Origin of the sequence: Calidifontimicrobium sp. SYSU G02091, assembly GCF_022631395.1 — a bacterium.
GTDB classification, from domain to species: domain Bacteria; phylum Pseudomonadota; class Gammaproteobacteria; order Burkholderiales; family Burkholderiaceae_C; genus Calidifontimicrobium; species Calidifontimicrobium sediminis.
Genome location: NZ_JALBGB010000028.1, coordinates 1 through 43,216, shown reverse-complemented (window position 1 = coordinate 43,216; position 43,216 = coordinate 1). Strand labels below are relative to the sequence as shown.

Below are 43,216 nucleotides of genomic sequence, written 5' to 3'. Positions count from 1 at the left end.
GGATCGACCGCAAACCCTACGACCCCAGCGCACACGGCGGACTTCAAATGTTGCTCAAAACAGCGGGGGGTTGACACAGGGTGTCTCATGCCAGCACCTCGCCGCGCCGTTCGGCGCACGCGCGCACCGCAGCGACGAAGACGTCGGCACGGTGTGCATAGTTGCGGAACATGTCCAGGCTCGCGCACGCGGGGCTCAGCAGCACCGCGTCGCCCGGCTGCGCGACCTCGAAGCCCCACGCGGTGGCGGCCTCGAGCGTGTCGTGGCGCTGCACCGCGATGCCGGCGTCGCGCAGCGCGGCGCCGACCTGCGCGTCGATCGCCGGCGCGTCGCGGCCGATCAGCGTGACCGCGCGCGCGTGGCGCACGAGCGGCTCGGCCAGCGGCGCGAAGTCCTGCCCCTTGCCGTCGCCGCCGAGGATCACGACGAGCCGCCCGGGCGCCTGGTCGGCACCGAGCCCGCGCAGCGCCGCGACCGTCGCGCCGACGTTGGTGCCCTTGCTGTCGTCGACGGCGTCGACCTCGCCGACGCGGCCGACGTGCTGCACGCGGTGCGGCTCGCCGCGGTACTCGCGCAGCCCGTGCAGCATCGGCGCGAGCGGGCAGCCGATCGCGGTGGCCAGCGCGAGCGCCGCGAGCGCGTTGGCCGCGTTGTGGCGGCCGCGGATGCGCAGCGCGTCGGCCGGCATCAGGCGCTGCAGGTGCAGCTCGTCGTCGGCGGCCGCGCCGGCGCGGCGGCGCCGCGTGCCGTCGTCGCTGCCCAGCGCACGCACGAGCCAGGCCATGCCGTGCTCGACGACGAGGCCGTAGTCGCCGGGGTGGGCCGGTGCGTCGAGGCCGAAGCGCACGACCGGCGGCAGCTCGGGCGGCTTGCCCTTGCCCGGCTTGGCCGGCGGCGGCGCGACCATCGCCTCGACGAGCGGGTCGTCGCGGTTGACGACGCGCACCGCGTGCTGGCCGTAGACGCGCGCCTTCGCCGCCGCGTAGGCCTCGAAGCTGCCATGCCAGTCGAGGTGGTCCTGCGTGACGTTGAGCACGACGGCGGCACTCGGCTCGAAACCGAGCGCGGCGTCCTCGAGCTGGAAGCTCGACAGCTCGAGCACCCAGACTTCGGGCAGCGGGTGTTCGCCGCCCTCGACGTCCAGCGCCGCGGCCAGCGTGTCGAGCATCGTCGGGCCGATGTTGCCGGCGGCGACGACGCGCCGGCCCGCGCGCTCGACGAGCAGCGCCGCGAGCGACGTGACCGTCGTCTTGCCGTTCGTGCCGGTCACCGCGAGCAGCTGCGGCGCGTAGCCGCGCGACTCGCGCAGGTCGGCCAGCGCGCGGGTGAAGAGGTCGAGCTCGCCCCACACCGGCACGCCGCGCGCGCGCGCGGCCGCCAGCAGCGGCGCGATGCGCGCGTCGGTGGGCGCGAGCCCCGGGCTCTTGAGCACGAGCTGCACGCGGTCGAGCGCCGCGTCGTCGAGCGCGCCGGTGGCGAACGCGGCGCCGGGCACCGCGGCGCGCAGCGCGTCGAGCTGCGGCGGCGCCTCGCGCGAGTCCCACACCCGCACCGCGGCGCCGTGGCGCGCGCACCAGCGCGCCATCGCGAGCCCCGAGTGGCCGAGGCCGAGCACGAGCGCAGTGGTTCCGCCGAAGACGTTCATCGCAGTTTCAGGCTCGCCAGGCCGATCAGGCACAGCAGCATCGTGATGATCCAGAAGCGGATCACGACCTGCGTCTCCTTCCAGCCGCTCTTCTCGAAGTGGTGGTGCAGCGGCGCCATCTTCAGGATGCGCCGGCCCTCGCCGTAGCGCCGCTTCGTGTACTTGAAGTAGGCGACCTGCGCCATCACCGACAGCGCCTCGACGACGAAGATGCCGCCCATGATCGCGAGCACGATCTCCTGCCGCGTGATGACGGCGATCGTGCCGAGCGCGCCGCCGAGCGCGAGCGCGCCGACGTCGCCCATGAAGACCTGCGCCGGGTGCGCGTTGAACCACAGGAACGCCAGCCCCGCGCCGGCCATCGCGGCGCAGAAGATCAGCAGCTCGCCGGCGCCGGGGATGAACGGCAGCAGCAGGTAGCGCGAGAACACGGCGTTGCCCTGCACGTAGGCGAAGATGCCCAGCGCCGAGCCGACCATCACGACCGGCATGATCGCCAGGCCGTCGAGACCGTCGGTCAGGTTGACAGCGTTGCTGCTGCCGACGATCACGAGGTAGGTCAGGATGATGAAGCCCCACACCCCGAGCGGGTAGCTCACCGTCTTGAAGAACGGCACCAGCAGGTCGGCGTTGGGCGGCAGCGGCTCGGTGAAGCCGCTCTGGATCCAGCGCACGAACAGGTCGAGCACGCGCTGGTTCGAGCTCTCCGACACCGCGAACGCGAGGAAGAACGCCGCCAGCAGCCCGATCAGCGACTGCCAGAAGTACTTCTCGCGCGAGCGCATGCCCTCGGGGTTCTTGTCGACGACCTTGCGCCAGTCGTCGACCCAGCCGATCGCGCCGAAGCCGAACGTCACCAGCATCACGACCCACACGAAGCGGTTGCTCCAGTCGAACCACAGCAGCGTCGCCACCCCGATGCCGATCAGGATCAGCACGCCGCCCATCGTCGGCGTGCCGCTCTTGGCCAGGTGCTCGGCGACGCCGTACTCGCGGATCGGCTGGCCGATCTTCAGCTCGGCGAGCTTGCGGATGACCCACGGCCCGAGCGCGATGCCGATCACGAGCGCCGTCATCGCCGCCATCACGGCGCGGAACGTCAGGTACTGGAACACGCGCAGGAAGCTCAGCGCGTCGGGCTCGAGGGCGAGCAGCCATTGGCTCAGCGCGAGCAGCATCAGGCGCCTCCTTTACCGGCGTGCAGCAGCGCCTGCACGACACGCTCCATGCGCATGAAGCGCGAGCCCTTGACCAGCAGCGACGACGCCACCGGCAGCTCGCCGAGCGCGGCCAGCAGCGCCGGCACGTCGTCGAAGTGGCGCGCCGCGCCGCCGTACGCGCGTGCCGCGTGCACGGCCAGCGTGCCCGCGGTCCACAGCGTCTCGATGCCGCGCTGGCGCGCGTAGGCGCCGACCTCGGCGTGGAACTGCGGCCCCTGCGCGCCGACCTCGCCCATGTCGCCGAGCACCAGCGCGCGCGGCGCGGCCAGGCCGGCGAGCACGTCGATGGCTGCGCGCACCGAGTCCGGGTTGGCGTTGTAGGTGTCGTCGACCAGCGTCACGCGCCGCCCGCCGCGCTGCAGCACGTGCAGCTGCGAGCGCCCCGCCACCGGTGCGAACGACGCCAGCCCGCACGCGACCGCCTCCAGCGGCGCGCCGACGGCCAGCGCGCACGCGGTGGCGGCCAGCGCGTTCTTCGCGTGGTGGCGGCCGGCCAGGCGCAGCGTCGTCGTCGCGCTGCCGGCCGGCGTGTGCAGCGTCATCGCCCAGTGCGGCTCGTCGCCGTCGGCGACCCAGCGCACGTCGGCCGTCACGTCGGCCGCGCCGTCGAGCGAGAACGTGAGCTGCGGCCGGCCGCCGGCCATCGCGTGCCACAGCGGCGCGAACGCGTCGTCGCCGGGGTAGACGGCCACGCCGTCGGGCGCGAGCGCGTCGATCGCGCTGCCGTTCTCGCGCGCGACGGCCTCGACGCTGGCCATGAACTCCTGGTGCTCGCGCTGCGCGTTGTTGACGAGCACGACCTGCGGCTGCACCAGCCGGGCCAGCAGCGCGATCTCGCCGGGGTGGTTCATTCCGAGCTCGACGACGCCGGCGCGGTGCCACGTGCGGTCGTCCTGGCGCAGGCGCAGCAGCGTCAGCGGCACGCCGATGTGGTTGTTCAGGTTGCCCTCGGTCGCGAAGCCGCCGTCGCCGTGCCACGCGCGCAGGATCGCGCCGATCATTTGCGTGACCGTCGTCTTGCCGTTGCTGCCGGTCACCGCGATCAGCGGCAGGTGCAGGTGGCGCCGCCACGCGGCGGCGAGCTGCTGCAGCGCCGCGAGCGAGTCGGCCACGCACAGGCCGGGCATCGCCTGCGCGTCGAGGCCGCGCTCGGCGACCGCCGCGACCGCGCCGGCCGCGCGCGCGCTGGCGAGGAAGTCGTGCCCGTCGAAGCGCTCGCCCTTGAGCGCGACGAACAGGTCGCCCGCGCGCAGCGTGCGGCTGTCGCTGGCGACGCGGTCGAACGCGATGGCGCCGTCGCCGACCAGCGTCGATCCCGGCAGCAGCGCGTGCGCCTGCGCGAGCGTCATCATCGGCGTCGTGCTCATCGCGCGGCTCCTGTGGCGCGTGCACGCAGCGCGCGCTCGGCCTCGGCGAGGTCGCTGAACGGGCGCCGCGTGCCGTCGACCTCCTGATAGTCCTCGTGGCCCTTGCCGGCCAGCAGCACGACATCGCACGCGCGCGCCTCACCGACGGCGGCGGCGATCGCGGCGGCACGGTCCTCGATCACACGCGCGCGCTGCGGCTCGCGCAGCCCGGCAGCGATCTGCTCGAGGATCGCGCCGGGGCGCTCGCCGCGCGGGTTGTCGCTGGTCAGCACGACGACGTCGGCCAGCCGCTCGGCGACCGCCCCCATCGGCGCGCGCTTGGTCGCGTCGCGGTTGCCGCCGCAGCCGAACACGCACCACAGCCGCCCGCCGCGCGCCGCAGCCAGCGGGCGCAGCGCGACGAGCACCTTCTCGAGCGCGTCGGGCGTGTGCGCGTAGTCGACGACGACCTCAGGCATGGCCGCGGCGTCGACATCGGGCGGCAGCACACGCTCCATGCGCCCCGGCACCGGCGTCAGTTCCGGCACGACGGCTGCGGCATCGGCCAGCGGCACGCCCAGCGCGCGCAGCGCGCCGACCACGAGCAGCACGTTGGCGACGTTGAAGCTGCCGATCAGCGTGCTGGCCACCGGGTGCGCGACGCCGTCTTCGACGACGTCGAACGCCAGGCCGTCGCCGGCGTAGCGCAGGTCGCGCGCGGCCAGCCGCGCCGCGCCCTGCGTCGAGCAGGTCCACAGGTCGAGCCGGCCCTCGCGCCGCAGTTCGTCGGCCAGGCGCGCGCCGAACGGGTCGTCGACGTTGACCACCGCCGCGCGCAGCCCCGGCCACGCGAACAGGCGGCGCTTGGCCTCGCCGTAGGCCTGCATCGTGCCGTGGTGGTCGAGGTGGTCGCGCGTCAGGTTCGAGAACAGCGCCACCGCGATGCGCACGCCGGCCAGCCGGTGCTCGTCGAGGCCGATCGACGAGGCCTCCATCGCGCACGCCGCGAAGCCGGCGTCGACGAAGCGGCGCAGCGCGGCGTGCAGCTGCACCGCGTCGGGCGTCGTCAGGCCGGTGGTCTCGAGCGCCGCCGGTGCGCCGGTGTCCGGGTGCGGCGGCTCGCCACCCGCCGCGCCGATGCGCGGTGGTTCTCCATCCGCCGCGCCGATGCGCGGCGGCTCGCCGATCCCGAGCGTGCCCACCAGCGCGCAGCGCCGCCCGAGCGCGGTCAGCGCCTGCGCCGTCCACCACGCGGTCGACGTCTTGCCGTTGGTGCCCGTCGCCGCGACGACGTCGAGCACGGCACTCGGGTGGCCGTGGAATGCGTCGGCAACGACGCCGGCCGCGGCCTTGAGCCCGGGCAGCGTCGCGATGCGCTCGTCGTCGAACGCGAACGCGTCGGCGCCGTCGTGCTCGACGAGGCAGGCCGCGGCGCCGGCGGCCAGCGCACTGCGCGCGAACTGGCGCGCGTCGACGCGCCGCCCCGGCCACGCGACGAAGCCGTCGCCGGGGCGCACGCGACGGTGGTCGGTGACGAGCGCGCCGCGCACGCGCGCGCGCAGCCACTGCGCGGCGGCGTCGGGGCTGGACAGGCGCAGCGTCGCCATCAGAAGCTCTCGCGCACCGCGGGCAGGTCGCGCGCCAGGATCTGCGGCACGACGTCGCGGTCGGGCGGCACGCCCAGCGTGCGCAGCGTCTGCTGCACGATCTGGCTGAACACCGGCGCGGCGACCTGCCCGCCGTAGAACTTGCCGTTGCTCGGCTCGTCGACCATCACGGCGACGACGATGCGCGGATCGCCGATCGGCGCCAGCCCGACGAACCACGCGCGGTACTTGTTGGTCGCGTACGACTGGCCTTCCTGCTTGCGCGCGGTGCCGGTCTTGCCGCCGACCGACCAGCCCACCGTCTGCGCCAGCGGCGCGGTGCCGCCCGGGCCGGCGGCGAGCTCGAGCATCTGGCGCACCTGGCGCGCCGTCTCGGGCGAGATCACGCGCGTGCCCTGCGCCGGCGCGTCGCGCTTGAGGATCGTCACCGGCAGCAGCTCGCCGTCGTGCGCGAACACGGTATAGGCGCGCGCGAGCTGCAGCAGGCTGGCCGACAGCCCGTAGCCGTAGCTCATCGTCGCCTGCTCGATCGGACGCCACGTCTTGTACGGACGCAGCCGGCCGGTGACGGCGCCGGGGAAGTCGATCTGCGGCTTCTGGCCGAGGCCGATGTCGGCGTACAGCTGCCACATCTCGCGCGCGGGCATCTGCATCGCGAGCTTGACGGTGCCGACGTTGCTCGACTTCTGCACGACGCCGGCCAGCGTCAGCGTGCCCAGCGGGTCGTGGTCGCGGATCGTGCTGCCGGTGATCGTCATCCAGCCGGGGGCGGTGTCGATCAGCGTCGTCGGCTTCGCGCGTCCGGTCTCGATCGCCCACGCGGCGATGAACGGTTTCATCGTCGAGCCGGGCTCGAAGGTGTCGGTCAGCGCGCGGTTGCGCAGCTGCTCGCCCGACAGGCGGCGCCGGTCGGCGGGGTTGTAGCTCGGGTAGTTGGCCAGCGCGAGCACTTCGCCGGTCTTCGCGTCGAGCACGACGGCGCTGGCCGCGCGCGCCTTGTGCTCGGCGACCGCGTCGCGCAGCTTCTGGTACGCGAAGGCCTGCACCTTGGCATCGATCGCCAGCGTGACGTCCTCGCCGTGCACGGGGTCGATCTGGTCGCGCACGTCCTCGACGACGCGACCGAGCCGGTCCTTGACGACGTCGCGCGAGCCGTTGCGCCCGCGCAGCCGCGACTCGAGCGCGAGCTCGATGCCCTCCTGCCCGCGGTGCTCGACGTCGGTGAAGCCGACGACGTGCGCGGCGGCTTCGCCCTCGGGGTAGCGGCGCTTGTACTCGCGCGTCTGGTGCACGCCCCTGACGCCCAACGCCTTGACCTGCTCGGCCAGCGCGTCGTCGACCTGGCGGCGCAGCCAGACGAACTTCGGGTTTTCGGCCAGGCGCCGCTCGAGGTCGGCCGGCGTCATGCCCAGCGCCTTCGCGAGCTGGCGGCGCTGCGCAGGCGACGCGTCGACGTCGCGCGGGATGGCCCAGATCGACGGCGCCTCGACGCTGGTGGCCAGCAGCTGGCCGTTGCGGTCGAGCACCTTGCCGCGGCTGCCGTGCAGCGTCAGCGTGTGCGCGTAGCGCTTCTCGCCTTCCTGCTGGTAGAAGTCGGTGCCGATGATCTGGATGTAGACGGCACGCCCGACGAGCAGGCACGAGCCCAGCCCGATCAGCGCGACGACGAACTTCGAGCGCCACGGCGGCGTCTTCGACGCCAGCAGCGGGCTGCTGCCGTAGTTGACGCTGCGCACCGCGGCGGCGACGCCGCGGCGGTCGGTGCTGCGACCCGCGGGGCGGCTCATCGCGCACCTCCGGTCGCAGACGCGGCCGCGGCGATCGGGTCGGCCACGTAGTGCGTCACCGCCGGCGTCGCGGTGCGCATCGCCAGGCGCTCGCGCGCCATGCGCTCGACGCGCAGGTTCGTCGCCTGCGCCTGGCGTTCGGCCTCGAGGCGCTTGTGTTCGAGCTCGAGCTGGCGCTGCTGGTTGCGCGCGCGGTCGAGCTCGGCGAACAGCCGCCGCGACTCGTACGCCGTGCGCACCAGCACCAGGCTGCTGGCGACGATGGCCAGCACGAGCACGACGTTGAGCCGGCTCACGGCGCCCTCCCCGGCGCTGCATCGGCCGTGCGCTCGGCCACGCGCAGGATCGCCGAGCGCGCGCGCGGGTTGGCGGCGATCTCGTCGGCCGACGGGCGCACGCGCGCCAACGCCCGCAGCCGCGTCGGCCGCGGCGGCGCGAACGGCGCGCGGCGGTCGACCTCGGCGCGGCTCTCGCGCGCGATGAAGGTCTTGACGATGCGGTCCTCGAGCGAGTGGAAGCTGATCACGGCCAGGCGGGCGGCGGGAGCCAGCAGGTCGAGCGCGGCGCTCAGCCCCTGCTCGAGCTCCTCGAGCTCAGCGTTGACGCGAATCCGAAGAGCCTGAAACGTGCGCGTCGCAGGGTCCTGGCCCGGCTCGCGGGTCTTGACCGCGCGAGCCACGACGTCGGCCAGCTCGCCGGTGGTGCGAACGGGGCGCCCGCCTGCGCGGCGAGCCACAAGCGCCTTTGCAATCGGAACAGCAAACCGTTCTTCCCCATAGTCGCGGATCACCCTCGCGATGTCGCGCTCATCGGCGCGGGCCAGGTAGTCCGCGGCGGTCTCGCCGCGGGTCGTGTCCATGCGCATGTCCAGCGGCGCGTCGTGCCGGAAGCTGAAGCCGCGCTGCGGGTCGTCGAGCTGCGGCGAGCTCACGCCCAAGTCGAGCAGCACGCCTTGCACCTGCGCGATGCCGCGCGCGGCCAGCGCCTCGCGCATCGTCGCGAAGCTCGCGTGCACGATCGCGAAGCGCGCATCGGCGATCGCCTGCGGACCCTGCGTGGCGGCCGCCACCGCCTGCGGGTCCTTGTCGAACGCGATCAGCCGCCCGCGCGCGTCGAGCCGCTGCAGGATCGCCCGCGCATGGCCGCCGCGGCCGAAGGTGCCATCGACGTAAGTGCCGTGCGGCTGCGTCACCAGAAGCTCGACGGCTTCGGTGAGGAGCACCGGGACGTGGGGCCATGTCGACACGGACTCAGAAGACCAGCGCGGCGATCTCGGGCGGCATGCCCTGGGCGATCGTCTGCGCCTCGTGTTCGGCGTGGCGCTGCTTGTCCCACAGCTCGAGGCGATGACCGTTGCCGATCAGCAGCACGTCCTTGCCCAGCCCCGCGGCCTCGCGCAGCGCCGGCGCGACGAGCACGCGCGACGCACTGTCCATCTCGACGTCGTCGGCACTGCCGAGGAAGACGCGGCGCCAGCGCTCGGTCGACATCGGCATCGCGAGCAGCTTCTCGCGGAACGCGTGCCACGCAGGGCGCGGAAACACGATGAGGAATCCGTCGGGGTGCTTCGTGAGCGTCAGCTGGCCGCCGGACAGCGCGAGCAGCAGCTCACGGTGCCGCACCGGCACCGTGATGCGGTGCTTGGCGTCGAGCGCCAGCACCGACGTCCCCTGAAACACTGCGTCCGCCACGAATTCCCACCAACTCCCACGCTGTGACACTGTAGCGTCGGCGGCGTGGCGGGTCAATCGCCAGAGCCGAAAAAATTAATGGAATCAAGTACTTAAGACGGATTTCGTCGCGAGACGGTGAGCGGTTTCGCGTTCAAAAATAAGAACTTGCGCGATGAACTGAAACCGATCAGTGAGCATGACGGGCGGGCTCGCGGCCGCACGTCAACGGGCGCTTGCGGCGTCGTCGCCGCGCGCGGCGGGCACCGCCACGCGCCGGCGCACCCACGCCCAGGCGGCGATGCCGATGCCGAGAAAGGCCAGCGAGGTCAGCGCCAGCGCGAGCGTCGAGTGCATCACCAGCGGCGCGATCGCGCCGGCCACCAGCGCGTTGGCCAGGCTGCCGAGGCACGCCTGCAGCGACGACGCCATGCCCCGGCGCTGCGGCGCCTGGTCGAGCACGAGCAGCGTGACCACCGGCACCATCAGCGCCCAGCCAAACGCGAAGCCGGCGATCGGCAGCAACGCCCACGCCGCGTGCGGCTCGAACAGCGCGTTGAGCGCGACGTTGACGAGCGAGACGGCGAGCATGATCGCGAAGCCGCGCCGGATCTGCCGCGCCGGGCGGATGCGACCGGCCAGCCGCCCCGACAGCCACGCGCCGCCGACGATGCCGGCGATCGTCAGGCCGAAGAACCAGAAGAACTGCGTCGGCCCCAGCCGCAGGTGCTCGCCGAGGAACACCGGCGCCGACAGCACGTACAGGAACATGCCGTTGAACGGCACGCCGCTGGCGAAGGCCAGCGCGACGAAGCGCGCGCTGGAGACCAGCTGCGCGTAGCCGCGCAGCAGCGCACCGACCGCGAACGGCTGGCGCTCACGCGCGTGCAGCGTCTCGGGCAGCCAGCGCCAGTTGGCCCACCACAGCGCGGCACCGAACGCCGTCAGCAGCCAGAAGATCACGTGCCAGTCGGTGTGCACGTAGACCCAGCCGCCGACCACCGGCGCGATCGCCGGTGCGACGCCGAAGTAGATCGTCACCTGGCTCATCACCCGCTGCGCATCGGCCGGCGGGTACATGTCGCGGATGATCGCGCGCGACACGACGATGCCGGCACCGGCCGACATGCCCTGCAGCGCGCGGAAGAACACCAGCCAGCCGATCGACGGGCTCAGCGCGCAGCCCAGCGACGCCAGCGTGAACAGCCCGACGCCGCCGAGCACGACGGGGCGCCGCCCGAAGCTGTCGGCCAGCGCGCCGTGGAACAGGTTCATCACCGCGAAGCCGAACAGGTACGCCGACAGCGTCTGCTGCATCTGCACCGGCGTCGCGCCGAGCGCGCGCGCGATGCCGGTGAACGCCGGGAGGTAGGTGTCGATCGCGAACGGGCCGAGCATGCCCAGGCACGCGAGCATCACCGCCAGCGCCCAGCGCGGGTGGCGCCAGAGCGTGTCGGCGTCGGGGTTCATCGGCAGCGTGTTGGCGCGCCGCGCGGTGCAGGCCGCGGCGGCGAAGAATGTGTGAAGCGAGCCGATAGGCCGGATTCTGTGCGCCGCCGCCCCGTGGCCGGGGCGCCGGCGTGACCGCCATTCGTCTGGGCCGGGGGTTGCCCACCCGGCTCGGTGCCACCCACCCGCACGCTACCCGGGCCAGGTCGCCGCGTGCCTATTCGGTGTTGCTGCGCGTAGAGATTGCCGCGTTTCACCCACGGCGGGGGCACGCCCCGCCGTGACTCGTCTCTGTGGCTCTGATCCGCACCTCGCGGTGGACGGGTGTTACCCGCTACGCTGCCCTGTGCAGTCCGGACCTTCCTCCAGCGCGCCCTTTCGGGCCTCGCGCCAGCGGCGGTCTGGCTCGCTTCACAATGCAAATTATCCCTTTTCAGCGCCCCATCTGCTGCAGCGCGGCGATGCGCTGCTCGATCGGCGGGTGCGTCGACAGCAGCGCCATGATGCCGCTCTTGCCGCTGATGCCCATCGCCTCGACGGCCTGCGGCAGCTCGCCTGGCTGCAGCCCGCCCAGGCGCGCGAGCGCGTTGATCATCGGCTGCGGGCGGCCCATCAGGCGCGCCGCGTCGCGGTCGGCGCGGAATTCGCGCTGGCGGCTGAACCACGCGACGATGATCGCCGCGAGCACGCCGAGCACGAGGTCGAGCACGATCGTCGACACGTAGTAGCCGATGCCCGGGCCCTCGTTCTGGTTGCGCAGCACGACGCGGTCGACGATGTAGCCGATCACGCGCGACAGGAACACGACGAAGGTGTTCATCACGCCCTGGATCAGCGTCATCGTGACCATGTCGCCGTTGGCCACGTGCGCAACCTCGTGGCCGATCACCGCCTCGACCTCCTCGCGGTTCATGCTCTGCAGCAGCCCGGTCGAGACCGCGACCAGCGCCGAGTTCTTGAACGCGCCGGTCGCGAACGCATTGGGCGCGCCCTCGTAGATCGCGACCTCGGGCATGCGGATGCCGGCCTGGTTCGCAAACTTCTGCACCGTCGCGACGATCCACTGGTGCACCGGGTCGCGCGAGTCGTTGATGACCTGCGCCCGGGTGCTGAACTTGGCCATCGGCTTGCTGATCAGCAGCGAGATGAACGCGCCGCCGAAGCCCATCACGAACGCGAAGCCGAGCAGCGCGCCCAGATCGAGCCCCTGCGCCGACAGGAAGCGGGTCAGGCCGAGGACGTTGGCGACGATGCCCAGCACGACGACCACCGCGAGGTTGGTGGCCAGGAACAAAACGATGCGCTTCATGGTGTGGTCGTTGTTGAAGGTTGCGTAGGCGCCCGCGGCAGGCCGACGGGCTGACCCGACAGCGCGCTTAGTTGGGGGCGGTCGCGACGAGTTCCAGAGCCTGGCCGGAACACGGCCGCATCGGCGTAGAACCGCGGGTCGTCATTGTCGGGCCACCAGCCGGGCACGCCCAGCACCGGCAGCGGCGTCCACAGCGCCGGCGTCAGGCCGGTCGGCAGGGCGGGGGCGTCGAAGTGCGCGGCGGGCACGCACCACGCGTGCGCCGTCAGCGCCTTGCGCGGCGCGCGCGCGAGTTGCTCCAGCAAGCCGTGGCCGACGACCTCGAGCCGCGCCTGCGCCCACGCCGCACGGTGCCCGACGAACAGCGCTGCCCAGTCGCGCCGGCGCAAGGCCTCGACGAGCCCGGGCGGCGCCGCGAGCAGCACGCCGTTCTCGTCGAGCAGCGTCAGCGCGTCGCGCACCGCGCCGCGCCGCCCGCCGACGCCGCGCCGCGCGATCTGCTGCGCATGAGCGTGATTGAGCGCCCACTTCAGTGATGGCCGATGCAGCCAGACCAGCCCGTTCAACGCGTCGTGCAGCGTGTCGCGCACCGGCACGGCGCGCGTGCGCGCGACGAGCGCCTCGTACGGCTCGGCTGCCCGGCGCCCCGCTGCCGCGACGAAGACGGGCGCCGCACCGACGCCGTGCACCCGCGCGGTGACGTTCAGCGCGTCGGCGAGCGCGGCACCGCCGCGCCACGCCGCCCACAGCGCCGGCCCGAGCCGCGCCCACGGCGCGAACCAGGGCCGCGACCAGTCCGGCTCGGCCGGCGGACGGTGCGGCGGCTCAGTCGGCGCGCGACTCGCTGCGCGTGGCACGACGGTCGCGCACGTACAGGTGCGAGCCGCGCTTCTCGACGTCGAACAACCCGATCGCCTCGATCAGGTCGCCGAGCTTCTTGAAGCCGTGGTTGCGCGGGTCGAAGCTGGCCTGGTTGGCGATCTGCGAGCCCACCGCACCGAGCTGCGACCAGCCGTCCTCGCCGGCGGCGTTCTCGACCGCGTTGCGCAGCAGGCTCACGAGCCGCGTATCGCGCCGCAGCTCGGCAGCCGTCGGCTTGCGCGGCGCGGCAGCTTTCGCTTTGCCGGCCTTCGCGGTGCCGGGCTCGGCGGCGGCCTCGTCGCGACCCTCGCCGAGGCTTTCGAGGTACAGGAAGCGCGAGCAGGCGTTGACGAACGGCTCGGGCGTCTTCTTCGCGCCGAAGCCGTAGACGGTCGCGCCCTTGGCGCGCAGGTGCATCACCAGCGGCGTGAAGTCGGCGTCCGACGAGACGATGCCGAACGCGTCGGGGCGGTCGGTGTACAGCAGGTCGAGCGCGTCGATCGCGATCAGCATGTCGGTCGCGTTCTTGCCCTTGCTGACGTCGAACTGCTGGATCGGGCGGATCGCGAACTCGTGCAGCACCTTCTCCCAGCCCTTGAGCTCGTTCTTCTTCCAGTTGCCGTAGGCACGGCGGATGTTGGTGACACCGAGCTTGGCCAGCTCGGCGAGGATGACCTCGATCTTCGACGCCGGCGAGTTGTCCGCGTCGATCAGCAGCGCGATGTGGCGCTCGGGGCGGATGGCGCTCATGCGAGCCTCCAGGCCAGCGTCTCGCCGCCGCGCAGCGGCTTGAGCGTCGCGTCGCCGAACGGCACCGTCTCGGGCAGCGTCCACGGCTCACGCCGCAGCGTGACGGTGCCGCGGTTGCGCGGCAGCCCGTAGAAGTCGGCGCCGTGGAAGCTCGCGAAGCCCTCGAGGCGGTCGAGCGCACCGGCGGCGTCGAACGCCTCGGCGTACAGCTCGAGCGCGGCGAGCGCCGTGTAGCAGCCGGCGCAGCCGCTCGCGTGCTCCTTCAGGTGCGCCGGGTGCGGTGCGCTGTCGGTGCCGAGGAAGAACTTCGGGCTGCCCGAGGTCGCCGCGGCCACCAGCGCGCGGCGGTGCTCCTCGCGCTTGAGCACCGGCAGGCAGTAGTAGTGCGGGCGCAGGCCGCCGGCGAAGATCGCGTTGCGGTTGTACAGCAGGTGGTGCGCCGTGATCGTCGCCGCGGTGTTCGCATCGGCGTCGCGCACGTACTGCGCCGCCTCCTTCGTCGTGATGTGCTCGAAGACGATCTTCAGGCCCGGGAAGTCGCGGCGCAGCGGCTGCAGCACGCGCTCGATGAACACGGCCTCGCGGTCGAAGACGTCGACGTCGGGGTCGGTCACCTCGCCGTGCACGAGCAGCAGCAGGCCCGCGCGCTGCATCGCCTCGAGCGTCGGGTACGTGCGGCGCACGTCGGTGACGCCGGCGTCGCTGTTCGTCGTCGCACCGGCCGGATAGAGCTTGACGGCGACGACGCCCGCGGCCTTCGCACGGCGGATCTCGTCGGGCGGCAGGTTGTCGGTCAGGTACAGCGTCATCAGCGGGGTGAAGTCCAGCCCCGCAGGCACCGCCGCGACGATGCGCTCGCGGTAGGCCTGCGCGGCCGCGGCCGTCGTCACCGGCGGGCGCAGGTTGGGCATCACGATCGCGCGCGCGAACTGGCGCGCGGTGTGCGGCACGACGGCGGCCATCGCGGCGCCGTCGCGCAGGTGCAGGTGCCAGTCGTCGGGGCGGGTCAGCGTCAGCGTCGCGGTCATGTGCGGGATTGTCCCACCTCGCCCGAGCGCGCCGCTGGTGCGATGGTGTGGCTCTATCCCGGCGATCGAAGATGCCTATGTCAGCCTCGTGGGTTGGCGGCAGAATCGGTCGCGAAGTTTCGTCGTGCCGGTGCGTTCGCGCCGGTGCGGTTCCCACCGCTCGCCACCCCGACGAGGACCACGATGGGCTCCAACGAAGCCACGCTGCCATCGCGGCAGCCGTCGCCGCGCAGCGATGCGCAGCCGCCGAAGATCATCGAGGAGCTGCTGGCGCACGCCGACGTGCGCATCAACGGCAGCCGGCCCTGGGACATCCAAGTGCGCGACGCACGCCTGTACCGCCGCGTGCTGACGCAGTGGTCGCTGGGCCTCGGCGAGGCCTACATGGACGGCGACTGGGACTGCGAGCAGCTCGACGAGCTGTTCCACCGCCTGACGCGCACCGACATCGAGTCGCGCGCGGTGGGCACCGCCAAGCTGCGGCTGGCGCTCGAGACGCTGCGCCACAGTCTGCTGAACCTGCAGTCGCAGGGCCGCGCGTTCGAGGTCGGCGAGAAGCACTATGACGCCGGCAACGACGTCTTCGAGCGCATGCTCGACTCGCGCATGATCTATTCGTGCGCGTACTGGGAGCGTGCCGCCGACCTCGAGCAGGCGCAGCTCGACAAGCTCGAGATGATCTGCCGCAAGCTGCAGCTGCAGCCCGGCGAGACGCTGCTCGACATCGGCTGCGGCTGGGGGGGGCTGGCGCGCTTCGCCGCCGAGCGCTTCGGGGTGCGGGTGGTCGGCGTCACGGTGTCGAAGGAGCAGCTCGCGCTCGGGCAGCAGCGCTGCGCCGGCCTGCCGGTCGAACTGAAGCTGCTCGACTACCGTGACTTGCAGGGGCAGTTCGACAAGATCGTCTCGGTGGGGATGTTCGAGCACGTCGGGCCGAAGAACTACGAGGTGTACTTCGACACCGTGCGCCGGCTGCTCAAGCCCGGCGGTCTGTTCCTGCTGCACACGATCGGCATCGACGTCACGTCGCCGCGCACCGACCCGTGGATCGACCGCTACATCTTCCCCAACGGCAAGCTGCCGTCGGCGGTCGAGATCGCGCGCGCCGTCGAGGGCCGCTTCCTCGTCGAGGACTGGCACAACTTCGGCCCCGACTACGACCGCACGCTGATGGCGTGGCACGCCAACTTCGAGCGCGCGTGGCCGCAGCTGAAGGACCGCTATCCGCAGCGCTTCCAGCGCATGTTCCGCTACTACCTGCTGTGCTGCGCCGGCTTCTTCCGCTCGCGGCAGGGACAGCTGTGGCAGGTCGTGCTCGCCGGGCGCGAGCGGCGCGAGACCTACCGGTCGGTGCGCTTCTCGGCGGTGTGAGGCGGGACGCGGCGTGCGGCCGGCGGCGGCTCTCTTCGCTGCACGCTGACGGCCCGTCGTGTTCCTTGAGCGTCGGGTAAGCGCGCAAAGGTCGTGGCGACAGGGCGACGGCGGTGCCTGCGTCCCCTGCAAACCGTCGCATGCGGACGGTCGCGAACGGCCGCAACGGGCCGAGTGCCGGCCATCGCTACCCGCCCGGCACACCCGGCGTCGATGGCGATCGAACCTGCGCGTCGCCCGCCGAGCCGTCCGCACGGTCGCCGTCGCGGCCGCTTTGCTGCAGCCGCCACATGCGCGCGTACGCGCCGTCGCGCGCGAGCAGTTCAGCGTGCGTGCCCTGCTCGACGATGCGCCCGCCGTCGAGGACGACGATCGCGTGCGCGTCGACGACGGTGCTCAGCCGGTGCGCGATCACGAGTGCCGTCTTGCCCTGCGCGGCGCTCTTGAGCTCGGCCTGGATCGCGCGCTCGTTGGCCGAGTCGAGCGCCGACGTCGCCTCGTCGAACATCAGGATCGGCGGGTTCTTCAGCAGCGTGCGCGCGATCGCGACGCGCTGCTTCTCGCCGCCCGAGAGCTTGAGCCCGCGCTCGCCGACCATCGTCTGGTAGCCCATCGGCGTGCTGGCGATGAAGTCGTGGATGTGCGCCGCCTTCGCCGCCGCGACGACCTCGTCGTGGCTCGCGCCCGGGCGGCCGTAGGCGATGTTGTATTCGATCGTGTCGTTGAACAGCACCGTGTCCTGCGGCACGATGCCGATCGCGCGGCGCAGGCTGGCCTGCGTCACGGTGCGGATGTCCTGCCCGTCGATCGTGATGCGCCCGCCGGTGACGTCGTAGAAACGGTACAGCAGCCGCGCGAGCGTGCTCTTGCCCGCGCCCGAGGGGCCGACGACGGCGACCGTCTTGCCGGCCGGGATCTCGAAGTTCACGCGGTGCAGGATCGTGCGCGCCGGCGTCGCGCCGCCGTCGGGCCGCTCGTATGCGAACGACACGTCCTCGAAGCGCACGACGCCTTGCGTGACGACGAGGTCGCGCGCCCCCGGCGCGTCGGCCACCTCGCGCTCGCGCTCGAGCAGGCCGAACATCTTGTCGAGGTCGGTCAGGCTCTGCTTGATCTCGCGGTACAGCACACCGAGGAAGTTCAGCGGGATGTACAGCTGGATCATGAACGCGTTGATCATCACGAGGTCGCCGAGCGTCATCTGGCCCGAGACGACGCCCTGCGTCGCGCGCCACAGCATCGCGACGAGGGCGGTGGCAATGATCAGCTGCTGCCCCGTGTTGAGCAGGCTCAGCGTGCTCTGGCTCTTGAGCGCGGCGCGGCGCAGGCGCTCGAGGCTCTCGTCGTAGCGCCGGGCCTCGAAGTCCTCGTTGTTGAAGTACTTGACGGTCTCGTAGTTCAGCAGCGAGTCGATCGCGCGCGAGTGCGCGCGCGTGTCGAGCTCGTTCATCTGGCGGCGGAACTGCGTGCGCCACTCGGTGACGCTGACGGTGAACGCGACGTAGACGACGAGCGCGCCGAGCGTGATCCACGCGAACGCGGCGTCGAACTTCCACGCCAGGATCGCGAGCACGAGACCGACCTCGATGAGGGTGGGCAGGATGCTGTAGAGCGAGTACGAGATCAGCGAGTGCACCGCGCGCGTGCCGCGCTCGATGTCGCGCGTCATGCCGCCGGTCTGGCGCTCGAGGTGGAAGCGCAGGCTCAGGTCGTGCAGGTGGCGGAACACCTTCAGGCTGATGCTGCGCGCCGCGCCCTCGGTGGCCTTCGCGAAGATCAGCTCGCGCAGCTCGGTGAACAGCGTCGTCGACAGCCGCAGCGCGCCGTAGGCGACGATCAGCCCGACCGGCACGACGAGCAGCGCGGCGGCATCGGCGGGCTGGACCGACAGGCTGTCGACGAGGTTCTTCAGCAGCACCGGCACGCCGACGTTGGCGAGCTTGGCCGCGAGCATGAACCCGAGCGCGATCGCGACGCGCCAGCGGTAGTGCCAGAAGTACGGCAGCAGCTTGGCCAGCGTGCGCCAGTCCGAGCGCCGCTGCGCCGGGTCGGCGGTGGGCAGGGAAGCGGAGGACGAACCGTGGGCAAGCGCACGCATCGTGTGAGAATCCTTCGGCTGTCAACCTGCAATGATGCCGATGTCCACCGATCCGCGCCCATCGACCGGCGCACAGCTGCCCACCGACAAGGAACTCGTGCTGCGCGTGATCCCGCTGCCGGCCGACGTCAACGCCAGCGGCGACATCTTCGGCGGCTGGGTGATGGCGCAGGTCGACCTGGCCGGATCCGTGCTGCCGCTGCGCATCGCGCAGGGCCGCATCGCGACGGTGGCGGTCAACCAGTTCGTGTTCAAGCAGCCGGTGCGCGTCGGCGACCTGCTGAGCTTCTACGCCGAGGTGGTGCGCATCGGCACCACGTCGATCACGGTCAACGTCGAGGTCTACGCGCAGCGGCTCGACGCGCAGCACCAAGTCGTCAAGGTCACCGAGGCGACGCTGACCTACGTCGCAACCGACGCCCAGGGACGGCCGCGGCCCGTGCCGCGCAGCTGACCGGCAGCCGACCTCGGGTCGTTCAGCGCGTGCGAGCCGTTGGCGCCAGCCGCGGCCACACGTGCGCCGCAATGTGATCGGCCAGCGCCAGCCCGCACAGCCGGTACACCGGCTCGCCGGGGTGGAAGCCGTCGCTGGCCATCACCTTCGGGTCCAGCGGCAGATCGATCGGGATGTGGCTGACGTCGTCGCGGCGCGCGGCCCAGCGTGCGAGTGCGGCGTCGTGACGACGCGCGTCGGCCCCCATCGCCCAGCGCAGCGGCTGCGGCAGGCCAGGGAAGCGGTGCACGGGCGGCAGCGGCATGAAGACGACGTGGCACACGCCGCAGCGCTCGCGCAGGTGCGCAACGAGCCGCTCGCGCGCCGCGAGCGCGCGCCGCGGCGGCACGAGGTCGATCACGTCGTTGACGCCGAGCGCGAACACGGCGACGTCGGCGCGCCACGGCGGCGCCGCCTCGATCAGCAGGTCCGCGCACTGCGCCGTCGTCAGCCCCGAGCGCGCGACGAGCCGCCACGCGACGGCACCGCCCACGCGCTCGGCGAGTGCGCGCACGGTGTGGCCGGCCAGCGCCTGGTCCTGCGTCGCGACGCCGACGCCGGCGGCCGACGAGTCGCCGCCGATCAGCAGCCGCAGCGCGACGGGGCCGTCGCCCGCCACGCCTTCGCGCGCGCCCTCGGCCTCGGGCAGCCGCGGCAGGCGCCGGCGCGTGGCCAGCGCCTGCGCGACGAGCAGCGGGCCGAGCACCAGCTTGGCGGCCAGGCCCATCGCACGCCGCCCGCGGCGGTCAGAACTTGCTGAAGTCCGGCGCGCGCTTCTGGAAGAAGGCCTGGAAGGCTTCCATCGCCTCCGGGCTGCGCAGCCGGCGGGTGAAGATCTCGGCCTCGGCGGCGATGGCCTGCATCACCTGCTCGCGCTGCGGCGCGCGCATCAGCGCCTTCGCGTCGCGCACGGCCCCCGGCGGCAGCGCGTTGAAGCGCTCGGCCACGCGCCGCGCGTGCGGCAGCACCTCGGCCGGCGGCAGCACCGCGTTGGCGATACCGCAGGCCACCGCCTCCTCGGCGCCGAACGGGTCGCCGAGCAGCAGCTTCTCGGCCGCGCGGCGCGGGCCCATCAGCTGCGGCACGAGCAGGCTCGACGCGTACTCGGGCACGAGCCCCAGACCCACGAAAGGCATCGCCAGCCGCGCGTCGTCGGCGACGTAGACGAAGTCGCAGTGCAGCAGCATCGTCGTGCCGATGCCCACCGCGGCGCCGGTGACCGCGGCGACGACCGGCTTGTCGCACTCGAGCAGCGCGCGCATGAAGCGCAGCACCGGGCTGTCCTCGCCCTGTGGCGGGCGCTGCACGAAGTCCTCGATGTCGTTGCCCGACGTGAAGACACCCGGCTGGCCGGTGATCAGCAGCGCGCGCACCTCGCGCGCCGTGACCGCCGCCGCGATCGCGTCGGCCATCGCGGTGTACATCGCCTGCGTCAGCGCGTTCTTCTTCTCGGGGCGCGCGATCTCGATCGTCGCGACGCCGTTGAGCGTCGCCGTCTTGATGTGGGGCGTCACGGTCGTGCTCATGCGACGGTCTACACGCGCTCGAAGATGCCGGCCGCGCCCTGCCCGGTGCCGACGCACATCGTCACCATGCCGTACTTCAGGTTCTTCCGGCGCAGCGCGTGCACGACGGTGGCGGCGCGGATCGCACCGGTGGCGCCGAGCGGGTGGCCCAGCGCGATCGCGCCGCCCATCGGGTTGACCACCGCCGGGTTCAGCCCGACGCTGTCGATCACCGCGAGCGACTGCGCCGCGAACGCCTCGTTGAGCTCGATCCACCCGAGGTCGTCGAGCTTGAGCCCGGCGGCTTTCAGCGCCGCCGGGATCGCCTCGATCGGGCCGATGCCCATGATCTCGGGCGGCACCCCGCGCGCGGCGAAGCTGACGAAGCGCGCCAGCGGCTTGAGGTCGAAGCGCTTGATGGCCGCCTCGCTCGCGAGGATCAGGCAGCCGGCGCCGTCACTGGTCTGCGAGCTGTTGCCCGCCGTCACGCTGCCCATGCCGGTGGGCTTGCCGGTGGGGTCCTTCGGCGACGCGAACACGGGCTTGAGCTTGGCCAGCGCCTCGAGCGTCGTGTCGGCGCGCGGGCCTTCGTCGAGCGTGACGGTACGCGTCGAGACATCGACCTCGCCGGTGTCGAGGTTCGGACGGCGCGTGACGACGTCGACCGGCGTGATCTCGTCGGCGAACTCGCCGGCCTGCTGCGCCGCGATCGCGCGCCGGTGCGACTCGAGCGCGAACGCGTCCTGCCGCTCGCGGCTGACCTTCCACTGCAGCGCGACCTTCTCGGCCGTGAGCCCCATGCCGTAGGCGATGCCGACGTTCTCGTCCTTCGCGAACACGGCCGGGTTGAACGACGGCTTGTTGCCGCTCATCGGCACCATGCTCATGCTCTCGACGCCGCCGGCGATCATCACGTCGGCCTCGCCGACGCGGATGCGGTCGGCGGCCATCTGCACCGCCGTCAGCCCCGAGGCGCAGAAGCGGTTGACGGTGACGCCGCCCACCGAGTTCGGCAGCCCGGCCAGCAGCGCCGCGACGCGCGCGACGTTGAGGCCCTGCTCGCCTTCGGGCATCGCGCAGCCGACGACGGCGTCCTCGATCGCCTTCGGGTCGAGGCCGGGCACCTGCTTCAGCGCGCCCTGGATCGCCGCGACGAGCAGGTCGTCGGGGCGCGTCGCGCGAAAGTAGCCGCGGCCCGCCTTGCCGATCGGCGTGCGCGTGGCGGCGACGATGTAGGCGTCCTGGATCTGCTTGCTCATCTTCGTCGCTCCTTCAGTTCCGAACGGGTTTGCCGGTCTGCAGCATGCCCATGATGCGTTCCTGCGTCTTCGGGTGGTCGAGCAGCGCGCAGAAGTGCTTGCGCTCGAGCGTCATCAGGTACTCCTCGCTGACCAGCGTCCCGGCGTCGACGTCGCCACCGCACACGACGTCGGCGATCAGCGTGCCGAGGTGGTAGTCGTGTGCGCTGATCTGCCCGCCGTCGCGCATCGCGACGAGCTGCGCCTGGATCGTCGCCTTCGCCGAGCGGCCCGCGACCGGGAACAGCGTCTTCATCGGCGGCCGCCAGCCGGCGTCGGCCATCGCCTTGACCTGCCCGATCGCGACGTGCAGCAGCTCGTCCTTGTGCGGCACGACGATGTCGCCGTCGAGCAGGTAGCCGAGCTTGCGGCTCTCGAGCGCGCTGGTGCCGACCTTGGCCATCGCCGCGGCCAGATAGCCCTCGCGCAGGAACGCGAGCAGGTCGGTGCCCGGCGCGGCGGCGGCCTGCTCGGCGGCGCGCCGCGCGATGTAGGCCAGCCCGCCGCCGCCGGGGATCAGCCCGACGCCGACCTCGACCAGCCCGACGTAGGTCTCCAGGTGCGCGACGCGCCGCGCGCAGTGCACCGCCAGCTCGCAGCCGCCACCCAGCGCCAGCCCGCGCATCGCCGCGACGACCGGCACCTGCGCGTAGCGGATGCGCAGCATCATGTCCTGCAGCTTCTTCTCCTCGGGCGCGATGCCCTTGGCACCGAGCTTCATGAACACCGGCATCAGCGACTCGAGGTTCGCGCCGGCCGAGAACACGTCGTCGGGCGACCAGATCACGAGGCCCTGGTACCTGGCCTCGGCGATCTCGACCGCCTTGAGCAGCCCCTCGGTGACGGCCGGGCTGATCAGGTGCAGCTTGGCCGTGATCGACGCGATCAGCACCTGCCCGTCGAGCGTCCAGACGCGGATCTCGTCGTTGCGGAACTCCTCGACGCCGGCCTTCAGCGGGTCGTTCGGCGCCCAGCCGACGAGCGTCTCGGGGAACAGCTGGCGGCCGTAGACCGGCAGCGTCGCCAGCGGCACGAAGCGGCGCTCGGCGGCGCTCCACGAGCCCTCGGGCGTGTGCACGCCGCCGCGCTCGGCCACCGGGCCGTCGAACACCCAGTCGGGCAGCGGCGCGTTGCTGAGTGCCTTGCCCGCATCGATGTCCTCCTTGACCCACTGCGCGACCTGCGTCCAGCCGGCGGCCTGCCACAGCTCGAACGGCCCCTGCTGCATGCCGAAGCCGCGGCGCATCGCGAAGTCGACGTGGCGCGCGGTGTCGGCGATCTCGGCCAGGTGCACCGCGCAGTAGTGGAACGAGTCGCGCAGGATCGCCCACACGAACTGCGCCTGCGGGTTGCTGCTCTCGCGCAGCAGCTTCAGCCGCTCGGGGGCGGGCTTCTTGAGCATGCGCTCGACGATCGCGTCGGCCTTCGCGCCGGCAGCCACGTACTCGCCGCTGGCCGCGTCGAGGCGCAGGATGTCCTTGCCGACCTTCTTGTAGAACCCGGCGCCGCTCTTCTGGCCGAGCGCGCCCTGCTCGATCAGTCGCGCGAGCACCGGCGGCGTCGCGTAGGTGGCGTAGAACGGATCGCCCTGCAGGTTGTCCTGCATCGTCTTGATCACGTGCGCCATCGTGTCCAGACCGACGACGTCGGCGGTGCGGAACGTGCCGCTCGACGCGCGGCCGAGCTTCTTGCCGGTCAGGTCGTCGACGACGTCGACCGTCAGGCCGAACTTGCCGGCCTCGATCATCGTCGCGAGCATGCCGGCGATGCCGACGCGGTTCGCGATGAAGTTCGGCGTGTCCTTCGCGTGCACGACGCCCTTGCCGAGCGTCGTCGTGCAGAAGGTCTCGAGCTGCGCGAGCACGTCGGCGCGCGTGACCGGCGTCGGGATCAGCTCGACGAGCGACATGTAGCGCGGCGGGTTGAAGAAGTGCACGCCGCAAAAGCGCGGGCGGATCTCGTCGGGCAGCGCGTCGGCGAGCTTCGTGATCGACAGGCCCGAGGTGTTGCTCGCGACGATCGCGTGCGGCGCGACGAACGGCGCGACCTTGCGGTACAGGTCGAGCTTCCAGTCCATCCGCTCGGCGATCGCCTCGATCACCAGGTCGCAGCCGCGCAGCTTGTCGAGGTGCTCCTCGTAGTTCGCGGCCTCGATGTGGACGGCGTCGTCGGCCACGCCCAGCGGCGCGGGCTTGAGCTTCTTCAGGCCGTCGATCGCCTTCGTGACGATGCCGTTCTTCGGGCCGTCCTTGGCGGGCAGGTCGAACAGCACGACGGGCACGCGCACGTTGACGAGGTGGGCGGCGATCTGCGCGCCCATCACGCCGGCGCCGAGCACGGCCACCTTGCGCACATTGAATCGTTCCATCGGGTGGGCTCCTTGCGGGGTCGTTGCGGGGGCGGCGTTCAGAACAGTGCCTCGTCCATCGCCACGAGCGGCTCGAGGCCGGCGCGCGCGCTGCGGATCAGCCCGGCGGTCTCGGGCAGCAGCTTGGCGAAGTAGAAGCGCGCGGTGTGCAGCTTGGCGGTGTAGAACGGGTCGCCGCTGCCCTGCTTGTCGAGCGCGATCCTGGCCATGCGCGCCCAGAAGTACGCGAACACGAGGTGACCGCACACGCGCAGGTAGTCGACGGCGGCGGCGCCGACCTCGTCGGGGTTCTTCATCGCCTTGAAGCCGATCTCGGTCGTCAGCTTGGTGACCTTGTCGCCGAGGTCGGCCAGCGGGTTGACGAACTCCTGCATCTTCTCGTCGACGCCGTGCTCCTCGATGAACTCGGCGATGCGACGGCCGAAGGCCTTGAGCTTCTTGCCGTTGTCGGCGAGCACCTTGCGCCCGAGCAGGTCGAGCGCCTGCACCGTGTTCGTGCCTTCGTAGATCATGTTGATGCGCGAGTCGCGCACGAACTGCTCCATGCCCCACTCGGCGATGTAGCCGTGGCCGCCGAAGACCTGCAGGCAGTGCGACGTCGCGATCCAGCCGTTGTCGGTGAAGAAGGCCTTGATGATCGGCGTCAGCAGCGCGACTTCGTCGGCGCAGGCCTGGCGCACCTCGGGGTCGGGGTGGTGCAGCTCCTTGTCGATCAGCAGCGCCGTGTGCATCGCGAGCGCGCGCCCGCCCTCGGCGTAGGCGCGTGCGGTCAGCAGCATCTTGCGCACGTCGGGGTGGACGATGATGCGGTCGGCCGGCTGGTCGGGCTCCTTCGGGCCCGACAGCGCGCGCATCTGGCGGCGCTCCTTCGCGTACGCCACCGCGTTCTGGTACGCGACCTCGGTCAGCCCGAGCGACTGGTTGCCCACGCCCAGGCGCGCGGCGTTCATCATCACGAACATCGCGGCCAGGCCGCGGTGCGGCTCGCCGACCAGCGTGCCGACCGCCCCGTCGAGCGTCATCTGGCACGTCGAGCTGCCGTGGATGCCCATCTTGTGCTCGAGCCCGGTGCAGTAGATCGGGTTGCGCGCGCCGAGCTGGCCGTCGGGGCCGACGAGGTACTTCGAGACGACGAACAGGCTGATGCCCTTGCTGCCCGGCGGCGCGTCGGGCAGGCGCGCGAGCACCAGGTGCACGATGTTCTCGGCCAGGTCGTGCTCGCCGCCACTGATGAAGATCTTCTGCCCGGTGAGCTTGTAGGTGCCGTCGGGCTGCGGCTCGGCCTTGGTGCGCAGCAGGCCGAGGTCGGTGCCGCAGTGCGGCTCGGTCAGGCACATCGTGCCGGCCCACTCGCCGCTGACGATCTTCGGCAGGTACAGCCGCTTCTGCTCGGGCGTGCCGTGCGCGAGCAGGCACTCGTAGGCGCCGTGCGCGAGGCCGGGGTACATCGTCCACGCCTGGTTGGCGCTGTTGAGCATCTCGTACAGGCACTGGTTGAGCAGCAGCGGCAGGCCCTGGCCGCCGTACTCGGGCTCGCACGACAGCGCAGGCCAGCCGCCGGCGACGTACTGCGCGTAGGCGTCCTTGAAGCCGGTGGGCGTGCGCACCTCGTGCGTGGCCTTGTCGAGCGTGCAGCCCTCGCGGTCGCCGACCGGGTTCAGCGGCGCGAGCACCTTGGCCGCGAACTTGCCGGCCTCCTCGACGACGGCGTTGAGGGTGTCGGCGTCGACGTCGGCGTGGCGCGGGATCGACTTCAGCTCGTCGACCGCGTGCAGCAGCTCGTGCATCACGAACTGCATGTCGCGCAGCGGGGGGGTGTAAGTCGGCATGTCAGACGGCTCCTGCAAAGGTGGACACGGGACGGAAAGCGGAATGGGGGTCAGGACGGCGTGGCGAGCGTGTCGGCGCGCGCGCCCTGGACGCGGCGGCCCTTCGCGGTGGCGTGCTGCGCGACGATGCGCGCGAAACCGGCGCGCGCGCGGTCGAGCGCACCGGGCACGCGCAGGAAGCGCGCGTCGTGGTGCAGCGCGAGGATCAGGCCGTGGATCTCGAACAGCATCTGCTGCGCGTCGGTGTCGGGCTTCAGGTGGCCCTCTTCGATCGCGATGCGGATCGCCCGTTCCAGCGCCGCGTGCCAGGCCTGCACCATCGCCGCGAGCGCGTCGCGCACGGGCCCGGGGCGGTCGTCGAACTCGACGGCGCCGCTGATGTAGATGCAGCCCGAGTCGATCTCACGCGACACGCGCCGCACCCAGCGCTCGAACAGCGCCGCCAGCCGCGGCAGCCCGCGCGGCTCGCGGATCGCCGGGAAGAACACCTCGTCCTCGAAACGGCGGTGGTACTCGCGGATCACCGAGATCTGCAGTTCCTCGCGCGAGCCGAAGTGGGCGAACACCCCCGACTTGCTCATCTGCATGACCTCGGCGAGCGCGCCGATCGACAGCCCCTCGAGCCCCATCTGCGACGCCAGCGCGAGCGCGGCGTCGAGGATCGCCGCGCGCGTGAGCTGCCCCTTGTGCAGGGCACCGCGCCCCGCGCGTGCGCCCGCGCGCGCGCCGGCCGCGGCCTCGATGGCGGCGTCGGCGTCGTCGGCGGGCTTGGTGCTCACGGGGATACGCAAATCGAACGAACGATCGTTCTATTTTGAGGCAGCCCGCCGGCTGCGCGCACGGCCCCGGGCGGAATTTCTAGGCGCCGGTGTCTACTGGGCGGTCGCGCCGCACGCGCCCGGCCCTGCGGCCTACGGGAGAACCCGAACTGAACCCGGGCGGCGCGCAAGTTTTCTGCGCCGCCGCCCACAAAAACCCCACGCGCCGACGATATACAGGCGACCCCGCACGGCCACGCGGCTGTGTACAACCGCTGGAGACCCCATGATCCGATTCACGCTCAACGGCCAGCCCGTGAGCACCGACGCCGCGGGCGACAAGCCGCTGCTGTGGGTGCTGCGCGAGGACCTGCAACTGACCGGCACGAAGTACGGCTGCGGCGTCGCGCAGTGCGGCGCGTGCACCGTGCACATCAACGGCGCACCGGCGCGCTCCTGCGTGACGCCGGTGTCGGCGGTGGCCGGTGCGCAGGTGACGACGATCGAGGGCCTGGCGCGCTCGCGCGAGGGCCAGGCGCTGGCCGCCGCGTGGATCGCCGAGCAGGCGCCGCAGTGCGGCTACTGCCAGTCGGGCCAGATGATGACCGCCGCCGCGGTGCTGAAGGACGCGCGCGCGCCGCTGTCGCGCGAGCAGGTGCTCGCGCAGATGGCCGGCAACGTGTGCCGCTGCGGCACCTACAACCAGATCGCCGCCGCCGTCGTGCGCGCGCAGAAGACGCTCGCGTGAAGGAGGCGACGATGCATGCAACCGCTCGACCCGGCGCGCTGTCGCGCCGCAGCTTCCTCGTCGGCAGTGGCGCCGTCACGGTGGGTCTCGCGTTCGACCGCCTGCCGCAGGCGCACGCGCAAGGCGCCGGCTTCTCGCCGGTGGCGTGGGTCACGATCGCGGCCGACAACACGGCGACGATCTACTCGCCCGCCTCCGAGATGGGCCAGGGGACGATGACGGCGATCCCGATGGTGTTCGCCGAGGAGATGGAGCTCGACTGGAACAAGGTGCGCGTCGTGCAGGCGCCGCCGAACCCGCGCCTGTTCGGCAACCCGCGCTTCGGCGGCGGGCTGACCACCGGCGCGTCGCGCACCGTGCAGGGCTACTACGAGCCGCTGCGCCTCGCGGGCTTGCAGGGCAGGCTCGTGATGCTCGGCGCCGCGGCCAGCGCGTGGGGCGTACCGGTGGCCGAGCTGCGCGCCGAGAACAGCACCGTCGTCCACGTGCCCAGCGGCCGGCGCGTGACCTACGGCGAGCTGGCGAAGACGGCCACCGCGCCGGCCGAGCTGCCGAAGGTCGACAAGACGATGCTCAAGCCGATGGCGCAGTTCAGGATCATCGGCAAGGACCTGCCGCGCGTCGACGTCGAGGCCAAGACCAACGGCACCGCCGTCTACGGCATCGACGTGCGCCTGCCGGGGATGCTGTACGCGTCGCTGCTGCCGGCACCGGTGCAGGGCGAACGCGCCGAGAGCGTCGACGACGCGGCGGCCAGGGCGGTGCCCGGCGTCAAGGCGGTGGTGACGCTGCCCACCGGCGTCGCGGTGGTCGCCGACTCGTTCCACACTGCGCGCAAGGCGCGCGAGCTGCTGAAGGTCACGTGGACGCGCAGCGCCAAGGCCCGCGCGTACGACTCCGACGCCGCGATGAAGGAGTTCGTCGCGCGCGCCGAGAACCTCGCCGACGCCGGCGTCACCTGGCACCAGCACGGCGACGCGCCGCAGGCCATCGCCGGCGCCGCGCGCACGTTCAAGGCCACCTACACGAGCGAGCACGTCGCGCAGTTCACGATGGAGCCGATGAACTGCACGGCCAAGGTCGACGGCGAGCGCATCGAGCTGTGGGTGCCGTCGCAGACGGTGGGCTTCGTCGTCGGCGGCGTCGCCGCGGCCGGCGGCTTCAAGCCGGAAAACGTCAAGGTGAACATCACGCTGCTCGGCGGCGGCTACGGCCGCCGCGTCGAGGCCGAGTACGCCGTCGACGCGGCGCTGATCGCCAAGGCGGTGCCCGGCGTGCCGGTGCAGCTGATCTGGACGCGCGAAGACGACATGCACCGCTCGAAGCCGCGGCCGATGACGGCGCAGCACCTGATCGCCGGCGTCGACGCGCAGGGCCGCATCGTCGGGCTGCAGCACCGCGTGACCGCCGAGCAGATCTACGGCCGCGTGCTGCCCGGCCCGTTCAAGGCCGGCGGCAGCAAGGACGTGCCGGTGATGGAAGGCTCCGAGGGCGTCTACGACTTCGGCAGCCATCTCGTGCAGCAGTGCCTCGAGGACCGCGGCATCGCGTGCAGCTTCTGGCGCGGCGTCGGCCCCGGCTACCTGAAGTTCGCGCTCGAGACGCTGATCGACGAAATCGCCACCGCCTACCACCGCGACCCGCTGCAGGCGCGGCTGGAGCTGCTGGCCAAGTCGCCGCGCGGGCAGGCGGTGCTGCGCGAAGTCGCGGCGATGTCGCGCTGGAGCGAGCCGCGCCCGGCCGGCCGCGCGCTCGGCATGGCGTTCTCCGACACGTGGAACAGCTTCATCGGCATGGTCGTCGAGCTGTCGCTCGACCAGGGCAAGCCGGTGGTGCACAAGATCTGGGCCGCGGTCGACTGCGGGCACGCGCTGACGCCGCGCAACATCCAGACCCAGATCGAGGGCAGCGCGCTGTTCGGGATGTCGGCCGCGCTCGGCGAGAAGCTGACCTACAAGGGCGGCGAGCCGCAGCAGAAGAACCTCGACACCTACCCGTTGCTGCGCGCCAACGCCACACCCGAGGTCGAGGTCAAGGTGATGCCGACCGATCACTACCCCGGCGGCATCGGCGAGGTCGGCCTGCCGCCGGTCGCACCGGCGATGGCCGACGCCATCGCCAGGCTGACCGGCAAGCGGCTGCGCACGCTGCCGTTCCCGGCGACGGTGGCCTGACGGCACGTCGCCGCGGCACACGGCCCGCCCCGCCCGGGGCGGGCCGTGTCGCTTCGTGGGCCTACCATCGCGCGATCGACGGGAGGGCGAGGCATGAAGGTCACGGTGGTCGGGCTCGGGGCGATCGGCGGCTTCGTCGCGGCGCGGCTGCTCGCCGCCGGGCACGACGTGCAGGCGCTCGCGCGCGGCGCGACGCTGGCGGCGGTGCGCGCGCGCGGCCTCGCGCTCGCGCACCGCGACGGCACGACGACGCATCACGCGATCACCGCGAGCGACCGCGCCGAGTCCCTCGCCCCGGCCGACCTCGTCGTCGTCGCGCTGAAGGGCCCGGCGCTGGTCGCCGGCCTCGATACGCTGGCGCCGCTGCTGGCACACCGGCCGCTCGTGCTGCCGATGATGAACGGCGTGCCGTGGTGGTTCCTGAAGACCGCGCCGCAGCCCGACGCGCGCCCGCTGCAAAGCGTCGACCCCGGCGGGCGCATCGCCGACGCGATCGCACTCGACGACGTGCTCGGCGCCGTCGTGCACGTCAGCTGCAGCTGCCCGGCGCCCGGGCACGTCAGGCACCACAACGGGCTGCGGCTGATCGTCGGCGAGCCGCGCGGCGGCGCAAGCGAGCGCGTGCAGCGCGTCGCGGCGCTGCTGGCCAGCGGCGGCTTCGAGGTCGAGACGAGCACCGACGTGCGCCGCGACGTCTGGTACAAGCTGTGGGGCAACATGACGATGAACCCGGTCTCGGCGCTGACCGGGGCCACCTGCGACCGCATCCTCGACGACGACCTGGTGCGCGCCTTCATGGCGCGCGCGATGGACGAGGCGGCGGCGATCGGCGCGCGCATCGGCTGCCCGATTGCGCAGGGTGCCGACGAGCGGATGGCGCTGACGCGCCAGCTCGGCGCGTTCAAGACCTCGATGCTGCAGGACGCCGAAGCCGGTCGGCCGCTCGAGCTCGACGCGCTCGTCGGCGCGGTGCGCGAGATCGGACAGCGCGTCGGCGTGGCCACGCCGCACGTCGACACGCTGCTCGGGCTGACGCGGCTGATGGCGCGCACGCGCGGCCTGCTGCCGGCATGACAGCGTGATGACGGCCGCAGTGTGCGTCCGCACTGCTGTCGCCAGCCCGCCGCACCCGCAGTGGGTTCACGCACTGGCTATTGAGCAGGATGCGTGGATTGTTTAATCTCCGATTGGCCCGTGGCCGGCATGTTTCCTGCGGTTGCGGCGCTGTCGGAGGTGGTTGTCTTGGACGTGTTGCAGCTCGACGTGTCAGGCCGGCCCCAGGCCTGGATATCGGCCCGCGAGGCCGCGGTCATCTACGCCAGCGACGGCGTCGCGTGGACGCTCGGCGACGCCGTCCACGTGCTGCGCGGCGGCATCCAGCGCACGACGGGGCGGCAGTCGCGCATCGAGGTGCACCCGATCATCGCGGTGCGCGGCGCGATCCCGAGCCGCGCGTGGCGCCAGACGCCGGCGCTGTCGAACCCGAAGCTGTTCGCGCGCGACCGGCACGTGTGCGCCTACTGCGGTGGGCGCTTCGCGTTCGACGAGCTGACGCGCGAGCACATCGTGCCGACGTCGCGCGGTGGCGACGACAGCTGGATGAACTGCATCACGGCGTGCAAGGCGTGCAATGGCCGCAAGGGCAACCGGCTGCCCGAGGAGGCGCGCATGAGCCTGCTGTACCTGCCGTACGTGCCCAGCCTGCACGAGGACATGATCCTGCGCGGGCGGCGCATCCTCGCCGACCAGATGGAATTCCTGCTCGCCGGCGTGCCGCGCTCGAGCCGGCTGCACGGCTGAGCCGCGCGTCCCGAGCGGGCGCCGCGGAACCGCGACCGGCCTGCGCTGGTCAACAATCGGGCGTGCCGCCGCGTTGTGATGGCACCACCCCGGAGACCCCGATGACCCGCACCCTGCTCGCGCTGGCCCTGGCCGGCGCCCTCGCCGCCTGCTCCACCACCAGCCCCGACGTCGTGCAGCGCGGCGACGCGCAGCGCCTGTCGACCGTGCAGGACGCGACGGTGCTGTCGGTGCGCGACGTCGTCGTCGACGGCTCGCAAAGCGGCACCGGCGCGGCCGCCGGCGGCGTCGTCGGCGGCGTGCTGGCGAGCTCGGCGAGCAGCCGCAGCGCCGAGTCGATCGCGCTGGGCGTCGTCGGCGCGGTGGCCGGCGCCGTCGTCGGCAACACGATCGAGCGCGCGTCGACGCGCGAGCAGGCCGTCGAGCTGATCGTGCAGCTGCCCAGCGGCGAGCGACGCGCGATCGTGCAGGCCAAGGGCGACGAGCAGCTCCGCCCCGGCGACGCGGTGATCCTCGTCACCTCGGGCGGCAGGACACGCGTGACGAAGGCGCCGCCGGGCACCGTGCCGACGGCGGCCAAGCCCGAGCCGGTCTACGCGCCGGGCGCGCGCCCCTGACCGCCGCCCGGCGGCTCGCTACAGGTCGAGCACCAGCCGCGCCGACTTCGCGCGCGAGCAGCACGGCGTGAACTGGTCGTTGGCGGCCTGCTCCTCGGGCGTGAGGTACAGGTCCCGATGGTCGGGCGTGCCCTCGAGCACGCGCGTCAGGCAGGTGCCGCACACGCCCTGCTCGCACGAGGTCGGCACCTCGATGCCGGCGGCGGCCAGCGCCTGCACCACCGTCTGGTCTTTCGGCACGACGACGACGCGCCCCGAACTCGCGAGCTGCACCTCGAACGCGGTGTCGCCCTCGGCGGGTGCGGCGTCGGCGGCGAAGAACTCGTAGTGCAGCTGCGCCTCGGGCCAGCCGCGCGCGCGTGCGGTGCCGAGCACGGCGTCCATGAAGCCCTTGGGCCCGCAGACGTACAGGTGCGTGCCGGGCTGCGGGGCGGCCAGCAGCGCGGCGATGTCGAGCTTCTGTCTGGGCTCGCCGTCGTCGAAGTGGAACTGCACGCGCTGCGCGAACGCGCTGCCGCGGATGCGGTCGTGGAACGCGGTGCGCGCGCGCGAGCGCGTGCAGTAGTGCATCTCGAAGTCGGCGCCGGTGGCGGCGAGCCGCTCGGCCATGCACAGGATCGGCGTGACGCCGATGCCGCCGGCCAGCAGCAGGCTGCGGCGCGCCTCGTGCGCGAGCGGGAAGTGGTTCTTCGGCGCGCTGACGGTCAGCACGTCGCCCTCGTGGACGCGCTCGTGCATCGCGACCGACCCGCCGCGCGAGGCCGGGTCCTTCAGCACGCCGATCAGGTAGCGGTGGCTCTCGCCGGGTGCGTTGCACAGCGAGTACTGGCGCGTGAACCCGCCGGGCACCTGCACGTCGATGTGCGATCCGGCCGAAAACGGCGGCAGCGCACCGCCGTCGGCGGCGACGAGCTCGAAGGTGCAGATGTCGAGCGCCTCGACGGCCTTGCGCGCGACGCGCACCTGCAGCGCGACCGACGCACTCATGCCGCCACCGGCGTTGCGGCATCGCGCTCGGCCGCGACGAGCCGCTCGATGATGCGTCGCGCCTGCACGCCGCCGAGGTCGGTGTTGAGCGACAGCAGCTTGCGCTGCGGCTGCGCCGACAGGTTGCGCTGCTGCGACTCGAGCATCTCGAGGTCTTCTTGGAACACATTGCCCTGGGCCTCGCGGATCGACGCCGTCAGCGCCTTGTCGGCGGGGCGGAAGTTGCGCGCCAGGCCCCAGAAATACCACATCGTGGTCTCGGTCTCGGGGGTGATCAGGTCGACGACGATGCCCGAGGTCTTGACCTCGGCGGGCGCCTCGAAGCCGCCGTGGCCGGCGAGCGCGACGCCGACGTCGATGAACACGTTCGACGGCGGCACGAAGCGGCAGCGCTGCCAGCGGTCGACGGTGGCCTCGGGATCGTGACCGTTGCCGCGCATCGCGGCCTGCCAGAACGGCGGCGCCTTGACGCCGGGCATCTCGCGCTTGGTGATGACGACGTCGCCCTCGGTCGTCGTCTGCGGCACGACCTCGTCGAGCTCCTTCTGGCCGATGCTGGTGGCGTGCACGTACTTCTCGTGCGTCAGGTCCATCAGGTTGTCGATCATCAGCCGGTAGTCGCAGCGCACGTGGTACATGCCGCCGCCATAGGTCCAGGCGGGGTCTTCGGCCCACGCGAGGTGCGGCAGCCGCGCGGGGTCGGCGCGGCTCGCATCGCCGGGCCAGACCCACACGAAGCCGTACCGCTCGATCACCGGGAAGTGCCGGATCGGCGGGAAGCCGCGCACGCGCTGGCCGGGCATCGCGACCGTCTTGCCGTCGCAGCCCATCTCGAGGCCGTGGTAGCCGCACACGAGCTTGCCCTCGACGACGCGGCCGAGCGACAGCGGCGCGCCGCGGTGCGGGCACCAGTCCTCGAGCGCCGCAGCCTGCCCCTCGGGGCCGCGGAAGAAGACCATGCGCTCGTTGCACACGGTGCGCCCCAGCGGCTTGTCGTCGATCTCGTGGGGCATGCAGGCGACGTACCAGGCGTTCTTCGGGAACATGGCGTGGATCCTTTCGGGGGCAGGGTCGGGGGTGACGCTCAGCGCGCCGCGGCGCGGCGGCGCAGCAGGCTGGCGCCGGGGATGCGGTGCAGCGTGCGGTGGCTTTGCAGCGCATCGCGCAGGTTCTGCTGCGCGATGCGCGCGTGCTCGCGCATCAGCGCCTCGGCGCGCGCGCCCTCGCGGCGCGCGATCGCGTCGATCACGGCGCGGTGCTGCGCCTGCGCGACGAGCAGCGAGTCGCGCGAGCGCGGCTGGTCGCCGCCGACGCGCACGAAGCCGTTGGGCGACGCGAACGGCAGCGTCTTCACGCGCTCGAGCTGCCGGCGCACGAGCTCGCTGCCGGCCATCTCGGCGAGCAGGTCGTGCCAGCGCGCGTTGAGCTCGGCGTAGGCGCTGAACGCGGCCTCGTCGAGGGCGGGCGCCGCGAGCACCTCGTCGATGCCGTCGAGGCACTCGCGCGCCTCGGCCAGCAGCACCGATGCGGCGCCGCGCTCGGCGGCCAGCCGCGCCGCCAGCCCCTCGAGCGTGCCGCGCAGCTCGATCGCGTCGTGGATTTCGTCCTCGCTGAAGTCCTTGACGACGTAGCCGCCACCGGGCAGCGCGTCGAGCAGACCCTCCTCGCTGAGCTTGGACAGCGCGGCGCGGATCGGCGTGCGCGACACGCCGAGGCGCTCGACGAGCGCGAGCTCGGCGATGCGCTGCCCCGGCGCGAGTTCGCCACCGACGATCAGCTCGCGCAGCCGCAGCTGCGCCTTGACGGTCTGCGAGACGCCGGCGGCGTCGTCGGCTTCGGTGGATGCACCCATCATTGAATACGTACTGTATACATCCTGTATGCTAATTGCGCGACGGCCGCGACCGGCTCCGGGTTAACCCGAGGCGGATTGGCGCGCCAGCGGCCGGCGGTACCATCGCCGGCCGATCCACCACCCCGTACCACCCCGCCGAGGAGAGACCGCGATGACCGCCCGCACCACGCCCCCGTTCCGCGCCGACCACGTGGGCAGCTTCCTGCGCCCGCCGTACCTGCTCGAGGCGCGCGAGAAGAAGGCCCGCGGCGAGATCACGGCCGAGCAGCTGCGCGCCGTCGAGGACAAGGCGATCACCGAGATCGTGCAGTTCCAGCGCGACGTCGGCATGCAGGCGATCACCGACGGCGAGTTCCGCCGCACCTACTTCCACATCGACTTCCTCGAGCAGCTCGGCGGCGTGGCCACCGAGATCCCGCTGTCGGTGCAGCAGGCCGACGGCTCGGTCAAGCTCGCGCCGCCGGTGATCAAGGTCACCGGCAAGGTGCGCCACGTGAAGGACATCCAGCGCGCCGACTTCGAGTACCTGAAGAGCCAGGTCGAGCAGCACGCGCCCGGCTGCACGCCGAAGGTGACGATCCCGTCACCGACGATGCTGCACTTCCGCGGCGGCCGCGCCGGCATCGACCGCGTCGCCTACCCCGAGCTCGACCCGGTGTTCTACGACGACGTCGCCAAGGCCTACGGCGAGGAGCTGCAGTCGCTGTACGACGCCGGCTGCCGCTACGTGCAGATGGACGACACCAACCTCGCCTACCTGTGCGACGAGAAGATGCGCGAGGCCGCGCGCCAGCGCGGCGACGACCCCAACGAGCTGCCGCACCGCTACGCGCAGTTCATCAACAAGGTCGTCGCGCTCAAGCCCGCGGGCATGACGCTGGCGATGCACCTGTGCCGCGGCAACTTCAAGAGCACCTACGCCGCCGAAGGCAACTACGAGCCGGTCGCCGAGGCGCTGCTGTCGGAGATGAACCTCGACGCGTACTTCATGGAGTACGACGACGAGCGCTCGGGCGACTTCCGCCCGCTGCGCTTCCTGAAGCCCGGCAAGATCGTCGTCCTCGGCCTCGTGACGACCAAGTTCGGCCGGCTCGAAAACAAGGACGACCTCAAGCGCCGCATCGACGAGGCGGCCAAGTACGCGCCGCTCGACCAGCTGTGCCTGAGCCCGCAGTGCGGCTTCTCGAGCACGGTGCACGGCAATCTGATCGCGGTCGAGGACCAGCGCCGCAAGCTGGCCCTCGTCGTCGAGGTCGCGCGCGAGGTGTGGGGCACCTGAGCCCCGTCCGGCCCGTGCGTCGGGCCGCGCTCAGCGGCCCACGCGCAGGCTCACGATGACCGCGGCGCCGACCTCGCGGTTGCGCAGCGTCGGCATCACCGCGATGCCCACCTCCCGCGACGGGCGCAGCGACACCACCGGCACCACCGCTGCCTCATCGGGGTCGTGGCCCGTCATCTGCACGCCGGTGCGGTTCAGGCGCGCCAAGCCGAGCGCGAAGGGGGTACCGCCGAGAGACCCACGGGTCGCGGCCGGTATCCATACGACGCGGGCATACGGTTCGCAACCGAACGCAGCAATCTCGGTGGCTGCTCGGCGGGTACACGCTTTCGCGTCTGCCACGGCGCATGCGGCCACCACGGCAAGCAGCCCTACCCCCAGCCGGCTCAGCGCACGGGCCTGCGCGCCGGCCAACGTGTTGACGCTCGCTCTCAGAACGCTTCCTCGCATACCCACCCCCACTGTCGTGATGGACCGCCGTGGCAGCCGCGCCCTCGGACCATGGAACCGAGCGTAGACAGTGCGGCCTTTACAGGGGGTGTTGCCGCCGTAAGGCCCGTAACGCGCCCCGCGGCCGGCAGTTACAGGCGCTCGGCAATACCTTCCAACACGGCAATAAGTCGCAGATCGCAAGCTATATTCCGGCGCCTTGCCGGCCGCATTGCGGCGACCTCACTGGAAGGACACATCTCCAATGGTTGCGCAGTCGTCTCGCCACCTCGTTGCGTTGTGCGTCGCTGCCGCACTGGGCCTGGTCGCAACACCAGCGATGTCGGCCGAACCCGGCCTGTTCACGCCCAACGTCGCTCTGCGCGACCAGCTGCTGCGCGCACGTGACGCCGGTCGGCTCGCGGCGCCGCTCATGATGTGGCCGGTGACGGCCGCAACGGCACGCGCGGCAGGCATCGCCACGTCACCCTGCCCGTCACGCATCTCGTTCGACTTGCAGGCTCACGATGGCGAGCGTGTCGTGCTCGGCTTCGGCGACGGCACCCCGGTCGACTGGCGCGTCAGTGCAGCCGTCTGCGCCAGTGCCGGCGACAACGCTTTCGGCGTTCTGCGCATCAACACCGAGGAATGGGGCGACGAGCAACGCACGCAGCTCGACGGCAGTCACGCCGGATTCATCTGGAACGGCGTCCTGGTCACCGCCGGCGCGGTCGAGCGCTTCTGGGGACCGGGCTGGGCAGGCAGCCTCATCCTGGGAGACAACGCGCGCCCGGTGCCGGCGTTGTCGCTTCGGCGCGCCGACGCGACCCGCGCATTCGAAACCCCCTGGCTCGCCTGGCTCGGCCCGTGGGATGCCGAGGTGTTCCTCGGGCAGCTGCAGGGACACACCGAGCCCCGCGCACCCAAACTGTTCGGCCTGCGCGTGGAAACCGCACCGCGGCCGTGGCTGACCGTCGGCGCGTCGCGCGCGATCCAGTGGGGCGGCCGGGGCCGCGACAACTCGCTGGGCTCGCTGTGGGATGCCTTGGCCGGCCGCGACAACACCGGCACGAACAACGAGCCCGGCAACCAGCTCGGCGGATTCGACGCACGGGTGTCACTGGCCGGCCTTGGCGCGCCGATCGCGTTGTATACGCAGTGGATCGGCGAGGACGAGGCGGGCTATCTGCCCACCAAGTACCTCACGCTCTTCGGCGCCGAGACATGGTTCCAGGGCGGCGGCTGGCGCTGGCGGGCTGTGCTCGAGCGCGTTGACACCGTGGCGGGGCTGAAGGACGAATACCCGGGAACGGCATACCGGCACTTCATCTTCCAACAGGGTTACACCCAAGATGGTCGCGTGCTCGGCTTCAGTCTGGGCACCGACATCCGTGCCACGGTCGCCTCGTTGCACGCGTTCAGCGGGAACGGCTGGTCGCTGTCACTGGCCGCGCTGAACGGTCGTGCCAACCCCTACGCGGTCGCCGGATTGCCGTACGCGGCCAAGTCGCCGCTGCGCGGTCTGGAATGGCGATTGCGTGCACCACTGGGTCGCGACACCCACATCGAAGTGCGTCTGGGCCGCAGTCATTACACATGGGCCGCTTCGACCCCGATCGACGAGACCATCGCAGGCCTGTCACTCGAGGTGCGGCTGCCGTGAGCCCCAGGTGTGAGGGTGCCGCAGGCGCGGCGGCTGGACAGGCCACGGTCACGACCGGCCGGTACCGTCACCGCGCCACAAGGCCCGCACAAGACCCCCGAGACTCCAACAGTTGGATTCAAGCAATGAAGCATCTGGCGCAATGCCTGGCTGCCCCCGCGCAAGATCTCGCGCGGCAATCGCTGCGGCTGATGGGTGCCGTTTTGGCGGCCGTTGCCGCCACGGCAGCGGCGCAAGGCGTGCAGCCGACTCAACCCGCCCCCACCCCCGCATCGTCGGTGCCGAGCGATGCCTTGCCGCAACCCGGGGTCACGCCGAAAGTTCCTGATGCAGCGATGTGGCAACGCCCACCAGGCATGCCCAGCGCGATGCCGCAAGCGGCTCCTGTGGCCGACGCCGCCACGCCCATGCCGCCGACACGCAAGTTGCCCCCCTTGGAAACGACCGCGTTCCAACGCTTCGTCGCCGACACCAGCGGGGTCAAGGCACCGATCTTCGGAGCCAACCTGTTCGACGAGACTTCGCCGGCCTTCACACCGATGGCTGGCGTGCCCGTGCCGGCCAACTACGTGATCGGCCCTGGCGACGAGGTGCTGGTGCGCTCCACCGGCGTGCTCGACTTTGAGCTTCGCCTCACGGTCGACCGTAACGGTCAAGTCGTGCTGCCGAAGGTCGGTCCGGTGCAGCTCGCCGGGGTGCGCGTCGCGGAGCTCGAGCCGTACCTCACGCGCGAAGTCAGCCGCAGCTTCCGCAACTTCACGCTGTCGGCCACGCTCGGCCAGTTGCGTTCGATCGACATCTATGTGGTTGGCCAGGCGCGGGCTCCGGGCAAGTTCACGGTCAGCAGCCTGACCAGCCTCGTCAATGCGATCTTCCTGAGCGGCGGCCCCAACGCGAACGGCAGCATGCGCCGCATCCAGCTCGTGCGCGACAGCAAAGTCGTCGCGGACTTCGATCTGTACCGCTTCATCCTCCAGGGGGACCGCAGCCGTGACGAACGTCTGCTGCCTGGCGATGTGATCGTCTACTCCTCGGCCGGGCCGCGTGTCGCGCTGCTGGGCGCCACCAAAGTACCCGCGATCTACGAACTGACCGATGCCGATGGCACGATCGCCGATCTTCTGTCGTGGTCGGGGGGGATACCGGTGCTCACGGCGCCGCAGCGCGCATTGCTCGAGCGCATCGAACCCGCGCAGTCCGTGCCGCGCCGCGTCGAGGAGTTCTCGCTCGACACTGCCGGGCTGCAGCGGCGACTGCGCGATGGCGACGTGATCACGCTGCTGGCGATCAGCCCGGAGTTCGCCAACGCAGTGACCCTGCGCGGCAACGTCGCGCAGCCGCTGCGCTATCCACACCGACCCGGCATGCGCATTCGCGACCTCATCCCGGAGCCGGAGGCGCTGATTACCCGCGACTACTTCCGCCGCAAAAACATCCTCGTGCAGCCGGCCGTCGTCGACGCCGAGGTCTTTGCCGAGAGCATGCGCAGCAGGAATGCGCTCATGCAATCGCCCGGCCGCGACACCGAGGTCTTTGCCGAGAGCATGCGCAGCAGGAACGCGCTCACGCAGCCGCCCGGCCGCGACACCGAGGTCTCTGCCGAGAGCATGCGCAACGATGTGCGCAACCTGCTCGACGAAGTGAACTGGGACTACGCGGTCATCGAGCGGCTCGACCGCAGGGAGCTGACCACCCGGCTGATCCCGTTCAACCTCGGCCGCGCCGTGCTGCAGGGTGATCCAGCGCACAACCTGGAGCTGATGCCCGGCGATGTCGTCACCATCCTCGGCAAACGCGACTTGGCCGTACCGCAGCAGCGTCAAACACGGCTGGTTCGCATCGAAGGCGAGGTGACCGCCCCCGGCATCTACGAAGCCCTGCCCGGCGAAACCCTGCCCTCACTGCTGACGCGCGTCGGCGGGGCCACGCGCGAGGCCTATCTGTACGGCACCGAGTTCACACGCGTCGGCGTGCGACGTCAACAGCAGCAGAACCTTGAACAGCTGGTGCGTCGGCTCGAAGAAGAGGTCGGGGCGGCACTGGCCACGCGTCAGGCCAACCTCACGACTGCAAACGCACAGGATGCCGCCGCCGAGCAGCAGCGCTTGCTGCTCGAAGAGCGCCTGGCACGCGAGCGGCTGCAACGCCTGCGCAACCTCCAGCCCACCGGACGGGTGGCGCTCGCGCTCGATCCGGCGGCGCCGGCACTGCCCGACATTCCGCTCGAAGACGGGGACCGCATCGTCGTGCCGGCGCGCCCTTCTTTTGTGCAGGTCGTGGGCTCCGTCTACAACGACAACGCATTCATCTGGCGCGAAGGCCAACGCGTGCGCGACTATCTCAAGAGCGCCGGCCTGACCGAAGGCGCCGACGAAGACGCCGTCTTCGTGTTGCGCGCCGACGGCAGCATCACAGCCGACCGGCAGCGCCGCGGCTGGCTCTTCGGCGGAGGCAACGGCGTGCTGGACCTCGCGCTGTTGCCGGGCGACACCATCGTCGTGCCGGAAAAGGTGAACCGCGAAACCCGCTACACCGCGTTCATGCGTGGCTTGAAAGACTGGACGCAAATCATCTACCAGCTGGGTCTGGGTGCGGCAGCGATCAAGGTGCTGCAATGAGCGCGCACGAGCCCACCACGACCGCCGCCGAGGGCAGCGATGACGAAATCAGCCTGCTCGACCTGCTCGTCGTGCTGGCCGAGCACTGGAAGCTGCTCGTCTTCGGCCCGCTGGCTGCGGGCCTCGCGGCGCTGGGTATCACGTTCGTCATGACCCCGATCTTCACGGCCACGACGCGCATCCTGCCGCCGCAACAACAGCAGTCGACCGCCGCGATGGTCGCGCAGCAGCTCGGCGCGCTGGCGGGCATTGCAGGCGCCGCGACGGGCCTGAGGAATCCGGCCGACCAGTACGTCGCGCTGCTCAAGAGCCGCAGCGTTGCCGACCGATTGATCGAACGCTTCGACCTGCTACGCGTATACGACAAGCAATATCAGCAGGACGCCCGCAAGGAGCTCGAAGGCAACACCAGAATCAGTGCCGGCCGGGATGGGCTGATCACGATCGACGTCGAGGACGAAGACCCAACACGCGCCGCAGGGATTGCCAACGCCTACGTCGAAGAACTGGGCGAGCTGGTCAAGCGGCTCACTCTCACCGAAGCGCAGCAGCGCCGTGCATTCTTCGAAAAACAGCTCGAGCAGGCGCGCGACGGACTGAAGCGTGCGCAGCAGGCGCTGGCCGCAGTCGGCATCAGCGAGTCCGTGCTCAAGGCCGAACCGCGCGCTGCAGCCGAAGGCGTCGCGCAACTGAAGGCTGCGGTCACCGCCAAGGAAGTCCAGATTTCCGCAATGCGCGGTTACTTGGCGGAAACGAGCCCCGATTTTCGCCAGGCGCAGCAGGAACTCGCTGCTCTGCGCGCGCAGTTGGTCCGCGCCGAACAGTCCGACCCGAAAGCGTCGGCCGCCGGTGTGACGCAGGACTACATCTCCCGCTACCGTGATTTCAAATACCAGGAAACGCTGTTCGAACTGATGGCCAAGCAGTACGAGATCGCGCGCCTGGACGAAGCGCGCGAGGGCGCTCTGATCCAAGTCGTCGACGCAGCAGTGCCACCGGAGCGCAAGAGTCGGCCGAAGCGCGCTCTTGTAGCAATCGTCACGACCCTCGCCACCGGCTTCTTGCTGCTGATTGCGGTGTTCGTGCGTCGGGCGTGGCGTCGCGCCGCGGCGACGCCCGACGGCGCGGAGCGCTTTGCTGCGATCAGCGCTGCGCTGGGTCGACGCCTCACTTGATCCGTCATGTGCGGTATTGCGGGCGTCCTGAGGTACGGCGATGCCGCTACAGCTCTTGTGCAGCGCCAGGAGCTGCGGCGGAGGCGCGACGCGATGGCGACGCGCGAGCCCGGCGGCGCTGGCGAATGGTCCCGCAATCGGGGACACGACATGGAGCCCACGCATCGCTTGGCTTGGCCAATGAGGAACGGAGATCGGACGGCGGTTTTAGAGTGATGCGTGTACTGTTTTTGATTGCCAGTGTCAGCGCTGCGTTGATGCCCTCTGTTCCGGAGTTGACGGACCCGAGGGCATTCATTTTTTTGGGGACGACGGGACTGCTGCTTCTGATGTGGTTTGCAGCCCGCATGCTGTCTGGCCGTGTCCCACGCTCGCTCGCTGCAGCATCCTTGATGTGCTTTCTCATGTGGGTCGGACTGTCGGCGTTCACAGCATTTCTTTTTGACACCGATTTCAACCTCTGGTGGCGTGGCACGATACCGTTCTGGTTCCTCGCCGTCTTCTTCCCTGCTTACGACTTAGCCCGGGAAGATCCAGAATGGATCATTCGAGTGCTCGGCGCATCGGCCGGTGTATGGTTACTGCATACATTCGTCAGCAGCGTTGGCGCAGTATCTCAAGTTTTGAGCGGCGAGGTGCAGCGCATCACACATGCGACGGAAGCCTGGGCCGCGTTTCAGTTGCCCTACGCCATGATTGGGCTGGCAGTCACCCTTTTTCGTCCGCTGACGCACGCGCCGTGGATTCGTTGGCCCATGGCCATTGGTTTCACGATAATGCCGCTACTCGCCGTAAGCCGAGGGCAGATAACAGCGGTCGCCGGGTTGTGGTTGGCCTACGTGACTCTGCAACCGAGGCGATTGAGGTCGAGATCTATCGCTATCTTCCTGGTTTTTTTGGCGGGCATAGTGGGGCTACTCATGAGCTCTGAGCTCGGCCCTCTTGTGCTGCAGCGGTTTTCTGACACCGACCACAGCGAGAGTTCGCGAGCCGCTGAGCTGCGCTACGCGCTGGCACAGTTCAGCCAGTCACCGCTCGTGGGCAAGGGCCTGGGCCATCAAATCCCTGCGGAGATCACATTTCTGGGAGACTGGAATGTCATCATGGACGCCGGCGTGGATTCTGTTGGATACATGCACAACGTGGTGGGCTACCTGTTGATGAACCTCGGTCTTCTGGGCTTTTTGAGCTATGGAGGCTTCGTTTTCGCTGGCTTCCGAGGCGGCTGGATCGCACGGCGATCTACGGATCGCCGACTCTTGGCCGCCACGCTCCTCTCGCTCGCGTGCCTGCTGTGGTGGTTCATGTTTCAAGCAGCTTTCAGGCTTGTTCAGTGCAATTTGTTGCTGGCGACACTCGTTGCGGTTCTGGCGGCTGTCGCACAGCGAAAAGGGTCCTTCGTCATTTCGTGTGGAACACAACACTCACAATGCTCCCCTGGTTGTTGAGCCCGGTGGGCATGTGTGCAGGCCGCTTGTCGGC

The 43,216-nt window shown here is 71.1% G+C and carries 36 protein-coding genes and 1 other RNA gene; 12 read left to right on the top strand and 25 right to left on the bottom strand.

Annotation, left to right across the window (positions count from 1 at the left end):
* Nucleotides 1-85: 85 nt before the first annotated feature.
* From MOJ79_RS15190 to pyrC, 14 genes are all read right to left on the bottom strand, one after another.
* Nucleotides 86-1,645, bottom strand: coding sequence for a Mur ligase family protein (locus MOJ79_RS15190; protein WP_241924915.1), 1,560 nt, complete (start codon nt 1,643-1,645; stop codon nt 86-88).
* On the bottom strand, nt 1,642-2,823 hold the full coding sequence (gene mraY / locus MOJ79_RS15185; RefSeq protein WP_241924914.1) for a phospho-N-acetylmuramoyl-pentapeptide-transferase: 1,182 nt from the start codon (nt 2,821-2,823) through the stop codon (nt 1,642-1,644). Before mraY ends, MOJ79_RS15190 begins: the two co-directional genes overlap by 4 nt.
* Nucleotides 2,823-4,232, bottom strand: coding sequence for a UDP-N-acetylmuramoyl-tripeptide--D-alanyl-D-alanine ligase (locus tag MOJ79_RS15180; protein WP_241924913.1), 1,410 nt, complete (start codon nt 4,230-4,232; stop codon nt 2,823-2,825). Before MOJ79_RS15180 ends, mraY begins: the two co-directional genes overlap by 1 nt.
* Nucleotides 4,229-5,818 carry a Mur ligase family protein gene (locus tag MOJ79_RS15175; RefSeq protein ID WP_241924912.1) on the bottom strand — a complete coding sequence of 530 codons (1,590 nt, stop codon included), beginning with the start codon at nt 5,816-5,818 and terminating at the stop codon, nt 4,229-4,231. Before MOJ79_RS15175 ends, MOJ79_RS15180 begins: the two co-directional genes overlap by 4 nt.
* Nucleotides 5,818-7,605 (bottom strand): peptidoglycan D,D-transpeptidase FtsI family protein, encoded by a 1,788-nt coding sequence (locus tag MOJ79_RS15170; RefSeq protein ID WP_241924911.1) that lies wholly within the window; start codon nt 7,603-7,605, stop codon nt 5,818-5,820. The genes MOJ79_RS15175 and MOJ79_RS15170 overlap by 1 nt, the downstream gene beginning before the upstream one ends.
* Entirely contained in the window at nt 7,602-7,901 is a 300-nt protein-coding gene (ftsL, locus tag MOJ79_RS15165; protein WP_119290448.1) for a cell division protein FtsL, read from the bottom strand. The genes MOJ79_RS15170 and ftsL overlap by 4 nt, the downstream gene beginning before the upstream one ends.
* A complete protein-coding gene (gene rsmH / locus MOJ79_RS15160; RefSeq protein WP_336606330.1) occupies nt 7,898-8,851 on the bottom strand; it encodes a 16S rRNA (cytosine(1402)-N(4))-methyltransferase RsmH in 954 nt (317 codons plus the stop codon). The genes ftsL and rsmH overlap by 4 nt, the downstream gene beginning before the upstream one ends.
* A gap of 4 nt (nt 8,852-8,855) precedes the next feature.
* Complete coding sequence (locus tag MOJ79_RS15155) at nt 8,856-9,284, bottom strand: division/cell wall cluster transcriptional repressor MraZ (RefSeq protein WP_119290444.1); 429 nt, start codon at nt 9,282-9,284, stop codon at nt 8,856-8,858.
* Nucleotides 9,285-9,500: 216 nt separating this feature from the next.
* Nucleotides 9,501-10,745 carry a multidrug effflux MFS transporter gene (locus MOJ79_RS15150; protein ID WP_241924909.1) on the bottom strand — a complete coding sequence of 415 codons (1,245 nt, stop codon included), beginning with the start codon at nt 10,743-10,745 and terminating at the stop codon, nt 9,501-9,503.
* Between the two features lie 49 nt (nt 10,746-10,794).
* An RNA gene (gene rnpB / locus MOJ79_RS15145) (RNase P RNA component class A) lies at nt 10,795-11,137 on the bottom strand.
* 20 nt (nt 11,138-11,157) lie between these two features.
* Nucleotides 11,158-12,033, bottom strand: coding sequence for a protease HtpX (gene htpX / locus MOJ79_RS15140; protein ID WP_241924908.1), 876 nt, complete (start codon nt 12,031-12,033; stop codon nt 11,158-11,160).
* A complete protein-coding gene (locus tag MOJ79_RS15135) occupies nt 12,030-12,890 on the bottom strand; it encodes a DUF3025 domain-containing protein (RefSeq protein ID WP_241924907.1) in 861 nt (286 codons plus the stop codon). The genes htpX and MOJ79_RS15135 overlap by 4 nt, the downstream gene beginning before the upstream one ends.
* On the bottom strand, nt 12,859-13,644 hold the full coding sequence (locus MOJ79_RS15130; RefSeq protein WP_241924906.1) for an NYN domain-containing protein: 786 nt from the start codon (nt 13,642-13,644) through the stop codon (nt 12,859-12,861). Before MOJ79_RS15130 ends, MOJ79_RS15135 begins: the two co-directional genes overlap by 32 nt.
* Nucleotides 13,641-14,672: a dihydroorotase gene (gene pyrC / locus MOJ79_RS15125; RefSeq protein WP_241924905.1), complete on the bottom strand. Its 1,032-nt coding sequence runs from the start codon at nt 14,670-14,672 to the stop codon at nt 13,641-13,643. Before pyrC ends, MOJ79_RS15130 begins: the two co-directional genes overlap by 4 nt.
* Before the next feature lie 183 nt (nt 14,673-14,855).
* Between pyrC and cfa the strand changes: the two genes are divergently transcribed.
* Complete coding sequence (cfa, locus tag MOJ79_RS15120) at nt 14,856-16,040, top strand: cyclopropane fatty acyl phospholipid synthase (protein WP_241924904.1); 1,185 nt, start codon at nt 14,856-14,858, stop codon at nt 16,038-16,040.
* A 187-nt stretch (nt 16,041-16,227) separates the two neighbouring features.
* Here the strand turns inward: cfa and MOJ79_RS15115 are convergent, their stop codons facing one another.
* Nucleotides 16,228-18,138: an ABCB family ABC transporter ATP-binding protein/permease gene (locus MOJ79_RS15115; RefSeq protein WP_241924903.1), complete on the bottom strand. Its 1,911-nt coding sequence runs from the start codon at nt 18,136-18,138 to the stop codon at nt 16,228-16,230.
* Between the two features lie 40 nt (nt 18,139-18,178).
* Between MOJ79_RS15115 and MOJ79_RS15110 the strand changes: the two genes are divergently transcribed.
* Nucleotides 18,179-18,592, top strand: a complete 414-nt coding sequence (locus MOJ79_RS15110; protein WP_241924902.1) for an acyl-CoA thioesterase — start codon at nt 18,179-18,181, stop codon at nt 18,590-18,592.
* Between the two features lie 22 nt (nt 18,593-18,614).
* Here MOJ79_RS15110 and MOJ79_RS15105 read toward each other — a convergent pair whose 3' ends face one another.
* From MOJ79_RS15105 to MOJ79_RS15080, 6 genes are read right to left on the bottom strand one after another with little or no spacing between them, the layout of a single operon-like run.
* Nucleotides 18,615-19,358 (bottom strand): SGNH/GDSL hydrolase family protein, encoded by a 744-nt coding sequence (locus MOJ79_RS15105; protein WP_241924901.1) that lies wholly within the window; start codon nt 19,356-19,358, stop codon nt 18,615-18,617.
* A 19-nt stretch (nt 19,359-19,377) separates the two neighbouring features.
* Complete coding sequence (locus MOJ79_RS15100; protein ID WP_241924900.1) at nt 19,378-20,157, bottom strand: enoyl-CoA hydratase-related protein; 780 nt, start codon at nt 20,155-20,157, stop codon at nt 19,378-19,380.
* An 8-nt stretch (nt 20,158-20,165) separates the two neighbouring features.
* Nucleotides 20,166-21,395, bottom strand: coding sequence for an acetyl-CoA C-acyltransferase (locus MOJ79_RS15095; protein WP_241924899.1), 1,230 nt, complete (start codon nt 21,393-21,395; stop codon nt 20,166-20,168).
* Between the two features lie 13 nt (nt 21,396-21,408).
* A complete protein-coding gene (locus tag MOJ79_RS15090; protein ID WP_241924898.1) occupies nt 21,409-23,802 on the bottom strand; it encodes a 3-hydroxyacyl-CoA dehydrogenase/enoyl-CoA hydratase family protein in 2,394 nt (797 codons plus the stop codon).
* 38 nt (nt 23,803-23,840) lie between these two features.
* Nucleotides 23,841-25,631, bottom strand: coding sequence for an acyl-CoA dehydrogenase C-terminal domain-containing protein (locus MOJ79_RS15085; protein ID WP_241924897.1), 1,791 nt, complete (start codon nt 25,629-25,631; stop codon nt 23,841-23,843).
* A gap of 50 nt (nt 25,632-25,681) precedes the next feature.
* Nucleotides 25,682-26,374: a TetR/AcrR family transcriptional regulator gene (locus tag MOJ79_RS15080; RefSeq protein WP_241924916.1), complete on the bottom strand. Its 693-nt coding sequence runs from the start codon at nt 26,372-26,374 to the stop codon at nt 25,682-25,684.
* A 301-nt stretch (nt 26,375-26,675) separates the two neighbouring features.
* On the opposite strand from MOJ79_RS15080, the gene MOJ79_RS15075 reads away from it, so the two are divergent.
* The 5 genes from MOJ79_RS15075 (at nt 26,676) to MOJ79_RS15055 (ending at nt 31,728) form a co-directional block, all read left to right on the top strand.
* The gene (locus MOJ79_RS15075; protein ID WP_241924896.1) at nt 26,676-27,137 is read left to right on the top strand and encodes a (2Fe-2S)-binding protein; all 462 of its coding nucleotides are present in this window, start codon (nt 26,676-26,678) and stop codon (nt 27,135-27,137) included.
* 11 nt (nt 27,138-27,148) lie between these two features.
* Nucleotides 27,149-29,311 (top strand): xanthine dehydrogenase family protein molybdopterin-binding subunit, encoded by a 2,163-nt coding sequence (locus MOJ79_RS15070; protein ID WP_241924895.1) that lies wholly within the window; start codon nt 27,149-27,151, stop codon nt 29,309-29,311.
* 93 nt (nt 29,312-29,404) lie between these two features.
* Entirely contained in the window at nt 29,405-30,385 is a 981-nt protein-coding gene (locus MOJ79_RS15065) for a ketopantoate reductase family protein (protein ID WP_241924894.1), read from the top strand.
* Between the two features lie 168 nt (nt 30,386-30,553).
* Nucleotides 30,554-31,111: an HNH endonuclease gene (locus MOJ79_RS15060; RefSeq protein WP_241924893.1), complete on the top strand. Its 558-nt coding sequence runs from the start codon at nt 30,554-30,556 to the stop codon at nt 31,109-31,111.
* 101 nt (nt 31,112-31,212) lie between these two features.
* Nucleotides 31,213-31,728 (top strand): glycine zipper 2TM domain-containing protein, encoded by a 516-nt coding sequence (locus MOJ79_RS15055; protein WP_241924892.1) that lies wholly within the window; start codon nt 31,213-31,215, stop codon nt 31,726-31,728.
* Nucleotides 31,729-31,746: 18 nt separating this feature from the next.
* Here MOJ79_RS15055 and MOJ79_RS15050 read toward each other — a convergent pair whose 3' ends face one another.
* From MOJ79_RS15050 to MOJ79_RS15040, 3 genes are read right to left on the bottom strand one after another with little or no spacing between them, the layout of a single operon-like run.
* Nucleotides 31,747-32,715, bottom strand: a complete 969-nt coding sequence (locus MOJ79_RS15050; protein ID WP_241924891.1) for a PDR/VanB family oxidoreductase — start codon at nt 32,713-32,715, stop codon at nt 31,747-31,749.
* Complete coding sequence (locus tag MOJ79_RS15045) at nt 32,712-33,761, bottom strand: aromatic ring-hydroxylating dioxygenase subunit alpha (protein ID WP_241924890.1); 1,050 nt, start codon at nt 33,759-33,761, stop codon at nt 32,712-32,714. Before MOJ79_RS15045 ends, MOJ79_RS15050 begins: the two co-directional genes overlap by 4 nt.
* A 38-nt stretch (nt 33,762-33,799) precedes the next feature.
* Nucleotides 33,800-34,570 carry a GntR family transcriptional regulator gene (locus MOJ79_RS15040; RefSeq protein ID WP_442863132.1) on the bottom strand — a complete coding sequence of 257 codons (771 nt, stop codon included), beginning with the start codon at nt 34,568-34,570 and terminating at the stop codon, nt 33,800-33,802.
* Between the two features lie 151 nt (nt 34,571-34,721).
* Here MOJ79_RS15040 and MOJ79_RS15035 point away from each other — a divergent pair, with 151 nt between their 5' ends.
* Nucleotides 34,722-35,849, top strand: a complete 1,128-nt coding sequence (locus MOJ79_RS15035) for a 5-methyltetrahydropteroyltriglutamate--homocysteine S-methyltransferase (RefSeq protein WP_241924888.1) — start codon at nt 34,722-34,724, stop codon at nt 35,847-35,849.
* A gap of 30 nt (nt 35,850-35,879) precedes the next feature.
* Here MOJ79_RS15035 and MOJ79_RS15030 read toward each other — a convergent pair whose 3' ends face one another.
* Nucleotides 35,880-36,056 carry a hypothetical protein gene (locus MOJ79_RS15030; RefSeq protein WP_241924887.1) on the bottom strand — a complete coding sequence of 59 codons (177 nt, stop codon included), beginning with the start codon at nt 36,054-36,056 and terminating at the stop codon, nt 35,880-35,882.
* Nucleotides 36,057-36,618: 562 nt separating this feature from the next.
* Between MOJ79_RS15030 and MOJ79_RS15025 the strand changes: the two genes are divergently transcribed.
* The 4 genes from MOJ79_RS15025 to MOJ79_RS15010 all read left to right on the top strand — a co-directional run bounded on the left by MOJ79_RS15025 (nt 36,619) and on the right by MOJ79_RS15010 (nt 43,182).
* Nucleotides 36,619-37,941, top strand: a complete 1,323-nt coding sequence (locus MOJ79_RS15025) for a capsule assembly Wzi family protein (RefSeq protein ID WP_241924886.1) — start codon at nt 36,619-36,621, stop codon at nt 37,939-37,941.
* Nucleotides 37,942-38,066: 125 nt separating this feature from the next.
* Nucleotides 38,067-40,559 (top strand): polysaccharide biosynthesis/export family protein, encoded by a 2,493-nt coding sequence (locus tag MOJ79_RS15020; RefSeq protein WP_241924885.1) that lies wholly within the window; start codon nt 38,067-38,069, stop codon nt 40,557-40,559.
* Nucleotides 40,556-41,734: a GumC family protein gene (locus MOJ79_RS15015; protein WP_241924884.1), complete on the top strand. Its 1,179-nt coding sequence runs from the start codon at nt 40,556-40,558 to the stop codon at nt 41,732-41,734. The genes MOJ79_RS15020 and MOJ79_RS15015 overlap by 4 nt, the downstream gene beginning before the upstream one ends.
* A 173-nt stretch (nt 41,735-41,907) precedes the next feature.
* Entirely contained in the window at nt 41,908-43,182 is a 1,275-nt protein-coding gene (locus MOJ79_RS15010; RefSeq protein ID WP_241924883.1) for an O-antigen ligase family protein, read from the top strand.
* Nucleotides 43,183-43,216: the final 34 nt, after the last annotated feature.

Bases quoted from the DNA above. Each gene is read 5' to 3' on its own strand.
- MOJ79_RS15050 (WP_241924891.1), bottom strand. From the start codon at position 32,715: ATGAGTGCGTCGGTCGCGCTGCAGGTGCGCGTCGCGCGCAAGGCCGTC.
- MOJ79_RS15105 (WP_241924901.1), bottom strand. From the start codon at position 19,358: ATGGGCCTGGCCGCCAAGCTGGTGCTCGGCCCGCTGCTCGTCGCGCAG.
- pyrC (WP_241924905.1), bottom strand. From the start codon at position 14,672: ATGACCGCGACGCTGACGCTGACCCGCCCCGACGACTGGCACCTGCAC.
- MOJ79_RS15035 (WP_241924888.1), top strand. From the start codon at position 34,722: ATGACCGCCCGCACCACGCCCCCGTTCCGCGCCGACCACGTGGGCAGC.
- MOJ79_RS15040 (WP_442863132.1), bottom strand. From the start codon at position 34,570: ATGATGGGTGCATCCACCGAAGCCGACGACGCCGCCGGCGTCTCGCAG.
- MOJ79_RS15020 (WP_241924885.1), top strand. From the start codon at position 38,067: ATGAAGCATCTGGCGCAATGCCTGGCTGCCCCCGCGCAAGATCTCGCG.
- cfa (WP_241924904.1), top strand. From the start codon at position 14,856: ATGGGCTCCAACGAAGCCACGCTGCCATCGCGGCAGCCGTCGCCGCGC.
- MOJ79_RS15115 (WP_241924903.1), bottom strand. From the start codon at position 18,138: ATGCGTGCGCTTGCCCACGGTTCGTCCTCCGCTTCCCTGCCCACCGCC.
- MOJ79_RS15180 (WP_241924913.1), bottom strand. From the start codon at position 4,232: ATGAGCACGACGCCGATGATGACGCTCGCGCAGGCGCACGCGCTGCTG.
- MOJ79_RS15170 (WP_241924911.1), bottom strand. From the start codon at position 7,605: ATGAGCCGCCCCGCGGGTCGCAGCACCGACCGCCGCGGCGTCGCCGCC.
- MOJ79_RS15085 (WP_241924897.1), bottom strand. From the start codon at position 25,631: ATGCCGACTTACACCCCCCCGCTGCGCGACATGCAGTTCGTGATGCAC.
- MOJ79_RS15175 (WP_241924912.1), bottom strand. From the start codon at position 5,818: ATGGCGACGCTGCGCCTGTCCAGCCCCGACGCCGCCGCGCAGTGGCTG.
- MOJ79_RS15110 (WP_241924902.1), top strand. From the start codon at position 18,179: ATGTCCACCGATCCGCGCCCATCGACCGGCGCACAGCTGCCCACCGAC.
- MOJ79_RS15055 (WP_241924892.1), top strand. From the start codon at position 31,213: ATGACCCGCACCCTGCTCGCGCTGGCCCTGGCCGGCGCCCTCGCCGCC.
- mraY (WP_241924914.1), bottom strand. From the start codon at position 2,823: ATGCTGCTCGCGCTGAGCCAATGGCTGCTCGCCCTCGAGCCCGACGCG.
- MOJ79_RS15065 (WP_241924894.1), top strand. From the start codon at position 29,405: ATGAAGGTCACGGTGGTCGGGCTCGGGGCGATCGGCGGCTTCGTCGCG.
- MOJ79_RS15015 (WP_241924884.1), top strand. From the start codon at position 40,556: ATGAGCGCGCACGAGCCCACCACGACCGCCGCCGAGGGCAGCGATGAC.
- MOJ79_RS15075 (WP_241924896.1), top strand. From the start codon at position 26,676: ATGATCCGATTCACGCTCAACGGCCAGCCCGTGAGCACCGACGCCGCG.
- htpX (WP_241924908.1), bottom strand. From the start codon at position 12,033: ATGAAGCGCATCGTTTTGTTCCTGGCCACCAACCTCGCGGTGGTCGTC.
- MOJ79_RS15070 (WP_241924895.1), top strand. From the start codon at position 27,149: ATGCATGCAACCGCTCGACCCGGCGCGCTGTCGCGCCGCAGCTTCCTC.
- MOJ79_RS15130 (WP_241924906.1), bottom strand. From the start codon at position 13,644: ATGAGCGCCATCCGCCCCGAGCGCCACATCGCGCTGCTGATCGACGCG.
- MOJ79_RS15150 (WP_241924909.1), bottom strand. From the start codon at position 10,745: ATGAACCCCGACGCCGACACGCTCTGGCGCCACCCGCGCTGGGCGCTG.
- MOJ79_RS15045 (WP_241924890.1), bottom strand. From the start codon at position 33,761: ATGTTCCCGAAGAACGCCTGGTACGTCGCCTGCATGCCCCACGAGATC.
- MOJ79_RS15190 (WP_241924915.1), bottom strand. From the start codon at position 1,645: ATGAACGTCTTCGGCGGAACCACTGCGCTCGTGCTCGGCCTCGGCCAC.
- MOJ79_RS15090 (WP_241924898.1), bottom strand. From the start codon at position 23,802: ATGGAACGATTCAATGTGCGCAAGGTGGCCGTGCTCGGCGCCGGCGTG.
- MOJ79_RS15025 (WP_241924886.1), top strand. From the start codon at position 36,619: ATGTCGGCCGAACCCGGCCTGTTCACGCCCAACGTCGCTCTGCGCGAC.
- MOJ79_RS15100 (WP_241924900.1), bottom strand. From the start codon at position 20,157: ATGAGCACGACCGTGACGCCCCACATCAAGACGGCGACGCTCAACGGC.
- MOJ79_RS15095 (WP_241924899.1), bottom strand. From the start codon at position 21,395: ATGAGCAAGCAGATCCAGGACGCCTACATCGTCGCCGCCACGCGCACG.